The organism is Petrocella sp., assembly GCF_059865615.1.
Map to the genome: position 1 here is coordinate 1 of NZ_JCBCDA010000110.1, position 57671 is coordinate 57671.

General features: G+C 36.7%; 61 protein-coding genes (1 of these 61 running past the window's edge). 55 read left to right on the top strand and 6 right to left on the bottom strand.

The annotated features are described in order from the left end of the window. The 21 genes from AC6F8J_RS11830 to recN all read left to right on the top strand — a co-directional run. The coding region (locus tag AC6F8J_RS11830) for a hypothetical protein (protein ID WP_500723537.1) at positions 1-1691 on the top strand (1691 nt) is incomplete at its 5' end. Between the two features lie 25 nt (positions 1692-1716). Further along, complete coding sequence (locus AC6F8J_RS11835; RefSeq protein ID WP_500723539.1) at positions 1717-2241, top strand: prepilin-type N-terminal cleavage/methylation domain-containing protein; 525 nt, start codon at positions 1717-1719, stop codon at positions 2239-2241. Then, positions 2234-2779, top strand: a complete 546-nt coding sequence (locus tag AC6F8J_RS11840; protein ID WP_500723540.1) for a prepilin-type N-terminal cleavage/methylation domain-containing protein — start codon at positions 2234-2236, stop codon at positions 2777-2779. Before AC6F8J_RS11835 ends, AC6F8J_RS11840 begins: the two co-directional genes overlap by 8 nt. A 115-nt stretch (positions 2780-2894) precedes the next feature. Continuing rightward, positions 2895-3395 (top strand): YqeG family HAD IIIA-type phosphatase, encoded by a 501-nt coding sequence (locus AC6F8J_RS11845; protein ID WP_500723542.1) that lies wholly within the window; start codon positions 2895-2897, stop codon positions 3393-3395. Continuing rightward, positions 3396-4253 carry a shikimate dehydrogenase gene (gene aroE / locus AC6F8J_RS11850; protein WP_500723544.1) on the top strand — a complete coding sequence of 286 codons (858 nt, stop codon included), beginning with the start codon at positions 3396-3398 and terminating at the stop codon, positions 4251-4253. 20 nt (positions 4254-4273) lie between these two features. Then, on the top strand, positions 4274-4795 hold the full coding sequence (locus AC6F8J_RS11855) for a shikimate kinase (RefSeq protein WP_500723546.1): 522 nt from the start codon (positions 4274-4276) through the stop codon (positions 4793-4795). A gap of 9 nt (positions 4796-4804) precedes the next feature. Continuing rightward, on the top strand, positions 4805-5242 hold the full coding sequence (gene aroQ / locus AC6F8J_RS11860; RefSeq protein WP_500723548.1) for a type II 3-dehydroquinate dehydratase: 438 nt from the start codon (positions 4805-4807) through the stop codon (positions 5240-5242). A gap of 162 nt (positions 5243-5404) precedes the next feature. Further along, complete coding sequence (locus AC6F8J_RS11865; protein ID WP_500723550.1) at positions 5405-6490, top strand: M24 family metallopeptidase; 1086 nt, start codon at positions 5405-5407, stop codon at positions 6488-6490. 150 nt (positions 6491-6640) lie between these two features. After that, positions 6641-7201: an elongation factor P gene (gene efp / locus AC6F8J_RS11870; RefSeq protein ID WP_500723551.1), complete on the top strand. Its 561-nt coding sequence runs from the start codon at positions 6641-6643 to the stop codon at positions 7199-7201. Positions 7202-7468: 267 nt separating this feature from the next. Beyond that, on the top strand, positions 7469-7837 hold the full coding sequence (locus AC6F8J_RS11875; RefSeq protein ID WP_500723553.1) for an Asp23/Gls24 family envelope stress response protein: 369 nt from the start codon (positions 7469-7471) through the stop codon (positions 7835-7837). Positions 7838-7906: 69 nt separating this feature from the next. Next, positions 7907-8305, top strand: a complete 399-nt coding sequence (gene nusB, locus AC6F8J_RS11880; RefSeq protein ID WP_500723555.1) for a transcription antitermination factor NusB — start codon at positions 7907-7909, stop codon at positions 8303-8305. A 58-nt stretch (positions 8306-8363) separates the two neighbouring features. Next, complete coding sequence (gene xseA, locus AC6F8J_RS11885) at positions 8364-9581, top strand: exodeoxyribonuclease VII large subunit (RefSeq protein WP_500723556.1); 1218 nt, start codon at positions 8364-8366, stop codon at positions 9579-9581. A gap of 1 nt (position 9582) precedes the next feature. After that, positions 9583-9777, top strand: coding sequence for an exodeoxyribonuclease VII small subunit (gene xseB / locus AC6F8J_RS11890; RefSeq protein ID WP_500723557.1), 195 nt, complete (start codon positions 9583-9585; stop codon positions 9775-9777). A gap of 2 nt (positions 9778-9779) precedes the next feature. Further along, positions 9780-10676 (top strand): farnesyl diphosphate synthase, encoded by an 897-nt coding sequence (locus AC6F8J_RS11895; RefSeq protein ID WP_500723558.1) that lies wholly within the window; start codon positions 9780-9782, stop codon positions 10674-10676. Positions 10677-10687: 11 nt separating this feature from the next. Further along, positions 10688-11131, top strand: coding sequence for a divergent PAP2 family protein (locus AC6F8J_RS11900; protein WP_500723559.1), 444 nt, complete (start codon positions 10688-10690; stop codon positions 11129-11131). A 656-nt stretch (positions 11132-11787) separates the two neighbouring features. Further along, positions 11788-12366, top strand: a complete 579-nt coding sequence (locus tag AC6F8J_RS11905; RefSeq protein WP_500723560.1) for a hypothetical protein — start codon at positions 11788-11790, stop codon at positions 12364-12366. 3 nt (positions 12367-12369) lie between these two features. After that, positions 12370-14235 carry a 1-deoxy-D-xylulose-5-phosphate synthase gene (dxs, locus tag AC6F8J_RS11910; RefSeq protein WP_500723561.1) on the top strand — a complete coding sequence of 622 codons (1866 nt, stop codon included), beginning with the start codon at positions 12370-12372 and terminating at the stop codon, positions 14233-14235. 4 nt (positions 14236-14239) lie between these two features. Next, entirely contained in the window at positions 14240-15052 is an 813-nt protein-coding gene (locus AC6F8J_RS11915) for a TlyA family rRNA (cytidine-2'-O)-methyltransferase (RefSeq protein ID WP_500723563.1), read from the top strand. An 11-nt stretch (positions 15053-15063) separates the two neighbouring features. Next, the gene (locus tag AC6F8J_RS11920; RefSeq protein ID WP_500723565.1) at positions 15064-15927 is read left to right on the top strand and encodes an NAD(+)/NADH kinase; all 864 of its coding nucleotides are present in this window, start codon (positions 15064-15066) and stop codon (positions 15925-15927) included. Positions 15928-15939: 12 nt separating this feature from the next. Then, positions 15940-16395, top strand: a complete 456-nt coding sequence (gene argR / locus AC6F8J_RS11925) for an arginine repressor (RefSeq protein WP_500723566.1) — start codon at positions 15940-15942, stop codon at positions 16393-16395. A gap of 25 nt (positions 16396-16420) precedes the next feature. Further along, positions 16421-18127, top strand: a complete 1707-nt coding sequence (gene recN / locus AC6F8J_RS11930; RefSeq protein WP_500723568.1) for a DNA repair protein RecN — start codon at positions 16421-16423, stop codon at positions 18125-18127. A gap of 85 nt (positions 18128-18212) precedes the next feature. On the opposite strand, the gene nadC is transcribed toward recN, so the two are convergent. From nadC to nadA, 3 genes are read right to left on the bottom strand one after another with little or no spacing between them, the layout of a single operon-like run. Continuing rightward, complete coding sequence (nadC, locus tag AC6F8J_RS11935; protein ID WP_500723569.1) at positions 18213-19058, bottom strand: carboxylating nicotinate-nucleotide diphosphorylase; 846 nt, start codon at positions 19056-19058, stop codon at positions 18213-18215. Further along, complete coding sequence (nadB, locus tag AC6F8J_RS11940) at positions 19043-20563, bottom strand: L-aspartate oxidase (protein ID WP_500723570.1); 1521 nt, start codon at positions 20561-20563, stop codon at positions 19043-19045. Before nadB ends, nadC begins: the two co-directional genes overlap by 16 nt. Before the next feature lie 13 nt (positions 20564-20576). Beyond that, on the bottom strand, positions 20577-21485 hold the full coding sequence (gene nadA, locus AC6F8J_RS11945) for a quinolinate synthase NadA (RefSeq protein WP_500723572.1): 909 nt from the start codon (positions 21483-21485) through the stop codon (positions 20577-20579). A gap of 398 nt (positions 21486-21883) precedes the next feature. Here nadA and AC6F8J_RS11950 point away from each other — a divergent pair, with 398 nt between their 5' ends. From AC6F8J_RS11950 to AC6F8J_RS12040, 19 genes are all read left to right on the top strand, one after another. Then, positions 21884-22690, top strand: a complete 807-nt coding sequence (locus AC6F8J_RS11950) for a RelA/SpoT-related domain-containing protein (protein WP_500723711.1) — start codon at positions 21884-21886, stop codon at positions 22688-22690. A 213-nt stretch (positions 22691-22903) separates the two neighbouring features. Continuing rightward, positions 22904-24268, top strand: a complete 1365-nt coding sequence (locus tag AC6F8J_RS11955; protein WP_500723574.1) for an RsmF rRNA methyltransferase first C-terminal domain-containing protein — start codon at positions 22904-22906, stop codon at positions 24266-24268. Further along, positions 24268-24981 carry a pseudouridine synthase gene (locus AC6F8J_RS11960; RefSeq protein WP_500723576.1) on the top strand — a complete coding sequence of 238 codons (714 nt, stop codon included), beginning with the start codon at positions 24268-24270 and terminating at the stop codon, positions 24979-24981. Before AC6F8J_RS11955 ends, AC6F8J_RS11960 begins: the two co-directional genes overlap by 1 nt. An 11-nt stretch (positions 24982-24992) precedes the next feature. Next, positions 24993-25661, top strand: coding sequence for an HAD-IA family hydrolase (locus AC6F8J_RS11965; protein WP_500723713.1), 669 nt, complete (start codon positions 24993-24995; stop codon positions 25659-25661). Positions 25662-25664: 3 nt separating this feature from the next. Continuing rightward, the gene (locus AC6F8J_RS11970) at positions 25665-27647 is read left to right on the top strand and encodes a YgiQ family radical SAM protein (protein WP_500723578.1); all 1983 of its coding nucleotides are present in this window, start codon (positions 25665-25667) and stop codon (positions 27645-27647) included. 96 nt (positions 27648-27743) lie between these two features. Beyond that, positions 27744-28622: a YicC/YloC family endoribonuclease gene (locus AC6F8J_RS11975; protein WP_500723715.1), complete on the top strand. Its 879-nt coding sequence runs from the start codon at positions 27744-27746 to the stop codon at positions 28620-28622. Positions 28623-28826: 204 nt separating this feature from the next. Continuing rightward, positions 28827-29459, top strand: a complete 633-nt coding sequence (gene gmk / locus AC6F8J_RS11980; protein ID WP_500723579.1) for a guanylate kinase — start codon at positions 28827-28829, stop codon at positions 29457-29459. Between the two features lie 2 nt (positions 29460-29461). Continuing rightward, positions 29462-29680, top strand: a complete 219-nt coding sequence (gene rpoZ / locus AC6F8J_RS11985) for a DNA-directed RNA polymerase subunit omega (protein ID WP_125135456.1) — start codon at positions 29462-29464, stop codon at positions 29678-29680. A gap of 93 nt (positions 29681-29773) precedes the next feature. Then, complete coding sequence (gene priA, locus AC6F8J_RS11990) at positions 29774-32017, top strand: replication restart helicase PriA (protein ID WP_500723581.1); 2244 nt, start codon at positions 29774-29776, stop codon at positions 32015-32017. A gap of 25 nt (positions 32018-32042) precedes the next feature. Continuing rightward, the gene (gene def, locus AC6F8J_RS11995) at positions 32043-32495 is read left to right on the top strand and encodes a peptide deformylase (RefSeq protein ID WP_500723583.1); all 453 of its coding nucleotides are present in this window, start codon (positions 32043-32045) and stop codon (positions 32493-32495) included. 7 nt (positions 32496-32502) lie between these two features. Then, complete coding sequence (gene fmt / locus AC6F8J_RS12000) at positions 32503-33447, top strand: methionyl-tRNA formyltransferase (protein ID WP_500723584.1); 945 nt, start codon at positions 32503-32505, stop codon at positions 33445-33447. A gap of 36 nt (positions 33448-33483) precedes the next feature. Further along, complete coding sequence (locus tag AC6F8J_RS12005; protein ID WP_500723586.1) at positions 33484-34182, top strand: zinc metallopeptidase; 699 nt, start codon at positions 33484-33486, stop codon at positions 34180-34182. Beyond that, positions 34179-35513 carry a 16S rRNA (cytosine(967)-C(5))-methyltransferase RsmB gene (rsmB, locus tag AC6F8J_RS12010; protein WP_500723588.1) on the top strand — a complete coding sequence of 445 codons (1335 nt, stop codon included), beginning with the start codon at positions 34179-34181 and terminating at the stop codon, positions 35511-35513. The genes AC6F8J_RS12005 and rsmB overlap by 4 nt, the downstream gene beginning before the upstream one ends. Next, positions 35503-36549 (top strand): dual-specificity RNA methyltransferase RlmN, encoded by a 1047-nt coding sequence (rlmN, locus tag AC6F8J_RS12015; RefSeq protein ID WP_500723589.1) that lies wholly within the window; start codon positions 35503-35505, stop codon positions 36547-36549. The genes rsmB and rlmN overlap by 11 nt, the downstream gene beginning before the upstream one ends. A gap of 86 nt (positions 36550-36635) precedes the next feature. After that, entirely contained in the window at positions 36636-37373 is a 738-nt protein-coding gene (locus AC6F8J_RS12020) for a Stp1/IreP family PP2C-type Ser/Thr phosphatase (RefSeq protein ID WP_500723591.1), read from the top strand. After that, entirely contained in the window at positions 37370-39292 is a 1923-nt protein-coding gene (gene pknB, locus AC6F8J_RS12025; protein ID WP_500723593.1) for a Stk1 family PASTA domain-containing Ser/Thr kinase, read from the top strand. Before AC6F8J_RS12020 ends, pknB begins: the two co-directional genes overlap by 4 nt. Beyond that, positions 39289-40167, top strand: coding sequence for a ribosome small subunit-dependent GTPase A (gene rsgA, locus AC6F8J_RS12030; RefSeq protein ID WP_500723595.1), 879 nt, complete (start codon positions 39289-39291; stop codon positions 40165-40167). Before pknB ends, rsgA begins: the two co-directional genes overlap by 4 nt. Before the next feature lies 1 nt (position 40168). Further along, on the top strand, positions 40169-40840 hold the full coding sequence (gene rpe / locus AC6F8J_RS12035) for a ribulose-phosphate 3-epimerase (RefSeq protein ID WP_500723597.1): 672 nt from the start codon (positions 40169-40171) through the stop codon (positions 40838-40840). Continuing rightward, positions 40837-41478 (top strand): thiamine diphosphokinase, encoded by a 642-nt coding sequence (locus tag AC6F8J_RS12040; RefSeq protein ID WP_500723599.1) that lies wholly within the window; start codon positions 40837-40839, stop codon positions 41476-41478. Before rpe ends, AC6F8J_RS12040 begins: the two co-directional genes overlap by 4 nt. 142 nt (positions 41479-41620) lie before the next feature. Here the strand turns inward: AC6F8J_RS12040 and rpmB are convergent, their stop codons facing one another. Then, entirely contained in the window at positions 41621-41806 is a 186-nt protein-coding gene (rpmB, locus tag AC6F8J_RS12045; RefSeq protein ID WP_125135468.1) for a 50S ribosomal protein L28, read from the bottom strand. A gap of 301 nt (positions 41807-42107) precedes the next feature. On the opposite strand from rpmB, the gene AC6F8J_RS12050 reads away from it, so the two are divergent. From AC6F8J_RS12050 to AC6F8J_RS12080, 7 genes are all read left to right on the top strand, one after another. After that, entirely contained in the window at positions 42108-42464 is a 357-nt protein-coding gene (locus AC6F8J_RS12050; protein WP_500723601.1) for an Asp23/Gls24 family envelope stress response protein, read from the top strand. Positions 42465-42523: 59 nt separating this feature from the next. Then, on the top strand, positions 42524-44134 hold the full coding sequence (fakA, locus tag AC6F8J_RS12055; RefSeq protein ID WP_500723717.1) for a DAK2 domain-containing protein: 1611 nt from the start codon (positions 42524-42526) through the stop codon (positions 44132-44134). Between the two features lie 161 nt (positions 44135-44295). Continuing rightward, the gene (recG, locus tag AC6F8J_RS12060; protein ID WP_500723603.1) at positions 44296-46353 is read left to right on the top strand and encodes an ATP-dependent DNA helicase RecG; all 2058 of its coding nucleotides are present in this window, start codon (positions 44296-44298) and stop codon (positions 46351-46353) included. 10 nt (positions 46354-46363) lie between these two features. Beyond that, positions 46364-46921 (top strand): 16S rRNA (guanine(966)-N(2))-methyltransferase RsmD, encoded by a 558-nt coding sequence (gene rsmD / locus AC6F8J_RS12065; protein WP_500723605.1) that lies wholly within the window; start codon positions 46364-46366, stop codon positions 46919-46921. A gap of 21 nt (positions 46922-46942) precedes the next feature. Further along, positions 46943-47431 carry a pantetheine-phosphate adenylyltransferase gene (coaD, locus tag AC6F8J_RS12070; RefSeq protein WP_500723607.1) on the top strand — a complete coding sequence of 163 codons (489 nt, stop codon included), beginning with the start codon at positions 46943-46945 and terminating at the stop codon, positions 47429-47431. A 2-nt stretch (positions 47432-47433) separates the two neighbouring features. Beyond that, the gene (locus AC6F8J_RS12075; RefSeq protein WP_500723609.1) at positions 47434-47952 is read left to right on the top strand and encodes a hypothetical protein; all 519 of its coding nucleotides are present in this window, start codon (positions 47434-47436) and stop codon (positions 47950-47952) included. Between the two features lie 127 nt (positions 47953-48079). Beyond that, positions 48080-48394 (top strand): rhodanese-like domain-containing protein, encoded by a 315-nt coding sequence (locus tag AC6F8J_RS12080; RefSeq protein WP_500723610.1) that lies wholly within the window; start codon positions 48080-48082, stop codon positions 48392-48394. A 360-nt stretch (positions 48395-48754) separates the two neighbouring features. Here AC6F8J_RS12080 and AC6F8J_RS12085 read toward each other — a convergent pair whose 3' ends face one another. Next, positions 48755-49087, bottom strand: coding sequence for a rubredoxin-like domain-containing protein (locus AC6F8J_RS12085; protein WP_500723611.1), 333 nt, complete (start codon positions 49085-49087; stop codon positions 48755-48757). A 140-nt stretch (positions 49088-49227) separates the two neighbouring features. Then, the gene (locus AC6F8J_RS12090) at positions 49228-50481 is read right to left on the bottom strand and encodes a nucleotidyltransferase (protein ID WP_500723612.1); all 1254 of its coding nucleotides are present in this window, start codon (positions 50479-50481) and stop codon (positions 49228-49230) included. Positions 50482-50809: 328 nt separating this feature from the next. On the opposite strand from AC6F8J_RS12090, the gene pta reads away from it, so the two are divergent. The 8 genes from pta to smc all read left to right on the top strand — a co-directional run. Next, on the top strand, positions 50810-51799 hold the full coding sequence (pta, locus tag AC6F8J_RS12095) for a phosphate acetyltransferase (RefSeq protein WP_500723613.1): 990 nt from the start codon (positions 50810-50812) through the stop codon (positions 51797-51799). A gap of 28 nt (positions 51800-51827) precedes the next feature. Next, complete coding sequence (locus tag AC6F8J_RS12100; protein WP_500723614.1) at positions 51828-53027, top strand: acetate/propionate family kinase; 1200 nt, start codon at positions 51828-51830, stop codon at positions 53025-53027. A 218-nt stretch (positions 53028-53245) separates the two neighbouring features. Continuing rightward, entirely contained in the window at positions 53246-53767 is a 522-nt protein-coding gene (locus AC6F8J_RS12105) for a YceD family protein (RefSeq protein WP_500723615.1), read from the top strand. 3 nt (positions 53768-53770) lie between these two features. Next, on the top strand, positions 53771-53947 hold the full coding sequence (gene rpmF / locus AC6F8J_RS12110) for a 50S ribosomal protein L32 (RefSeq protein ID WP_330683934.1): 177 nt from the start codon (positions 53771-53773) through the stop codon (positions 53945-53947). A gap of 92 nt (positions 53948-54039) precedes the next feature. Beyond that, a complete protein-coding gene (plsX, locus tag AC6F8J_RS12115; protein ID WP_500723616.1) occupies positions 54040-55038 on the top strand; it encodes a phosphate acyltransferase PlsX in 999 nt (332 codons plus the stop codon). A 270-nt stretch (positions 55039-55308) separates the two neighbouring features. Continuing rightward, positions 55309-55536 carry a phosphopantetheine-binding protein gene (locus tag AC6F8J_RS12120; protein WP_500723617.1) on the top strand — a complete coding sequence of 76 codons (228 nt, stop codon included), beginning with the start codon at positions 55309-55311 and terminating at the stop codon, positions 55534-55536. A gap of 245 nt (positions 55537-55781) precedes the next feature. Beyond that, on the top strand, positions 55782-56468 hold the full coding sequence (rnc, locus tag AC6F8J_RS12125) for a ribonuclease III (protein WP_500723618.1): 687 nt from the start codon (positions 55782-55784) through the stop codon (positions 56466-56468). A 198-nt stretch (positions 56469-56666) separates the two neighbouring features. Beyond that, positions 56667-57671 carry the beginning of a chromosome segregation protein SMC gene (gene smc / locus AC6F8J_RS12130; protein WP_500723619.1) on the top strand. 2562 nt of this gene lie beyond the right edge of the window, so 1005 of the gene's 3567 nt are visible here — the first part of the coding sequence; the start codon lies at positions 56667-56669; its stop codon lies off the right edge, out of view.

A 57671-nucleotide genomic window follows, 5' to 3' on the forward strand; every position in this document is an offset into this window, starting at 1 on the left:
TATATGGTTATGGGAATCTACCCACAGGTAATGACATACATAATCCTAAAAATTATGGCGGTATCTTAGTTAACGGCACAAGTCGCGTTACGGTTCATGGCAATATTTTTAGCCGTAGTTATGTGCAACTGGCTGACGGAAGCCAAAATAATGCGAGTTTAACCGTAAACAACGGTTTGGTTTATGCCAACAGTGTTGTATTGCAAGATGGTGCCAGTGGTCAGATGAACTTTAATGGTAATGTTTATACCAGTGATGACTTAGAACTTAACGGTACAGGTGGTAGAATCAACATCAACGGTAGCTATTACGGTTACACCGATGGTAGTGGAACAGGTATCACTCATGATTTAAGCAGTGCCATTGTTATTAATGCGGATATGAATGCCGGATCATCATTATCCATTGATGGTGCCTTTAGTAAAGTTCCTGTAGGTACGACAAAAAAAGATATTGATTTTTTGGAAAGTCACGAAGGTATACTAATTGGCGGTACAGCCTATGTGGATGTAGAACCCACCAGATATCAAACGGGAGAAAGCGTATCTCTAAAAGGCAATTTTGTAGCATACGCATGGGGATTCGATCAGGAAACCATTGATCTTATGAAGTTGGCTGGAGATAACTTTTTCAATAAAACACCTTATGATTTTTATGCAGGTAGCGGAACCATTCAAGATGCTGAGGTTGAAGGTAAGTTTCTAAAGGACAATGTCTCTTGGATGAATATTGACGGTACAACCATAAGTTTGGCAAAGGGTACGACAACAGAAGATTACGAACTAAATGATAGAAAAGCCTATTTTGTGGCTTTTAAGCATTATATTGATGTCAATACTAATACCTTTATTAAGACCGGTCCGGGCGTCAATCTTGAAAATTATATCTATACCACCGGATTGAAGCTTGTCAAAGATCCTACACATGATGTTAATGATTTCTTAGACCTGACCTATCACAATGGGACAAATATTAATAAAGTCGGTCAAGAGGGTTATGATAGCTTAAGAATCAAGATTAGTCAAGATCATATTTATCAACTGCATATGATGCGCCACAGAAGTGACACCGGTGCGCCTTCTATTGATAATCCGGACGCAGACCCATTGGTAGACCCAACTTATTATAATGTGAATGCTGTCGATAAGTTCACCAAAATCGATACCATGGGTTCACTAAATTATAACAATGCCCCTTATCCAACGGTAGCAAGCGTCTTAAATGCAGCTCAGAATGCTCTGGAAATAACCTATGTCAATGATGCAACAGCACAAACCTTACATATATATGGTGGAGGCAGTTCAGGCACCAATAGCCCTTCCATAGACATACCTAGTGGTAGGGCTCAAGGGATAGTTGTTCATAATGGTGACATTGTGATTCATGGTGATTTGGCTTTTGCAGGCCCCATCATTTCAGGTGGTTCCATAACCGCTATGGGTGGTACTCAGACCTATAAGAATAATTCAATGGTCATAAAAAATTACTTAGCACAGAAGATTTACGAGGACAATGTATTATATAATTTATTTAATGTGGTGGACCGAAGTGGACCAGGATCTGCTCCGGTATACCTAGAAGAGATTGAATTTGTTGATTTTGATGATAGTACGACTTTAGATCTGAACAACAACAGTCCTTATAGATATAGTGATCTAATGCGTTTTGAATTCTGGAAAGTTGAAGAATAGGTGATCGATGATGTGTGTTAAAAGTATGAACAATATCAAAAGACAGGATGGTTATACACTGATTGAGATGATCATTGTCATGGCTTTATTGGCCATTGCCATTGGTCTTTCCGGTTTTGGGTTGAATACGCTATACACCAACAACATTAATACCTATTCCAATCAACTGATTAGCGAAATTAAGCTGGTTCAAACAAAAGAAATGGCTTCCAAGGATAAAGACTATAGGTTGACTTTGACCTATGACGCAGCCCTTGAACAATATATCGTAAGGACTCTGGTGCGCGTAGGAACAACCGGTACCTACTCGACGCTAAAGACCATTAAGTTACCCAAAAAAGTAGCCATCAAAAAATGGGACGATACAGATTATGTGGACATTCAACCACCGAATTATTCATTAATCAGTTTTGAGTTCGACAGCACCTCCGGTCAAGTTAAGAATACGGCCAATGGTGATGGCAGATATGAAATCAGTTCAACGGCTTCCAGCCGTGTCATTGAATTTGAGGTGATTAAGCAAAACGGAAGGGTGGTTATGAATGAATAATAATAAAGGATTTACCACCATTGAGATTATATTGGCCATTGCCATAGCCGGCATCATCATGGGGGCTGTGGGTACGTACTTAACCTTTAACTTGAAAGGCTTTAACGCTACAAAAAGCGTTATCGATATTCAGTATGAAGGCCAGTTGGCCATGAACCAGTTGACGGCCATAGCCAAGGAATCAAAGGGTATCGAAGCCATAGAAGATCAAGCAGGTAATTCAAGTATTGATTCACCGGATGTTGTCATTAATCCAAGTATGATTATCTTCCATCAAGAAGATCCTATAGAAGGTACCATCGAATATGAAATCACTTATGACCCAAGCACTCAAGAACTAACCTGCACCATAACACCGGATGGGGGTGCGTCTTCAAGCTATATCATGGCCAGTCGTATTGAACAGTTAAGGGTAGCACCCACCAATAATATAGACTTTGAATACACCAAAAGCATTCAGATTTTTATGGATATGGCAGATGGTGATGCAAAAATGAGTCTTCAAAGTCAAGGGAAGTTTCGAAATTATGAAAAATAATAGAAATCTCTACATATAAAGGACAGACCAACTTAATTTTGGTCTGTTTTTTTTGACACTCAGCATGTTTGTTGTTATAATCATTAAGTGAAATCATGAAAGTATGGTGATGAAAATGAAGATATTATATCCGGATGAATATTTGGATCAAGTGTATAACATTGACTTTGAAAGTCTGTATGAGAAGGGTTACCGAGCAGTTTTGTTTGATGTGGACAATACCTTAGTGCCTTTTGATCAGCTTGATGCCCATGATGCGTTGATTCACCTTATGAAAACACTTAGGACCATGGGATATAAAGTGGCTCTGGTGTCCAACAACTCTAAGGAAAGAGTAGATGCTCTCAACAAAGGTTTGAAGATACCTGTGATGGCAAATGCGATGAAGCCTTTTACTTATAAACTTAAGCGCATATTAAAAACAATCAAAATTCATCCCCAAAATGCTATCTTTGTTGGTGATCAAATTTTTACAGATGTATGGGTGGGTAATCGTTTAGGTATGTATACGATTTTGGTTAAACCGATACAAAGCAAGGAACAAATGGTTACTTTCATTAAGAGAAGAACAGAAAAATTACTCTTAAATAGATATTTAAAGAAAGAAGGGCGCTAAATGATAAAAGGGACAACGGACATATATGGTTTAATCGGAGATCCGGTTGGCCATAGTTATTCACCTTTCATTCATAACATGTTGGCAGAGGCCCTAAAGGAAAATATGGCTTATGTAGCCTTTCATGTTACGGAAAATCAACTTGAGCATGCCATGGCAGGTCTACTGGGGTTGAATATTAGGGGTGTTAATGTTACAGTACCTTATAAGGTCGATGTTATGACTTTTTTGGACCGAGTAGAGGATATGGCCAGAGCAATTGGTGCTGTTAATACCATCATACATAAGAATAATGAGCTTATAGGTTATAATACAGATTGGATTGGACTCTCAAGAGCATTAAGGGAAATCAAGGTTGATGTTAAAGATAAATCGATACTGATTATTGGTGCCGGAGGGGCTGCAAGAGCAGTTGGTATGATGTGTGCCCACGAAGGCGCAGGCCATATTGCCATAACAAATAGAACACAGGCCAATGCTGAGCAATTAACCAAATTAATTAACCGTCATTATGATGTATCCACTGAAGTGATTCCCCTTGAAGAGCTTAAAGAAAGAAATGATTTGGTGATGGCTTTTCAGACGACGCCTATTGGCATGTATCCTCATAGTGCCAATAATCCTATTTATGAAACCAAGTTCTATAAGACTTTGGAGGTTGCGGTGGACCTTATATATAACCCACCTGAAACCCATTTTTTACGTGAAGCAAGAGAAGCAGGTGCCATAACCATGAATGGTATGGGCATGCTTTTTCATCAGGCTGTTGCTGCTTTTGAGTTGTGGCGTGAATGTACGATTGATGATGGAACTAAAAAAAAATCCTATCAGGCTTTTTTACAACAGATGACGAAATGATACAACAATAGGTGAATAATATGAGTGATGGAAACAAAGGTGAGAATATCGTTTTAATAGGGTTCATGGGTTGTGGTAAAACTTCCGTGACAAAAGAACTGGCCAAGCGTTTAAATCTTAATTATATTGACATGGATGAAGAAATTGAAAAAGCTGAAGGTAAAACAGTCAGTGAAATATTTAAAGACCATGGTGAAGCTTATTTTAGAGATCTTGAAACGACATTTCTAAGCAATCTAGAGGATCAAAAAAGCAAGATTATTTCAACTGGCGGTGGCATTATTCTAAGAGATGAAAACATTGAAATGGTAAAAAAGATAGGTATTGTTGTTTTTTTACAAGCGAGTGTTGCGCATATTCTTAAGAATATCAAAGATGATCATAAGCGGCCTTTGTTACAAGATGAAGAAGATATTGAAAAAAAAATTACGACCATGCTGGAGTTAAGGGAACCCTTGTATTTAAGAACTGCCAATGTCATTATACAAACATCCGGTAAGCCAATCAAAAACATCGTAGATGAAATTCTAGAGATTTTATGAGGTGATGGAATGAAAATATTGGTCATTAATGGACCTAATCTGAATTTTTTAGGCATTAGGAATAAGGATATATATGGACATGAGGATTACAAAGGCCTACAAGAGAAGATTATGACCTATGGTTTTAAAGAACAAGTTGAAACAGAGTGTTTTCAGTCTAATCATGAAGGTGCCATCATAGATCGACTTCAAAAAGCCTATTATGATCGGGTGGATGGTATTGTCATTAATCCGGGTGCTTATACCCATTATAGTTATGCAATTAGAGATGCAATTAGTAGCATTCAGATTCCGACGGTGGAAGTTCATATTTCGAACATATATGAACGGGAGGCCTTTCGTCATGTTTCTGTCACGAAGGATGTATGTGTGCATCAGATTGTTGGAAAAGGTTTAGATGGTTATTTAGAAGCCATCTCTATTCTTAAAGATAGACTTAAAGCATAAATTTATAACCAATGGTTAAGGTGTCAAAACTATATAGTTGAACTTTTGCATACAATATATAGTTATGAATGCATCAACGTAATCTATATATTGTATGTAAATTTAGTGAAACTTAGTTTTGACCCTTTAACCAACCAATGTTATAAAACACGGAGGAAACTAATGACCGAAAGATACAAGGTTCAAAGACATGAACGTTTACTAAAAAAAATGAAAGAATGGGCGCTACCGGCAATATTTATATCCAGTGCCCACAATCGGCGTTATATATCCGGTTTTACAGGTTCTTCAGCTTATGTATATATCACAGCCAATAGAAAAGTACTCATGACAGATTTTCGATATATAGAGCAGGCAACAATCTCCTGTCCAGATTATGAAATCTTGGACTATATGAAATTAGGTTTAAATGAGACCATTAAAGAAATCATGAAGGTGGATGGAATTCATAGTCTTGGGTATGAAAACCATCATTTGACGGTCAAGGCATTTGATTTTCATAGAAATTACCTTAATCATATTGAATGGATTCCTCTTGAAGATATGATAGAAAGGTTACGTATGGTCAAGGATCAATCGGAGTTGGATTTGATTGAATACGCTGCAAGTATCGGTGATGCAGCATATAAACATATACTTGAATACATTAGGGTAGGCATGAAAGAAGTCGAGGTAGCTTTGGAACTGGAAATGTTTATGAAGAAAAAAGGTGCCAGCCGTCTTTCTTTTGAAACCATTGTTGCATCAGGGAAAAGATCTAGTCTACCACATGCTGAACCGACGACTAAAGTGATTGAAAAAGGTGATTTTGTAACCTTAGACTTTGGTTGTGTTTATGAAGGTTATTGCTCAGATATGACCCGTACTCTTGTTATGGGAGATGCGAATCCGGATCAGACGAGATTATACAATACAGTTTTAAAGGCTCAAGAAATGGCACTTACAGCCCTTAAAGCGGGTATGACCGGTAAGGAAGTGGATCTTATAGCGAGAGACTATATCTATGACCAAGGTTATGAAGGCTATTTTGGTCATGGATTAGGACATAGTCTAGGCTTAGAAGTACATGAAAATCCAAGATTATCCCAACAAGGAGATATGACCTTGGAAGAAGGTATGGTTGTGACCATAGAACCGGGGATTTATATACCGGATTTTGGTGGCGTACGTATTGAGGATCTTGTTGTCGTCACCGCTGAAGGTTGCAAAAACATTGTTCATTCAGATAAAAAACTCATAATTATATAAAGTGTTAAAAGGTCAAAATTAAGTTTGACAATAATCGTAAAAAAGTGTTGAAAAAAAAAGGTATTTAGATTACAATATGTAAATGATTTCCAAGAGTTTATGAGGAAAAATATCTGAGTGATTATTTAGGTATTACAAGGAGGACAATAAATGGTATCAGCTGGTGATTTTAGAAATGGTTTAACAATTGAAATAGATAATAACATCTATGTCATTGTTGAGTTTCAACATGTTAAACCCGGTAAAGGTGCAGCTTTTGTAAGAACGAAGATTAAGAATTTAAAAACAGGTTCCGTGATTGAAAAATCATTTAGACCAACAGAGAAATTTGAAAACGCTATCATACAAAGAAAAGATATGCAGTATTTGTATAGAGATGGTGATGTTTTTCATTTTATGGACGTTGAGTCTTATGAACAGATTGGTTTGACGGAAGAACAGTTGGATGGTGCCTTAAAGTTCGTAAAGGAAAATGAGATTGTAAAGGTTTTATCACATGCAGATAAGGTGTTTGGCGTTGAACCACCTATTATTGTGGAGGTGTTGGTAACACATACTGAACCTGGTGTTGCCGGCAATACAGCACAAGGTGCGACGAAGCCGGCTACAGTAGAAACCGGTGCAACTGTCTATGTACCTTTGTTTGTGAATATTGGCGACAAATTAAAAGTTGACACAAGAACCGGCGAATACATATCTAGAGCTAACTAGAATAAAGCAGCCCTGTATATAAAAAGGGCTGCTTTATTCTTCTTAATTTGCAAGCAAACCGCGACATAGTCGCTTTGTTCTTGCACTCTAGGAAAGACCTACTCTAGCATACAGCATAGAAACATTGCTGTATGCGTTAAGGAACTTTTCTGCCGTGAACAATTTGCAAGCAAACCGCGACATAGTCGCTTTGTTCTTGCATACTTGAGCGACTTTCGATATAATGATACTAGCAAGTTGTGAATACAATGGAATGGAGGCAATATAATGGACAGACAAGTTTTGAAAATACATGATCATGAAGATGTAGGGGAAATCCATATTGCAGATGAGGTTATTGCGATTATAGCTGGCCTTGCAGCGACAGAAGTAGAAGGTGTCAAGGGTATGGTCGGTAATCTAGCAGGTGATATTGTTGAACTTCTTGGACGAAAAAATCTAGCAAAAGGTGTGGTTGTAGAAGTAGGCGAAGGCTGTGTTTCTCTTACCTTGGCCATTGTTGTGACTTTTGGTAGTCAGATTATAGAAGTATCCAAAAGTGTTTCTGAGAAGGTGAAGAATGCAGTGGAGACCATGACTGGACTTACTGTGGAAGTCGTGAATATAAATGTTACCGGTGTTGATATAGAAAAGTAGTATCACAAATCGAAAACGTTGATACCCTTAAATTGTTATTTAAGGGTATTGTAATGTATGGAGGCAATTATGAACAGAAAAAATATCAGGGAGAATATTTTTAAGATTATATTTTCCTATGAATTTGGACTTGAGGTTCCTATTAAGGAGCATATTAAGGATTATCTTGAGACTATTGAAGTCAAGGAAGATGAAGCCGATTATATTAAATCAAAGACCCTGGGTATCGTTGGCAAGAAAGCTGACTTAGATGCCGCCATTGGATCAAGTTCTACAAGCTGGAATCTGAAACGGATTGCAAATGTGGAAATGGCCATACTTAGACTGGCTTTGTTTGAGATTCTATATGATGAGGAAATACCTACCAATGTGGCCATAAATGAAGCTATAGAAATGGCAAAAAAATATGGCGGGGATCAATCTCCAAAATTTGTAAACGGTGTTATTGCAGGCATTATTAATGAATAGCGCATCTTTCATACTTTTTGAAAGTTGCATTAATAATTATAGTTAAAGTAGGGGAAAGATGGAAAAACAGGTACTTAAAGTTAGTCATGTCAATGCCTATATAAAACAATTGATGGATAAAGACTTCATCTTAAAGAACCTTTCAGTTCAAGGTGAAATATCCAATTATAAAGCACATAGTTCAGGTCATCTGTATTTCACTTTAAAAGATGAAGAGAGTACCATAAGCTGTATTATGTTTAGAACCCATGTCCAGAATATGGGATTTGAATTCGAAAACGGTATGAAAATTATTGTACAGGGAGCGGTTTCAGTCTATGAGCGAAGCGGTCAATACCAGATATATGTTCGCAAAATAATGCAGGACGGGTTAGGGCAACTGTATCAAGCTTTTGAAGAATTGAAGAAAAAATTAAGTCGAGAAGGACTCTTTGATGAAGCAGCCAAAAAACCTATTTGTAAATACGCAGGGCATATTGGAATCATCACCTCAGATACAGGTGCTGCTATAAGGGATATCGTCCAAGTGTCGAAACGACGCAACCCATATATAAAAATGACGCTTTATCCGGCACTTGTGCAAGGTCCGGATGCAGCTCAAACCATTATCAAAGGTATAGGATATTTTAATCAAGAACAAAAAGTAGACACCATTATCCTTGGAAGAGGTGGTGGGTCCATTGAAGATCTATGGGTGTTTAACGAAGAAGAGGTGGCTAGAAGTATTTATGCGTCAGATATACCCATTATTTCTGCTGTCGGTCATGAAACGGATTTTACCATATCAGACTTTGTAGCAGACCTTAGAGCACCAACACCTTCAGCAGCAGCTGAGTTGGCGGTTTATGATTACTACACTTTACATAACAATCTGAACCAATATGACTTGACATTAAGGCAAGCTATGTACCGCCAGTTGGATCATAATAAAAAAAAATTAGAACTGATAAAAATACAATTATCACATGAGCATCCGGGATTGAAATATGAAAGAAAGTATCAATATATAACAGAATTAGAAGATAAGATAAAAATGCGCATGGAAAATATCTTGAGAAAAAAGAAACATCAGGTGAACCTACTAGAGGAAAAATTAAAAGGCTTGTCACCGATTCAGAGATTAAAAGAGGGATATGCTTATTTAAGTGATCTTCAGCTTAATAAAGTTACATCCGTTAACCAACTTAATCCTAATGACAAGGTTATGTTGACTTTATCCGATGGTCAAGTCATAGCCAATGTTGATGTCATAGAACATAATAAAGGAGATGCTTGAAATGGATAAAACGACTTCTTTTGAAATATCAATAGAAAGACTTGAGAATATCGTAAATGACCTAACATCAGAAGATCTTACACTAGAGGATTCAATAAAAAAATATAAAGAAGGCATGTCATTGGTAAAGCATTGTAACGATTCTATTGACAAAATAGAAAAAGAACTGGAAATCCTGACAAATAAGAAGGCGTAAAGATGAATGGATTTGATGAAAAATTCAAAAAAAAACAACAGAATATTAATCAACTTCTTATCGAATTTCTTCCTCAAGAAACCAGTGGCTATCACGAGATCGTCATAGAGGCGATGACTTATAGTCTTTTAGCAGGCGGAAAAAGAATTAGACCTATGATTCTCGAGGAAGTCTATGGTTTATTCAAACCAAAGTCATTAGCTATTGAGCCTTTTATGGCGGCAATAGAGATGGTCCACACTTATTCTCTGGTTCATGATGATCTACCGGCTATGGATAATGATGATTTAAGACGGGGTTTGCCCACTTGCCACAAAAAATATGGTGAAAATATTGCAATTCTCGCCGGAGATGCTTTGTTAAATAGGGCCTATGAGATTATGTTTGAAGGCATCATGAAATACAAGTTAAATGATCAAGGCCTACTTGCAGCATCATGTTTAGCAACCAATGCGGGAACAAAAGGTATTATTGGCGGCCAAGTTGCAGATATCACCTATCAAGACCAGTTGGTAGATATGGATGTGATTGGTTATATTCATCAACACAAAACATCAGCCCTAATAGAAGCAGCTTTTATGATGGGTGGTTATTTAGCTGGACAAAATGATGAGGTCATCAAAAAATTAAATAGAATCGGAAGGTGCATCGGTCTAGCCTTTCAGATTCAGGATGACTTACTGGATGTAACCGGAGAAGAGGCAAAGCTTGGTAAGCCAATTTTGAGTGATATGAAAAACAAAAAAACAACTTATGTAGATTTAAAAGGCGTTGAAGATTCTAAAGTGATTGTTAGCGACTTGTCAAATGAAGCCATTAGCATCCTAAAATCCTTTGACAACAATAAGACGGCCTTCTTAATGGCATTTACAGACTATATCAAAGAACGTAGTTATTAAAGGAGAATAGCATGAATGAGATTAGTGATTTATTAACCAATAGGGTTTTTCTTTCAGCAATGTTAGCATGGTTTATCGCTCAATCTATTAAAATAACCTGGATATTGATTAAAGAAAAAAGATTTGATGTTGGTAGATTAATGGGGTCCGGCGGCATGCCCAGTGCCCATTCAGCATCTGTTGTTGCAACCACATTTTCTATTGGTAGGATTATGGGTTTTAACAGTCCTATGTTCGGCTTTGCCAGCATGATGAGTTTTATTGTTATGTATGATGCAGCCAATGTAAGAATGGCCGCAGGTAAACAAGCAAAGCTTATTAATCGGATTATCAAAGAACTGGGAGAACATAAATTCTCAATGTATAAAGAACTTAAAGAGCTCTTAGGTCATACTTATCTGGAAGTCTTTGTAGGTGCCTTACTGGGTATGATTATCGGACTTAATATGGCATAATAGGGCCAGTGATGTTATAATATGATTTGTTAGTGCTGAAGATGCAGTATTCTAGTCATGACCTGCGCATCAGAAGACGGGCCTAAAAAACCGTATAAGGGCATATCGATGAAGTTTCTGGTGTGAGCTTGCGACGCCCAGTCGCGGGCTTGTGCTGGGAGTTAAGACATTAGGGCGATCCACAAGGGCATGTGGGCGTTGACCCTTTTGTCGCGGAGACCAACGTATGTGGGTTAACATGATCTACGGCGTTGGATTAAACCTGTCATGCGGCGTAAGCTGTGGACAGTGTAGCCTGCCTTGCGTGACTTTGAAGGGGATAGTAATTTAGGCATGGATTCTTAGGCCAAAGAGGAAATGTTATTGTTGCTTGAAATTTGAAGTTGCTAAAGAGGCTAAGAGGCGTTTGGTGATGTGAGGAAAACTCCTAGACTGTTCGAAAGAGGTTATCATAGGATTACAGTGTGGTTATTAAGGCGATCTAGCGCCATTTATTTTGGGAATTCAATGAAAGAGGAATCGCTCCTTTGGCGACATCGGAGTTTGAATTTGGGAAAACCTGCTAGACCATATGCCGCAAAATTTACTATGATAATTATCTTCAGCTTTTAATAAAATAGAATTAATGTGATTTAAAGTATGAGATGAGGGTGTACATGAGTGACCAAAAAAGTCGGATCAAATTCCGTAATATGTATACAAATAAAAAGGTGAATTATTTATGGGTTTATGTGATCACCGTGATTACATTTTTTGTAGCCTTAATTTTAGGCTATATATCTTTGGTATTTATGGAAAAAGTTAGTGTTATTGGCGCACTCTTTATATTGTTAGTTATTGTTTTTTTAGGCGTCATTTTTGACTTGTTAGGTATATCAGTTACAGCTGCCACGGAGACACCTTTTCACTCTATGTCTTCCGGTAAGGTTAGAGGTGCTCAAGAAGCCATATTGATTATTAGACACGCTGGCGCTGTAGCCAACTTCTTTAATGATGTGATTGGGGATATTTCAGGCATTATTTCAGGATCAGCATCTGCGGCCATTGTTATTAAACTAAATGAAACCATGACCCTAAAAACAACTGCTGCCAGTATTATTCTGACCTCCATTATTGCCGGGTTTACTGTTGGTGGCAAGGCAATTGGAAAAGAAGTTGCTTTACGACACGCCAATCATATTGTATATAGATTGGGTATTATATTAAGTTACATAAAAAAAAGGAAAAAAAGGTGACATATGTTTAAAATATTGGATAAAATTCATTCTCCTAAGGCTTTGAAAAGTCTTGATATGAATGATTTAAATAGATTAAGTCATGAAGTGAGAAAATACTTGGTAGATGTGATCAGCGTGACAGGTGGTCACCTAAGTTCTAATTTAGGTGTCGTTGAACTTACCATTGGTCTACATTATGTATTTAATTCACCTACAGACAAATTGATTTGGGATGTTGGTCATCAAAGTTATGTTCATAAAATTTTAACAGGACGAAAAGAAGCGCTTAAGACCGTTAGACAATACCAAGGACTAAGTGGCTTTCCTAAACGTAATGAAAGCGAGCATGATTGCTTTGACGTCGGACATAGTTCAACTTCGATATCTGCAGCTATTGGGTATGCTGTGGCTAGGGATATGCTTAAAGAAGATCATAGTGTTGTTGCCATAATCGGAGACGGTGCTTTGACTGGAGGTATGGCCTATGAAGCCCTTAACAATGGTGCGCAGATGAAAAAGAACTTCATCGTGATCTTAAATGATAATCAAATGTCCATTGGCAAAAATGTTGGTGGTATGGCAGAATATCTAGATACCATTAGAACCGGTCATGTTTATAAGGAAATCAAGCAGGATGTTCACAAGGTATTGGATCAAATTCCTGTAATAGGTAAAACCCTTACAAAAGGGGTCAGAGAAATCAAGGATGCCTTTAAACAAGTTTTTATTCCCGGTATGTTTTTTGAAGAGATAGGTTACACTTATTTGGGTCCAATAGACGGTCATGCACTACCACAGATTATTAAAGTACTTAATCAAGCCCGTCGAATTGAAGGACCGGTTCTGATTCATATTAATACAATTAAAGGAAAAGGCTATTACCACGCTGAAATCAACCCTTCTAAGTTTCATGGTACTAAACCCTTCATCACAAAAAATGGTGAAGCGTTAGTAAAAAAAGAGGCAAATACTAAAAAGTCTTATGGAGAACTGATGGGGGATAAATTGATTCAATACGTTAAAGAAGGTCATAAGATTGCAGGTATTACAGCAGCCATGCCGGATGGAACAGGTATGTCCCATTTTATGAAAACATGCCCAAAAGCTTTTTTTGATGTAGGGATTGCCGAACAGCATGGGGTTACTTTTGCTGCAGGTTTGGGTCTAAGCGGTATCAAGCCCTTTGTTGCCATTTATTCTACTTTTTTACAAAGAGCGTATGATCAGGTTTTACATGACGTTTGTATACAGAAAATCCCCGTCGTTTTTATGATAGATAGAGCCGGATTGGTTGGAGAAGACGGCGAAACCCATCAAGGTATATTTGATTTATCTTATTTAAATCACATGCCAAATATGACTGTCATGGCGCCCATGGACAGTGAAACCTTTAAGGACATGATGGATTTTGCCTTAACCTATATGGAGGGTCCGATTGCCATTCGGTATCCAAAGGGTGAAGCACCTTATTACCAGTATGACAAAAGTCCCATTGCGTATGGTAAAAGTGAAGTATTAGAAATGGGTAAAGATATTGCCATTCTTGCCGTTGGTTCTATGGTGGATGAAGCCATAAAAGCCAGCACAATGGTCGAAACAACTGTAACCGTTGTAGACGCTCGATTTGTCAAGCCCATAGATTATGATCAGATTGATAGATTAGCAAACACACATAAGCATCTTTTGGTAGCAGAAGAAAACACTATGATAGGTGGGTATGGCAGTGAAGTGATACGGTATGTACATCGTAAAGGATATGATATCAAAGTGGAAATCATGGGTATTAAGGATAATTTTATAGAACATGGTTCAAGGAATAAGCTAATGGATGTATTAGGTTTGACAGCCAATCATATAGCGGCATATATAGAAAGATATAACAGGTGAAACGATGTCAGTTGAGAAAGAAAGGCTTGATATTTTACTCGTTGAGTTGGGCCTAGCACCATCTCGTGAAAAAGCCAAGACATTAATCATGTCCGGAAATGTTTTTGTTGGCGGTCAGAGAGAAGATAAAGCGGGAACAAAAGTTAATAAAACCCTGGAAGTTGTTGTTAAATCCAATCCAAACCCTTATGTGAGTCGTGGTGGTTTCAAATTGGAAAAAGCATTACAACAATACCCAATCGTTCTTGAAGACAAGATTTGTATGGATGTAGGGGCTTCAACAGGTGGTTTTACGGATTGTATGTTACAAAATGGTGCGAAGAAAATCTATGCAATTGATGTTGGACGAGGACAATTGGATTGGAAGCTTCGACAAGATACGCGTGTGGTCTGTATGGAGAAAACAAATATTAGGTATGTAACGCCTGATCGGATTCCGGATCCTATTGATTTTGTTAGTATGGACGTATCCTTCATTTCAATTCTTAAAGTGCTACCTGTAGTTAAGCTGTTGATGAAAGAACAATGTGAAATGATTTGCTTGGTCAAGCCTCAATTCGAAGCCGGACGTGAAAAAGTTGGGAAAAAGGGTGTGGTTAGAGATCCTTTAATTCATAAAGAAGTTTTAATCCGTATTTTGTCAGAATCGGTTCAAATAGGTTTTGAATTTTTAGGTTTGGACTATTCACCAATAAAAGGCCCAGAGGGTAATATTGAGTATTTATTATATGTAAGAAAGAATACAGTGGATGTGTCCTTTGAAAGCTTTAAGGCACGTATTGATGCGGTCGTAAATCAAGCCCATAATACACTGTAGTTGGAGGCGTAATGAAGAATGTCTATATGATTATTAACACCAGTAAAGACCCTACTTTGGCCTATAGTTGTAAAATTATGGATTGGTTAAAGTCAAAGGATTGTAAAGTGTACATAGATAACTATGTACGAGAGTGTTATGCCTTCAATGCTATTGATATAGAAGATGATTCCGAACTGGACGATATTGATTTTGCCATTGTACTTGGAGGTGACGGTACGATTATTCATTCTGCCAGACGGTTGGCTATGCATGAAATTCCGATTCTAGGCATTAACTTAGGAAATCTTGGATTTTTAGCGGAGATAGAGGAACATGAGTGGGAAGAAAATCTAGAAAAAATATTAGAAGGTAAGTATGAAATAGAAACTAGAATGATGCTTGAAGCACAGATATACAATGAAGGTCTCTTGATCGATGAAAGTTTTTGCCTAAATGATGTAGTTATTAGTCGTATGGCTTTATCTCGAATGGTTGGATTTAGTATTTACGTTAATGAGGAATTTGTTAATTATTATTCAGCAGATGGGATTATTATTTCAACACCTACGGGATCTACAGCCTATAATTTATCTGCAAACGGACCGATTCTGGCACCTCATAATGAAATGATTGTTATGACGCCTATTTGTCCCCACTCTTTAACAGCTAGAAGCATTGTATTGTCCAGCAATGATAAGGTCAAAATCAATTTTGAACATAATCGACGCGCATGGGATAATGACTTAATGGTGACCATCGATGGTCAAGATGGTAAAGAAATCAACAATGATGCAGAAATCATCATCCAAAAAGCTGATTTAAAAACCAGGTTGATTAAAATAGAAGGACATAACTTTTATCATATATTAAGGAGAAAACTGGGTGGTAATTAGAGGAGGTTGGTTATGAAAATAGCTAGACAGTCAAAGATCATAGAGTTGGTGAATCATTTTGTCATCGAAACCCAAGAGGAATTGGTGCACCGACTTCAGGAAGATGGTTTTGAAGTTACACAGGCAACGATTTCAAGAGATATTAGGGACCTGAAACTTACCAAAGTTTCCATACCCGGTGGCAAACAAAAGTATGCCATACTTCCATCTAAAGAAACCAATTTGAGTGAAAAGTACATTCGTATTTTTAAGAATGGGTACAACAGTATGGATCGGGCAGGTAATATGATTGTTCTTAAAACTTTGACCGGTATGGCTATGGCAGTGGCAGCTGCAGTAGATGCTATGGATTTTGATGAAGTTGTGGGATGTATTGCTGGTGATGACACCATATTCTGTGCAACTCGAACTGAAGCCGATGCTATTTTTGTCATGGAACGTTTAAATAAAGTGGCACGCGGCCAATAAGAACATAGGTTTATGGGAGGATTAGATGTTAATATATCTGCATGTAGAAAATTTTGCTCTAATTAAATCTTTGGAAATTGACTTTGATCATGGTCTGACGGTTCTTAGTGGTGAAACCGGTGCAGGTAAATCTATTGTTATTGGTTCGATGAATGCCATCTCCGGTGCAAAGCTAGATAAGTCGATGATTCGTAAAGGTTCTGATTATGCCTTGATTGAGATGATTTTTGTTCTACAGGAAGAAGCGTTAATCAGATTAAAAGAAAAATATGATATTGACTACAATCATGAACAAGAGTTATTAATATCTAGAAGATTCAATATGTCAGGGCGTAGTGTGTATAAAGTCAACCATCAGACTGTGACGGCTGGAGTGGTAAGCGAAATAGCGGATATGACCTTGGACATTCACAGTCAACATGAACATCAATCTCTTTTAGACCAAAACAACCATATTGATCTACTGGACCGGTATGTTGGTCAAGGGCTTAAGACCTTAAAAGATGATCTATATATGGATTATAAGGCCTATAAAAAACTGATCAAAGTCGTTGAAGAAGACTATCTCACAGTAGATGATCGAAAGCGGGAAATAGATTTTTTGAAGTTTGAAATCAATGAAATTCAATCTGCCCATCTGATTGAAGGCGAAGATGAAACTTTAAGTAAAGAGTTTAAGCTTTTATCTAATCGTAATAAAATACTTCAAAAATTATTGGGTGTTGAACAGCGTTTAACACAAAACCCTGAAATGAATCTATGGGAATGGATTGGTCACATTTTACGAGATTTTGAAGGTATACGCCATTTGGATGATGATATTGAAGATATGGCTATTATGATGGCACAAATTGAAGATATGGTCAAGGATTTGAATAAACATGTGGAAAATTATCTAGAGGCATTAGAAGCAGACGATCAAAGCTTGAATGAAGTGGAAGAACGTATACACATCATTAATATTTTAAAATCCAAATATGGTCATAGCATAGAGGCGATTTTATTTGCATTAGAAGAGAAAGAAAAGCGCTTGAACCATTTGGAAAACTATGAAATTGATTTGAAAAAAAACAAAGAAGCTCTTCAAAAGTTGACAGAACGACTGGAGACAAAGTGTGAAAAAATTTCCCGTCTAAGAAAGAAAGCGGCAAAAGAAATTGTAAAAAATATTGAAACCGTACTGGTAGATTTGAATTTTGCAGATGCAAAAATGGAAATCAATATTAAAAAACTAGATGAATTCGGCCAAAATGGCTATGATCAAATTACTTTTTTGATTAGTACCAATAAAAATGAGTCCGTTCAACCCTTAACTAAAATCGCGTCCGGTGGTGAACTTTCAAGGGTTATGCTCGCCATTAAGTCTGTTTTTGCTGAAATGGATCAGATTGGCACTTTGGTTTTTGATGAAATCGATAGCGGTATCAGCGGTCGTACCGCCCAAAAAGTAGGAGAAAAAATGTCGATTTTGGCCATGCATAGACAGATTATATGTATTACCCATTTGCCACAAATCAGCGCCATGGCAGATCAGCATTATTTAATCGAGAAGTTAGAGTCACAAAATAGGATTGAGACTTTTGTTAGACCATTAAAAGGTGCGGAAATCTTTCAAGAATTGGCCAGACTTATTGGCGGTGTGAAAATAACTGAGAATACATTAGAGTCGGCTAAAGAAATGAAAGAACAAGCGACAGCAATAAAAGAGGCTTATATAATAAAGCTTAAGTGAGATGAAACGAAGGGGGCCAAAGTTATACTTTAGTCCCCTTTGCTTGTAAAAAAAGTAACTACATTAGCAAATACAGTACAAGATATTATTTTAAGAACTTCAAACTGATATCAAAAGCATTAACCGAATGGGTGAGACCACCTACACTGATGATGTTCACACCGGTTTTGGCCACATCAACGATGCGGTCTAGGGTCATATTGCCACTGGCTTCTAATTGGGCTCTTCCCTGATTGATCTTTACAGCAGCGCGAAGCATATCGTTGTTCATGTTATCCAGCATGACAATATCAACGCCAAGTCTCAAGGCTTCCTTTAGTCCTTCAAGACTTTCAACTTCTATCTCGATTTTGGTTGTATGGGGTACCCTAAAGCGAACTTGAGCCACGGCAGTTTCTATTGATCCGGCTCCTGCAATATGATTATCCTTAATCATAACAGCATCCGAGAGTCCATATCTATGATTGTAACAGCCTCCGATTCGAACGGCATATTTTTCGAGCAGTCTAAGTCCGGGCGTGGTTTTTCTTGTATCAACGATTCGAACAGGAAAGGCCTTAACAGCCTGAGCATAAAGATGGGACATCGTTGCAATACCACTTAAGCGTTGACATAGATTCAAGGCCAATCTTTCACCCATTAGAATCTTATCAAGAGGGCCGTTTAGGGTACCAATGATGAATCCCGGCTCTACAAGATCACCATCTTTAGCAAATGTTTCAAAAACGATTGTACTGTCTATCGTTTGAAAGACGAGTTTCATAACTTCGATACCACAGATAACACCATCTTCTTTAGCGATAAAAGATGCTTGAATCTTATGGTCATGAAATACGATGTTTTGGGAAGTGATATCGCCATAGGGCATATCTTCCTCAAGCCATTCAATTATTTTTGCTACTAATTGATGCTTATTTATAGGTCCTTGCATGATTCAAGTCCTTTCTTTTCTATTTCTTTGTAGTGGCAGCCTAAGCTCTCATGATCCAAGGCATCTTCAACAACCATTAAACTGACGGACACGAGGTTATAAGATTTGGCATGGTCCACATGATCAAAACGTATTTTTTTGAGCGGGGAAAGAAGGCGTATTAGCTCAGACTTCGCTAACTTAAGTTGATGGTCATAGCGAACAATGCCTACATGTTTGGTCATGATTTCTTGAACACAGGCCTTATGGACTTTATAACTATTTGAAGATGTTGTCTTAGTATGCTTCCATGTATCCAGTGGGTTTTTAGTAATAGTAGGCAGTGAGATATGTTCGTGAGTAGAGACAATGTGTTCTGCAACATTTTTACCAAAGACCAAACACTCCAAGAGTGAGTTACTGGCCAATCGATTGGCACCATGAACCCCTGTTGAGGCAACTTCACCACATGCGTATAGATTCATAAGATTGGTACGTCCCATTAAATCCGTACAGATGCCACCAACGGCATAATGGGCCACCGGTGTTACAGGAACTAGGTCAACTCCTAAGGTTAGACCGTCATTTTCTAATGTTTTGAATATGTTCGGAAAGCGTTCTTTTAAGTATTTTGTCTTTAAGTGCCTTGTATCCAAGTAAACAAAAGGTTCTTGAGTGGACACTATAACATCATAGATGGCCTTTGAAACAATATCTCTAGGAGCTAACTCTTTCAAAGGGTGAATGGAATCCATAAATCTGTTTTTATGAGCATCTAGCAAATAGGCCCCTACACCTCGCATGGCTTCGGTTATAAGAAAATAGCCCTTGTTTTTATTTTTATATGCAGTGGGATGAAATTGTATATAACGCATATCTTGACATTTTACACCTGCAAAGGCGGCGATGGCGATGGCCTCACCAGTTGAACCTTCTTGGTTCGTAGTATGTGTATACAAATCACCAAGTCCTCCAGTTGCCATAACAATATGTTTGGCATAGATAACTTGTATGGTTTCATTTATTTCATAAACAATGCCTATGGCTTGCTGATTATGTATTACTAGCTCTAGCAAGGAAGCACCTTTTAAGATTTGTATATTATTTGAGGACTCAACTTTTTGGTCTAATAGACTCATTACAGATTGTCCAGTTTGATCGCCGCCGGCATGAATCACTCTAGGATATGAGTGTCCACCTTCTAAAGTGGCATGTATTTTTTTCTGTGCGTCGTAATCAAATTCCACACCAAGTTTCTTTAGGGTCTGGATTTGATTGGGTGCATTCTCAATTAATGTCTTAACCGCGTCAAGCTTATTGGTATGTCTTCCGGCCGTTAAAGTGTCTTCAATATGCGCTTCAAAAGAATCTTTTTGGTCAAGTGAGATCGCAATACCGCCTTGGGCCAAGGTTGAGTTGGTTGAGTGGTGGCACATCATTGTAATCTCAAGATGGGTAGGTAGATTAAGTGCAACATAAGTACCCGCTAAGCCGGTACCGATAATAAGAACATCTGTAGTTTTCATGGTATGTCACCTTCTAACTGAGTGCCAGCATTTGATCTAAGGCATTATAAGCGGCCAATCGTGTTGCTTTATCGATAATCATTTCAGAACTATTGTTAAGTAAAGAACGATAAATGTCTTCCAATTTAGTTTTTTTCATATTCTGACATAATAATTTACCAGATGCTAGGTAAAATGCTTTTTCAGGTTCGTTTTGCTTCAGACGGTGTAAAACACCTTCTTCAGTACAAATGATAAAAGATCTGGCTGATGAGGCGCTAGCGCGATGAATGATGCCAGCCGTAGAACCGACGAAATCAGCTAATTCAACTATACTTGGATCGCATTCGGGATGAACTAGAACTTCGGCACTTGGATAAAGAACTTTCATAGACATGACATCTTCAAGCTTCAAACGGTCATGGGTTCTACAAAACCCGGGCCACAAATGCATTTGCTGACCAGGTAGTTGTGTATTAATATAGTGACCAAGATTTTTGTCCGGTAAAAAAAGTATTTCTTTCTGGTCCAGTTGTCGGATGATATGCAAAGCATTAGATGAGGTGACGCAAATATCTGTTAAAGCTTTAACATCTGCTGAAGTATTGACATAAGATACAATATAATGGTTAGGATGTCTTTTCTTATGCATAGATAGCGACTTGGCATCAACCATGTCTGCCATAGGGCATCCTGCGTCTTGATTGGGTAGAAGTACCCTCTTATCAGGAGATAGAATTTTGGCAGTTTCAGCCATGAATTTTACACCGCAAACGACAAGGCAATCGGCATCAACATCTTTACCGTATTTGGCCATAGCCAAAGAATCACCCACAAAATCAGCCAAATCCTGTATTTCAGGTGACTGGTAAAAGTGGGCAATGATGGTTGCGTTTTTTTCAGCTTTTAAATGATGAATTTTTGATATGAGTTCTTGAGACATGGTTATTCCTCTCCAATTTAGCATGTGTCTTGACATTATTTAGGAGAAGTATATCACAAAGAGGGTTCAAGTGTCAAAAGGAAGCTATAGAAACCCTATTAGCAACGAGCTCAACATGCTAGGAAAAGAAATACTTACGTGTTTGACATGGACACTTTAACAGTTTAAGTAATTATATACAAAAAAAATGAATAATATCATTAATAAATGTTATATTTTATGTTATAATGAATGCAAATCATAATCTATTTAAACATTTAACAAAAGGTAATACTACGAAAAACGTGGTTAAGGCGTCAAAACTATATAGTTTAACTTTCATGTGTTTTTTATATAAACTTATGAATGACTTCGTTTTGACACTTTAACAAAAGTTAAACAGGATTGGAGTGATGGTATTGGAGACCCAAATGTGGCGGGAATTTTTAATTCCGTATCAGCAAGCGGTACAAGAAATGCAGATAAAGTTTGAAAGTATTGTGAATGAATATCATAAATTAAGCCAATATTCACCAATTGAATTTGTTGCTGTTAGGGTTAAAAAGATTTCTAGCATTCTGGAAAAAGCTAAGAAAAAAGGCATTGCACTAAGCGATATTGAAAATCAGATTGAAGATATTGCAGGGGTTAGAATTATTTGTCAATTCGTTGAAGATATTGATAAGGTAGTGGATCTTATTAAAAGTAGGAGGGACATAATTATTAAGTATGAAAAAGATTATGTGACCCATACGAAGTCCAGTGGGTATAGAAGCTATCATATGATTATCTACTATGATGTTCACACTGCTTTGGGTGAGAAGCGTATACAGGCAGAAATCCAAATCCGTACTTTAGCTATGAATTTTTGGGCGACGATTGAGCATTCTCTAAAATATAAATATAAGCATAATATACCGATAGAGATTAGAAATCGATTGGTGGCTGCAGCTGAGGCGGCTCATAACTTAGATAATGAAATGTCTAAAATTCGTACAGAAGTTCTGGATGCTCAGAATTCTTTTCAATATAAGTCTGGTATTATTGCAGATATTCTTAATAATGTGCAGAATATTAGTAGTGTGGCAAAGGATGATCTAGAAATTCAACATATTCAAGATGAGTTTTATCGTTTATGGGAATCCGGTGTTATTGAGGAGTTGACAGAGTTTAATAAGAGGCTGGATATTGTAGCTGAGACTTATAGGGCTCAGAGCTTGAATTAAAGAGATAAAAGTTATTGTAAGCAGTAAGTATTTATTTAAATCCGATGTCCGATAGGATTAACTGATTAATGAATACTTACTGCTTTTTGCACATTTAAAGAAGAGAAGAAAGCCAATAATGGTATTTTTTGTGTTGTTTATTTCTACATCCCATGATATGATAAATCAGACTATGCGCTGATATGAATGGCGTGGTCATGAGTGAGGTTTAGGATGGATTTACCTTTATTATTTGAAAAAGAAATGCGATTGCTGCTGCAAGACAAATATTTCGATTTTATAGATGCCTATAATCAACCTAGACATTTTGGTTTGAGGGTTAATCCTTTGAAGGTAAGAGCAGATTTTCCTGATAAGATGGCCTTTGAGCTTAGAAAAATACCTTGGTGCCATGAAGGCTATTACTATCAAGAAGAGGAACGTCCAGGCAAAGATGCTTATTATATGGCGGGCTGTTATTATATTCAGGAACCCAGTGCGATGATGGTAGGTACGGCGGTAGATGCTAAGCCAGGAGATAAAATCATAGACTTATGTGCTGCTCCCGGAGGTAAAACGACTCATATTGCCGGTATGATGGATAATCGTGGCCTAATTGTCTCAAATGACATCAGTCCTTCAAGGGTGAGGCATCTAAGTAAAAATATACAAATTAGTGGTATAAGAAATTGTGTCGTCACAAGTGAAGATCCTAAGGTCTTGGCTAGAGCTTGGCCAAGTTATTTTGATAAAGTACTGGTAGATGCGCCTTGTTCAGGTGAAGGTATGTTTCGTAAAGACCCTAAATTGATTAAGAGCTGGGAAGAGAGCGGGCCGGATGATTTTGTCCCTATACAAAAAAGCATCTTAGCTTCAGCACATAGGTTACTGAAAAATGGTGGGACCTTAACCTATTCTACCTGTACCTTTAATATGAAAGAAAATGAGTATATGATTGCGGCCTTCTTAAAGGAATACCCGCAGTATGAATTATTAGAATTGAATCGTATTTTGCCTGTGTCAGATGGTTTTTCTATAAACACTTCAGATGCTTGTCTTAATAGAACAAAAAGACTATGGCCCCATTTGAATGAAGGTGAAGGACATTTTGTCGCAAAAATGATAAAGAAAGATGTGTACATAGAATCGAATGTTCATGTTTTTCAGTCCTCTATTCATCAAGAGGCTAAAGCTGCTTTTTTGAATTTTGCAGAATCCATCGGTTACGAACTGGAAGAAGGTATAATAGATACCTTACATCAACATGTTGATAAGATATTTTGCATGCCTAAAGAGGCACCAAAGACCCAAGGGCTTAGAGTTTTTTCTAGTGGTTGGTTACTTGGTACCTATCAAAAAAAAAGATTTGAACCTTCGCAAGCTTTTGCCAGTGCACTTAAACCGGATCAAGTCAGAAACAAGATTATGTTAAGGCATGATGATATTAATGTAACAAGGTATCTGAAAGGTGAAACATTGTCGATAGATGTAGAGAACGGTTGGTATCTCATCTGTGTCGATGTCTATAGCATGGGATGGGGCAAAGTGGTTAATCATAAGTTAAAAAATAAGATTGAAGCAAGTTGGAGATGGTTATAATGTCCATGCGTTTAGATAAGTATTTAAGCAATATGGGAGTTGGCACGAGACGAGAAGTTAAGAAGTTAATCCAATACGGCAAAGTTATGGTGAATCGGGAAGTTGTCAAGACCATAGATTATAAAGTGGCTGAAGACAAGGATCACGTCATGGTTTATAGCAAAACAATAGGGTATGCTATCAATGTGTACATGATGTTAAACAAGCCGGCCGGTTATATTACAGCTACCCAGGACACAAAAGATAAAACGGTGCTGGACCTCGTAAACCACAAGAGAAAGAAAGACTTATTTCCTATTGGTCGATTGGATAAAGATACAGAAGGACTTTTGATTCTAACCAATGACGGCCAATTGGCACATCGCTTATTATCACCTAAGAAACACGTTCCAAAAGTCTATTATGCAAGAATCAAAGGTTGTGTTACTTTGGCTGATTGCAAACTATTTCTAGTAGGCGTGACACTGGATGATGGTTATAAGACCATGCCGGCAAAACTGGAAATTATAAGTGCCGGTGAAGTATCAGAGGTCTATATTACCATACATGAAGGAAAATTCCATCAGGTGAAGCGTATGTTTGAATCCGTTGATAAAGAAGTTGTATATCTAAAAAGAATACAAATGGGAGGATTGAGTCTAGACCCAAATCTTAAACTGGGTAGTTATAGAGAACTTCGTGAAGACGAAGTACAAGCACTCGAGACTTTCTAAAAACAAGGAGAATTATGTTAAAAAATATAAAAGCAGTCATATTTGATATGGATGGAACATTGATTGATTCCATGTGGTTATGGAAAAGGATTGATATGGAATATCTAGAGCGGTTTGGATTGTCATTACCAGATGATCTTCAAAGTGATATTGAAGGTATGAGCTTCAGTGAAACCGCGGCGTATTTCAAAAAAAGATTTAATCTTTTGGATTCAGTTGAAACCATTAAAGGTGAATGGAATAAGATGGCATGGTCCTATTACACTGAAAAGGTGACTTTAAAAGAAGACGCAAGTCTATTCTTAAGTCATTTGAAGCATCATGGATTTAAAACAGGCATAGGTACAAGTAACTCCAAAGAGCTGGTTTCATTGGTTATGAACAAATTCAACATCAATCATTTTTTTCACAGCGTACGTACCAGCTGTGAAGTAGCAAAAGGTAAGCCAAGTCCGGATATCTATCTGCAAGTTGCCAAAGACTTGATGGTTCTACCTGAGGAATGTTTGGTTTTTGAAGATGTGCCGATGGGTATTATGGCCGCAAAAAATGCAGGTATGAAAGTGTGTGCCATTTATGATGATTTTTCCAAAAATATGACGGACGAAAAAATAAGATTGGCAGATTATTATGTGAATGGTTATACGGATGTGATGCAAGTGATTAGGAATGAGGCTTGACCTATGTTTTTACCGATTTCAAAAGCGGATATGGAACAACGTGGCATTCATCAATTGGATTTCATTTTAGTAACGGGTGATGCTTATGTGGACCACCCTTCTTTTGGTGCAGCTATTATAGCAAGAGTACTTGAAAGAGAAGGCTTTACTGTCGGTATTATTGCTCAACCGGACTGGAGAAAGCATGATGATATTATGAGACTTGGTATTCCAAGTCATGCCTTTTTGGTAACCGGTGGGAATATTGATTCTATGGTGAACCACTACTCTGTAACGAAGAAAAGACGAAAAGAAGATGTCTATACACCAGGTAATGTCGCAGGGAAAAGACCGGATAGAGCAACCATTGTATATGGGAACCTGATTAGACAAGCCTTTGGGGATGTGCCTATTATTATTGGTGGTATTGAAGCATCTCTTAGACGTATGGGTCATTATGATTATTGGAGTGATCAAGTTAGGCGGTCTATACTCTTAGACAGTCAGGCGGATTTACTTTTGTATGGCATGGCTGAAGAAAGTATTGTTCAAGTAGGGCAAGCCCTTGAATCGGGTATTCATATAAAAGACATAACTTTTGTAAAAGGTACCTGTTATAGGGTGACAAATCTTGAAGGGGTTTATGATAAAATTATATTGCCTACATTTAAGAGCATTAAAACCTCAAAAGAAGCTTATGCAAAAAGTTTTTTACTCCAATCTCAAAATACAGATGCCATAACAGGGAAAACGCTTGTAGAAACTTATGGTGATCGGGAGTATATCGTACAATTACCACCTCAGGCGCCTCTAACTGAAAGCGCGTTTGACAGTATCTATGGGTTGAACTATGAAAGAACATATCATCCAAGTTATGAAGCCTTAGGTGGCATATCGGCTATTAAGGAAGTGAAATTCAGCATAATTAGCAATAGAGGGTGTTATGGTGCTTGTAATTTCTGTGCATTGACTTTTCATCAAGGGAGAGTCATGCAGGCCAGATCGCCAAAATCAATTATTAGAGAAGCAGAAAGCTTTGTTGAAGACAAAGACTTTAAAGGCTATATTCATGACGTTGGCGGACCGACAGCGAATTTCAGAAAGCCCTCCTGTCAGAAACAACTCAAATATGGTGTATGTAAAGAGAAGCAATGTCTGTTTCCAGAGAAATGTGAAAATCTAGATGTGGACCATACAGAATATGTACAGATTTTAAGAAAACTACGTAGCATCCCAAAAGTGAAGAAGGTATTTGTACGATCCGGTATTCGGTTTGATTATCTCATGTATGATAAAGACCCTACATTTTTTAATGAGCTTTGTGAACATCATATTAGTGGTCAACTTAAAGTGGCGCCAGAGCATGTTGATCATGAAGCACTAAGCTATATGGGGAAGCCGGATCACGCGATATATGATCGTTTTAGCAAACGTTATGAAAACAAGAATGAGGCGTTAGAGAAAAAGCAATTTCTTGTACCTTACTTAATGTCTTCCCATCCCGGGTCCACTTTACAAAGCGCAATAAAACTGGCTCTATATTTAAGAGACATTGGCCACCAGCCTCAGCAGGTACAAGATTTTTATCCAACACCGGCAACAGCTTCAACCACTATGTATTATACAGGATTGGACCCGAGAACGATGAAGCCTGTTTTTGTACCTAAAAAGGCGAAGGAAAAGGCTATGCAAAGAGCTTTGATTCAATATAAAAAACCGCAAAATTATGAGTTGGTTAAAGAAGCACTTCTATTAGCAGGAAGAGAAGATCTTATTGGTTTTGATCGTGACTGCTTAATACGGCCTAGACAAAACAGTGGCAAATCAAGACAGAACCAAAATCAACCCCATAGTGCACCTAAGCAGGTAAAAGACGGATTGGATAAAAAAGATAGACCAAAAAGTAATGTTAAGCATCATCTTAAGAATGATTCTAAGGGGCAAACCAAAACGGGACCGAAGCAAAAAAGAAAAACAATACGGAATGTGCACAAGAAGAAAAAGTAGTTTTGACACTTTAAGCGGTTTAAGTTATAATACAGTGTACTAAAGAATCCTATAATTATGGATGTACATAGAAAACGATGAGAAAGAGTGATGAAAATGATCAACAGTATGACTGGATTTGGTCGAGGTGAACATGTCAAAGATCAAAGAAAGATGATTGTAGAGATGAAATCCGTCAATCATAGATACTGCGACGTAAATGTTCGTCTACCAAGAAAGCTGAATTTTTTGGAAAATGACATTAAAATCTATACCAAAAAGAAGTTGTCTAGAGGAAAGATAGATGTCTATTTAACTTATGAGGACAATTCAGCAAAGCAAGAGAGTATCCGGTTCAATGAAGCTCTAACGGAAGAGTATTTAACCTATTTCCAATATATAAGTGATCAATATAACCTTGAAAATGATATAAAAGTATCTCATATATCAAGATACCCCGATGTTTTTGTATTAGAAGAACAACAAGATGATGAGAATCTTCTATGGGGCATACTAAAAGAAGCCCTTGATTTAGCCATTGAAAAGATGGTTGAGACAAGACAAGTAGAAGGCGAATTACTTAAGAAAGATATTCTTCTTAAAATGACAGCCATGAAAGATGCACTTTATCATATTGAGAAAGAATCGCCAACAGTGGTTAAGGATTATCAAATCAAGTTGGAGGCACGCATTTTAGAACTGTTATCGAATGCAGCTGTTGATGAAGCTAGGTTAGCTGTTGAGGTTGCACTATTCGCTGATCGTTGTTGTATTGATGAAGAAATTGTACGCTTAAGAAGTCATATTGAGCATATGGAAAAAACCCTCGAGTCAGACCAACCCATTGGCAGAAAGATGGATTTTCTCACACAGGAAATGAACCGAGAAGCCAATACCATATTATCTAAGGCCAATAGTTTACTAATATCCGGTCATGCTCTAGAGTTGAAAACGGATATTGAGAAAATCAGAGAACAGATTCAAAACATTGAGTAAATGGTTAAGGGTTAAAACTATTTAGTTGAATTTTCACATTCGATATATAGTTACGAATGTATCAAGGTAATCTATATGTTGAAGGTGAAAGTAATGAAACTTAGTTATAATCATTAACCATAAATGGTTAAGGGTTAAAACTATTTAGTTGAATTTTAACCAATCACAGAATCATACAACTAGAAAAAGGAATAATGGTGGGTCATGTATAAGCCAGGAGTTTTAACGGTTATTTCGGGATTTTCTGGTGCCGGAAAAGGAACCGTTGTAAAGAGATTATTAGAAACGAAGGAAAACTATTCTTTGTCGGTGTCAGCCACAACGAGAGCACCTAGAAACGGAGAAGTTGAAGGTGAAAGTTATTATTTTCTATCGAAGCCAATCTTCGAACAAATGATAGAGAATGATGAACTATTAGAATGGGCAACCTATGTGAATAATTACTATGGTACCCCCAAAAAATATGTGTTTGAACAACTTGAAGCAGGTAAAAATATCATTTTGGAGATTGAACTACAGGGTGCCATGAAAGTCAGAAAACAATATCCGGGTGCCGTTATGATATTTATCGTTCCTCCTTCCATCAAGGAGCTTAAAGAGAGACTTGTTGGAAGGGGTACGGAATCTATGGATGTGATCATCAAAAGGCTTAAACGTGCCGAAGAAGAGACAGCCTACATTAAAGACTATGATTATATCGTTGAAAATGACGTTCTTGAAGCATGTGCTGAAATCGTACATAGTATTGTGGTCGCACAACAACATCATGCGGCCCATTATGGCGGTATCGAACAGGTTCTTGAGAGTCAATTCAATGAAGTGTTGAAAGGAGAATAACTATGTTACATCCATCTTACTCAGATCTAATGGAAAGAATTAATGACAGAAATGACGATATCACACTTAAAAGCCGTTATTCAATTGTAATTGCAACATCTAAACGTGCTAGACAAATCATTGACGGTGCTGAACCTAGGGTAAATAAATCCTATCCAAAACCATTGTCTTATGCGGTGAACGAATTGTATGAAGGCACAATCGATATCGATTCTCTTTAATCAACAACTTACTTGAATCCTAAAAGAAATCCAATATAAGTGGTCAATCAGTGTTTAGGATTGGACCACTTATTGCAATTAAGGAATAGAGATATGACGCAAAAATATGCCCAAATCATAATAAGCATATCTGTAAAAAGCCTAGATAGAATCTTTACATACGGGGTACCTGAGGTGTTAAGGCCAAATCTTAGGATAGGATCTGTCGTAGAGATTCCTTTTGGTGCAGGCAATCGCATCATAAGAGGTTATATTCTTGGATTTTGTGAGAAAATCGATTTTGACCCTGAAAAAGTGAAGTATATTATTAAAGCGTATGAAGAGGTAGGTATTGAGTCTGAATTATTAAATCTAGCCGTTTTTATGAAGAATAGATATGTTTCAACGATGCAAGCAGCCCTTAGCGCGTTATTACCGTCAAGACCCAATGTTCGTAAAAAAGAAGAGAAATGGGTGCGGTCTTTGATTGATCAGGATCAACTCATGGACATGATTAGAACACTTAAAGGTAAAAAAACATATGAACCTAGAGTAAGAGCACTAGAAGTTTTATTAGTAAAGCCTCACGTGTCCTTAAAAGAAATCATGAAAGAAGCAGATGTAACGCGTGGCATTATAATAACGATGGTTAAACATCGCATTCTTGAACTAGAAGAAAATATACGGATACGTATGCCATATGATTTGGAGGCATATGAGACCAGTATAAACCTATCACCTAATAAGGAACAAGACAAGGCACTTACAAGTATTATAAATAGCATACAACAAAAGGAAAACAAGGTTTATTTACTTCATGGAATAACAGGAAGTGGCAAAACAGAGGTCTACATGCAGGCAATTGAACGAGTGCTTGCTATGGGTCAATCAGCCATCGTAATGATACCGGAAATAGCTTTAACCCCCCTTATGGTTAAAAGGTTTGTTGAACGTTTTGGGGAAGTGGTAGGCGTCATGCATTCCAGACTGTCAGAAGGTGAACGTTTTGATCAATGGCGTCTAGCAAAAGAAGGCCGTCTAAAAATCATGATAGGACCAAGATCGGCTATATTTGCACCTTTTGAAAAAATCGGCCTCATTATTCTAGATGAAGAACATGAAACCTCCTACAAATCAGAAATGCCGCCTAAATACCATGCAAGAGAAGTCGCAATCTATAGAGCTAGATACCATATGTGTCCGGTTATATTAGGTTCAGCCACACCCTTAGTGGAAAGCTATTATAAAGCTATAACAGAAAAATATACACTTATTGAACTGGAACAAAAAGCTGTGGCACTTTCACCGCTTAGGGTTGAAACGGTGGATATGCGTAAAGAATTAGAAAAAGGCAACACCAGTATTTTGAGCTGTGAACTTTATGAAGCCATAAAATCGACACTTGAAAAAAAAGAACAAATCATTTTATTTTTGAACCGTAGAGGCCATTCGAATTTTGTATCCTGTAGGCTATGCGGACATGTCCTTAAATGTAATCATTGTGATGTTGCTTACAATTATCATAAGTACAATCATAGACTACAGTGTCACTATTGTAATGAAAGTACACCAATGGTTCAAATCTGTCCCAGTTGTGGTTCTAAGCATGTAAAAGCCTTTGGTATTGGAACGCAAAAAGTGGAAGCTTATATCAAAGAAATATTTCCTAAAGCAAAAGCCTTACGTATGGATTATGACACCACCACCGGCAAGGACGGACATAAAAGAATATTAGATGCATTTGAGGCCAAAGAAGCAGATATACTTATTGGAACACAGATGGTGGCCAAAGGTCATCATTTTAAAAATGTAACATTAGTCGGTGTTATGGCAGCAGATATGTCTTTGTACGTGAATGACTTTCGTGCCAGTGAAAAGACATTTCAACTTGTAACTCAAGTAATAGGAAGATCCGGTCGTGGTGACAAAGCCGGTAGAGCAATTATCCAAACCTATACCCCAGATCATTATAGTATCGTCAGCGCAAAAAATCAGGACTATAAGCATTTTTATAGTAATGAGATTCAATATAGAAAGTTGATGGGCTATGCACCTTTTAAAGAAATGATGAGTGTTTTGATTATTTCAACAGATGAAAAATACTTAATTCAACTTTGTCATAGAATTAAAGAACGTTTAAGTAGCTATGAAGATAACAAAGCAGTAGAAATTCTTGGGCCTTCACCTGCAACGTTGTCAAAAATCAGAAACAACTTCAGATGGGTCATTTACATCAAAGCAGATTCATATAAAGCATTGACGGCACTGGCCAATCATCTATATAATATAAATGAACAAGAAGATCTCAAGCATATAAGTCATATGCAGATTGATCTGAACCCGATGATGTCATATTGACATACTTATTAGAAGGAGGCATATTATGGCCCTAAGAAAACTAAGAATAGACGGAGACGATATTCTCAGAAAGAAGTCAAAAACGGTTGATGAAATAACAGAACGCATCAAAGAACTCGTTGAAGATATGATTGAGACCATGTATGAAAGTCAAGGTGTTGGTCTAGCAGCACCACAAGTTGGTGTTCTAAGAAGGCTTTTTATTGTGGATATTGGTGATGGCCCTATTACTTTCATTAATCCGGTTATAGAAGGATTAGAAGGGGAGCAATATGGCTTAGAAGGCTGTTTGAGTGTTCCGGGGAAACAAGGTGATGTACTTAGGCCTTATAAGATAAAAGTGAAAGCAATGAATATTGAGGGTACAGAATTTGAAATGGAAGCGGAAGCTTTTCTAGCACGAGCCATCTGTCATGAGTATGATCACCTAGAAGGTATATTATATACAGATAAAGCAGAAAACATTGAGGAAATATAGGAGAATTATGCGAATACTATTTATGGGAACGCCGGATTTTTCAGTCCCTACTTTGGAATACCTTATTGCTTCCGAACATGAAATCATAGGTGTTGTAACCCAACCGGACAAACCTAAGGGACGGGGAAAACAAATTATATATCCACCTGTGAAGGTGATGGCTTTAGAAAACGAGATACCAGTTTATCAACCAAATACGGTTAAAAATCCGGATTTTATGGAAGTTATACAGGCATTAGAACCGGATTTGGCAGTGGTGATTGCCTTTGGTCAAATCTTACCCAAAGCTTTTTTGGAATTGCCAAAATATGGATGCATCAATATACATGCATCTTTATTACCTAAGTATAGAGGTGCGGGTCCGATACAGTGGGCCATCATTCATGGTGAAGCGACGACAGGCGTTACCACTATGTATATGGATGTTGGCTTAGATACAGGTGATATGTTACTTAAAGAAACTGTGGAAATTGAACCAAAGGAAACAGGTGGCAGTTTACACGACAAACTATCGTTTATTGGGGGTCCTTTAATACTTAAGACCATTGAAGCCCTAATAGATCAACGTCTTATTCGGCAACCTCAAAACAATGCGCTTTCGACTTATGCACCCATGTTAGATAAAGAGATGGGTAATATTGACTGGCATCAGTCGTCGGATAGAATTGAACGTTTGGTTAGAGGGTTAAACCCTTGGCCAAGTGCATTTACCTATTATGAAGGTAAACTCCTTAAAATATGGGAAAGTGATGTTGTAGCATGTAACAGATTGGATATCCCTTGTGGATCTATATGTGAAATTAGGCAAGAAGGTTTTGTAGTTAAATGTAAAGAAGGGGGCTTATTGATAAAAAGCCTTCAATTACAAGGTAAAAAAAGGATGTCCACACCGGATTTTCTGAGAGGTCATCAGATTCGGATTGGACAGGAACTGTGTCGAAATGTTGATTAAATTAGAAAGAAGTGTGATAATATGTATTTTGGAGATATGAGTTTTTTTATTTATATAATACCGCCACTGCTACTTGCCATGTATGCCCAATCTAAAGTGAAGTCAACTTATGAGAAATACAGTAAAACCACCAATATTAATGGGTTAACAGGTGCAGATGTAGCAAGGCGCATATTGGAACGTCATGGTGTCGACGATGTCAAGGTAGAACCAATCAAGGGTGTACTAACAGATCATTACGATCCGAAGGCGCGTGTACTTAGGCTTTCCTCAGGTGTTTATGAAAACAAATCATTGGCAGCTATAGGTATTGCAGCCCATGAATGTGGACATGCAATACAAGATTATGATGGCTATGCTTTTCTAAAGTTAAGACAAACCATTGTTCCTGTTGTTAATGTAGCCAATAGCACAGCAATGCCACTTGCCTTTGCCGGATTAATGCTTGGCTATTTTACAGGATCAGGTATTGGTATTGGCTACTATATTCTTCAGTTTGCCATACTTATGTTTGCGGCTGTATTGGTTTTTCATTTGGTTACTTTACCTGTAGAATTAAATGCTTCAAATAGGGCAATTGAAATACTTGAAGGCGAAGGTATTCTATACCGTGAGGAACTTATACCTGCCAAAAAAGTACTTAATGCAGCCGCTTTAACTTATATAGCAGCAGCAGCAGTTGCAGCCGGTAACTTGATAAGATTCATCTTATTATCAAGAGGTAGCAGGCGATGAACTTGAGATGGGTCGTGCTGAAAATACTAGACACAATTGAGTTTGAAGGTATTTTTGTCCACGAAGCTTTAGAGCGTTTCACTATTGAACAGGACTTAAGTAAACAAGATCGCGCATTTATCAAAAAAGTCGTTTTTGGAACCATTGAACAGCAAATTCGAATTGATTATGTGATTAATCAATTCAGTAAGATTAAAGTCGATCAAATGAAACCGGCCATTAGATTGACTTTAAGACTATCTGTTTATCAGCTTCTCTATATGGAAAATATACCGGATTCGGCGGTTTGTAATGAAGCGGTTAAGCTGATTAAAAAAAGAAAAATGCACCGTTTGACAGGTTTTGTCAATGGTGTTTTAAGATCACTTATACGTCAAAAAGATACAATCATTTGGCCGAGTAAAGAAGATTTTTCGACCTACTTATCGGTTAAATATTCTTTTAAACCGGAGATTGTTCAATTACTATTAAACGATTATGATGATGAAGTGGTAGAAAACTTCCTTAGTATCAGTAACGAACAAGCACCACTCACTATTAGAGTTCAGAAAACGAACACTTCTAAAGAAACCCTTGTAGAAGCTTTAACAGCAGAAGGTCTTACAGTCTCTGAAGGCAGATATATAGATGAAGCCATGCACCTTGAACACATAGATAAAATAAACTTAATAGATGGCTTTCAAAAAGGCCATTTTCTTGTTCAGGATGAAAGCTCTATGATGGTGGCTGACGCAGGATATGAAGAAGGCATGACATGTATTATAGACTTATGTGCTGCGCCCGGTGGTAAAACCATGCATTTTGCTGATAAATTAGAAGGTAAGGGTCAAGTTTTTGCTTTTGATATATCCGAAAAAAAACTAGACCGGATTCGTGAAAATTACACCAGATTAGGACTTAAGAATATTAATGAAACAATAAATGATGCAACTGTCCATAATCAGGATTATATTCGTATGGGTGATTTGGTTGTTGCGGACTTACCCTGTTCAGGTCTTGGAATCATTCGTAAGAAACCGGATATAAAATGGCATATAACCATAGAACGAATAGAAGCACTAAAGAAACTTCAACAAGATATGTTAATGGTTGGAAAAAATTATGTAAAACCGGGTGGTGTATTGATCTATAGTACCTGTACTGTGACAAAAGCAGAAAATCAAGATAATGTAGCCTGGTTTTTAGAAAAAAATGAAGACTTTGAGTTAGAGCCGATACAAAAACGTTATAGTGATTCTGAAACAGGTATGGTAACAATGATGCCCATATCTAATGGACCGGATGGTTTTTTTATTGCTAAATTCAGAAAGAAGTGTGAAAATGTTAAATAACAAAACAGATATCATGTCTTTGGAGCTAAACGCTATAGCGGATAAAATAATTGCACTCAATGAAAAGAAGTTTAGAAGCATACAAATATTTGAATGGCTACATCAAAAAAACTGTTTTACATGGAAGGGCATGAACAATTTACCTAAAGTTTTACTAGCAAAGCTAGAAGAACATGCCTACTTGACGCAAATACAGTTGGTCACTAAGCAGACATCTGACCATGATGGTACGACAAAATTCCTGTTTAAGTTGCATGATGGTCAGATGATAGAAACGGTATTGATGCGTTATGATTATGGTAATAGTGTTTGTATCTCAACTCAAGCTGGCTGTAGAATGGGATGTACGTTCTGCGCATCAGGTTTGAATGGGCTAGAAAGAAATCTAACAACAGGTGAAATGCTGCGTCAAGTTTATGCTGTTGAAAGTGCAATTGGTAAACACATCACACATGTGGTTCTTATGGGAACAGGAGAACCACTTGATAACTATGAAGCTGTAGTGGGGTTTATAAAGATTATAACCCATGAAAAAGGGAAGAACCTCAGCCAAAGACATATTACGCTTTCAACTTGTGGTTTGGTAGAAGGTATTCATCGGTTAGCAGGTGAACAGCTTCAGATAAATCTGGCAATATCCTTACATGCTGGAGATGATGAGTTACGTAAACAGACGATGCCGATTGCCAAAAAACATTCAATAGATGACTTATTAACCGCATGTGAAGCCTACTTTACATCAACGGGTAGAAGGATTACTTTTGAATATGCATTAATAGCCGGACATAATGATCATCCATCGCAGGCACGTGCCTTGGCAGATCTTTTAAGGTTTAGAAAGTTTAAATGTCATGTGAATCTAATCCCCATTAACAATGTTGTAGAAAAATCATTTGCAAAGTCGAATCAAAAAGATGTGGTTAGATTTAGAGATATATTGCTAGACAAAAAAGTGGAGACCACAATTAGAAGGTCTTTAGGGACAGATATTGACGCTGCTTGTGGACAACTTAGGTTTAACACCATGAAAGACTAGAAATGTATTTTATAATTATTTTAATTGTGCCCGTATCATGTTAGAATAGGTATAGAAATCATTGGATGCTAGATTACGGAGGAGTTATGAAATCATTTGCGTTAACAGATAAAGGGTTGATAAGAAATCATAATGAAGATTATTATTACGTCAGTGATATACCTGTTGGAAAATTACCGAATTTATACATTATTGCAGATGGCATGGGTGGTCATAAGGCAGGTGACATCGCTTCAAAAAAGGCAATTCAGCATATTGTCGAAAATATAGAGAAAAACAGCGATTGGGACGTTGTACAGGCCTTAGAAAATGCAGTGAAGGTTGCTAATAAAGCAATTTTTGATGCAGGTGAAGAGAATCGGAATCAGAAGGGTATGGGAACCACCATCGTAGCTTGTGTTATAAAAGACGATACTTTATTTGTGACCAACGTAGGCGACAGTAGGCTATACGTATATGCGGATGGGTTTGAACAGGTTACACTGGATCATTCAGTTGTTGAAGAATTATTTAGAGCCGGTCATATTTCAGAAGAAGACCGATACAACCATCCGAATAAAAATATGATAACGAGGGCCCTTGGTGCAGAAGAAGATGTAAAAGTAGATCGATTTGTAAGAGACCTTAGTAGCTCGGATTTGATATTATTATGTTCAGACGGTTTGAATAAAATGTTAAGTGATGAAGAAGTGCATATAATTATGAATCAAGCAAAGACGATAGAAGATATGGGCTATGCTTTAATGAAAGCATGCTTAGATAAAGGTGGTATTGATAATATTACACTTATTATAATAAGTAGTGGAAACGAGGTACTGTCATGATACAACTTGGCGCACTTATAAATGAACGCTATACAATCGAAGAGAAGATCGGTTCCGGTGGTATGTCCATCGTTTATAAAGCAAAAGACACCAAGCTGGGACGTACGGTAGCCATAAAGATTTTAAGAGATGATTATGTTTATGATGATGAATTTGTTGGAAAATTTAAAGTTGAAGCTCAGGCAGCAGCCAGTTTATCTCATGTGAATATTGTTAATATTTATGATGTTGGTAATGAAAAGAAAACACACTTTATTGTGATGGAATATTTAGATGGTATTACACTCAAGGATTATATCAAAGCCAAAGGCAAATTGAGTAATGAAGAGACACTGCGTATAAGTGCTTGTGTTGCTTCAGCTTTGGATTGCGCCCATAGCAACCATATATTTCATCGTGATATTAAGCCTCAAAACATCATTATTACAAAGGATGGAAGGGTGAAGGTGGCTGATTTTGGTATTGCCAGAATCGCTACAGGTGCGACCATACCGGCAGCTGACAAGGCATCCGGTTCGGTACATTATATTCCACCGGAGCAGGCAAAAAGTGGCTACTCAAATGAAAGAAGCGATATATATTCACTGGGTATTACGATGTATGAGATGATAACTGGATCTGTACCTTTTACGGCAGATTCGGCAGTTTCTGTCGCTTTAAAGCAGATTCATGATGATCTACCGAATATAAAATCTCTTAATCCAGATGTTGACCGGAACTTGGAGCAGATTATTATTAAAGCAACACAAAAAAAACCGGAACTAAGGTATCATGCTTCAGAAGCATTACTGGCTGACTTAAAAAAAGCGACAAGTTTTCCGACGGAAAGCTTTGTAGAACTTAATGAGTTTGATCCTGATTCACCCACGATGATATTGAACGATACACAAATGCGACAGATATGGAATGAAAAGGATATAGAGGTAGAGCCTAAACCGAAAGTAGAAAAAATGGTTGCAGTAGGTGCCGTCATTTCCGCAATTATTATGACAATGCTGATCCTTGCATTTCTTTTTAGTATTTTTAGAGATAGTCTTATGCCCATAGAAATTCCAATGCCTAACCTAGAACGTATACCTTATGATGAGGCCGTCGTGTTACTTAAAGATTTGTCGCTTACTATAGAAGTGGCATCCAGTACCTACTCAGATACACATGATAAAGATACGATAATAAGCCAAGATCCAATAGAAGGTACTATTGTAGGTCAAGAGGCCAATGTCAAAGTCGTACTTTCATTAGGGGTCGAATCATTCGAGGTTCCAAAGGTTGTAGCGTTGAATTATGATATTGCAAAGGATTTACTGGCAGATGCCAACTTAGAGGGTATAATCTCTCAAGTGTATAACGAAAACATACCTGTTGGTGTGGTTTTTGAGCAAGACCCAGAAGCTGGAACGATGATGGAAAAAGGCAGTGAAGTTAAACTGAAAGTCAGTCTAGGAAAAGAAGATGTTTTTGTTGTGGTTCCGGATGTTCGCAAAAAAACATTGGATGAAGCCAAGGCCATATTAAGCGAAGCGGGATTAAAAGTCGGCTCAAACATATCTGAGTCCTATAATGATAATATTATTGAAGGTCAGGTTATTGCAATGACCGTTATGCCCGGCACCACCGTAAAAGAAGGGTATGAAGTTGATTTAACCATTAGTCTTGGTAAGGAGATTAGACCTGTGACAAAAAACATAACCATTAATAATGTTCTTGAGCAAGATGAAGACTCCGGGATTATTTCAGTAATATTAATAAAAGAGGGTGTTTCAGAAGAGGTTTATAATAAAGTCGTTTATCATTCGGATTTTGACACCCCATTGAATGTGTCTGTAGCAGGGCTAGGAACTGCCACCATAGAAGTCTATAAAAATGGTAGCCTCGAGTATACACAAATGCTGAATTTCGCTGAGGAGCGTGCTGAATGATAGGAAAAATTGTAAAAGGTATTGCAGGCTTTTACTATGTAAATGTACCTCAGAAGGGCATTTTTGAATGTAAAGCAAGAGGCATTTTCAGGAAAGAAAACATTAAACCGTTAATTGGTGATAACGTCGAGATTGTTGTTTTAGATGAAGAAAATAAAAAAGGTAATATAGAAACCGTTCAAAAGAGAAAAAACCAATTGGAGCGACCGATGGTTGCGAATATTGATCAAGCGGTTATAGTTTTTGCGGTTGCCTATCCGGAACCGAACTATAATCTCCTAGACCGTTTTCTTGTTATGATAGAAGAAAAAGGCATAGAAGCCATTATTTGTTTTAATAAAATAGATATACTTACCAAAGAGCAGGTTAAAATGATTAAAGCTATATATGAAAAAACTGGATATAAGGTTTTTGCTACCAGTTCAATTGAAGAAAGAGGTATTGATTCACTAAAAGATGCTCTCTATGATAAAACAACTGTTTTTGCCGGACCTTCCGGTGTAGGAAAATCATCCATACTTAATCTTATACAATCAGAAATACTATTAGAAACAGGGATTGTTAGTAAAAAAATCGGTCGAGGCAAGCATACAACCCGTCACGCAGATTTGATTTGTTTTCATGAAAATAGTTATGTTGTAGATACACCTGGCTTTTCTTCACTGGATATTGATCATTTATCTGAGGAAGATATTAAGCTATATTTTAAAGAGTTTTCCAAGTATGAACCCCTTTGCAAATTTAAAGGCTGTAATCATTTGAATGAACCTGTTTGCGGCATTAAAGATGCTGTGAAAGAGGGCGATATTTCTCATTGCCGATATACAAGTTATAAACAACTCATAGATGAATTAAAAGATATAAGGAGATGGTAATATGAATTTGTTAGCCCCATCCATTCTTTCAGCCGACTTTTCTAGGCTTGGAGAAGAAATCGAAACAGTTATTAATGCAGGTGCCGACTATATACATGTAGATGTTATGGACGGCCATTATGTGCCCAACATATCTTTAGGCCCCCCCGTCATTAAGTCTATTAGGCAGGCTACGAAAAGCTTTCTTGATGTTCATTTGATGATCATGGAACCATTACGCTATATTAAAGCTTTTGCAGAAGCCGGTTCAGACATGATTACTTTTCATCAAGAAGCAGAAAAAGATGTTACTGAAACTATAAACGCCATAAAATCCTATGGAATAAAAGTAGGTTTGACCATTAACCCCAAAACATCTGTGACCGTACTTGATCCATATCTTAAAGACGTGGATATGATACTGATTATGTCAGTTGAACCGGGATTTGGAGGACAATCTTTCATACCATCTACTTTAGATAAAGTTAGCTACCTCGTTGAACAAAGAAAGATTTTGGGCTTAAACTTTGATATTCAGATGGATGGTGGTTTATCCTTTGATAATATTGAAGAAGTTGCAAAAGCTGGTGTTAACATCTTTGTTATGGGGTCTTCCATCTACGCACAAGAAGACGTTGCCTCTGTTACAAGAGCATATAAAAAGAAATTAAAAGAATTGGAATCTATCCGATGAAAAGGGCACTTGTTATAACAGGTGGGCAAGTTTCATTGAATCAAATAAAGGAAGTGGTAGCGAACGCTTCATTTGATCTAAAAATAGGTGTGGACCATGGTATTGACTATATGGCTGAATGTAACATTATACCGGATGTCATCTTAGGTGATTTTGATTCCTGTCAAAGGGATGTTTTGAGTGCTTATGAAAAAAGACATATCGAGAAGATTGTTTTTCCGAACAAAAAAGATATGACCGATACCCAGTTGGCTTTTGAATGGTTAGAAGAGCGTTCTGTAGATGAAGTTGTTGTTTTAGGTGGAACGGGTAGTAGAATGGATCATACCTTAGCCAATCTTTTTCTTATGATACATTATGGGAAAACATTCAATATTACCTTCTTAGATCCTTACAATAGAATCCGATTGGCAACAAGCCGCCAGACCATTAATCAGAGCATTTATAAGTATATTTCTTTATTGCCTTTAAGTGAGTATGTACATAATGTAAGCATTTCCGGTGTCAAATACCCATTGAATAAGGCGACTTTAAAGTCTTCAAGTTCGTATGGTATCAGTAATGAAATCACATCGAAGGCAGCGACGATTTTGGTTGGAGAAGGGGAACTATTGATTATTGAATCTAAGGATAAGTAGTTGTACTTATCTTATTTCAGGACTGAACCACAAATAAGCCAATAGCAATGCTTAGATATCTAAGACTTGCTATTGGCTTATTTATATTAAATGTTTTAGTTTTATTTCATTAGAAGTGCACTTATTAACACATCAAATGGAACTATGCACGTACGATTTTGCCTGCACGTAAACATTTTGAACAAACTTTGATTCTTTGTGATTGCCCATTAATGACAGCTTTTACTGATCTGATATTAGGTTTCCATTGTTTGTTTGACCTTCTATGAGAATGACTGACTGCGTTACCGAAGTGTACGCCTTTATCACATATTGAACATTTAGCCACAACTGCACCTCCTTAATATATATCTTCATAACAAATCAATTCTATCAAAGAATTTAAATGAATGCAAGCATTACTTATAATAACTTTCAATTAATTAGAAAAAACCTATAAATCATAGGAAAAAGATGTTATAATACAATGAGCAATGATCTCATATTTCTAGGTTAAAACACGTAAACGACTTAATTGAACTTCATCTATAATATTTAGGTGAATTAGTAAATTTGGTTTTGACACTTTAGCCGGTTTGTTAAGTTCTATGATATTATTATACGACGATATAGATGAAGGAGGCATTTTTATGATTGGTAGATTAGATACTGGTTATGGAGAAGTGACAATCGATAATGAAGTCTTGGAAAAAGTTGCCGGTGTAACAGCGGTCGAATGCTATGGCATTGTTGGTATGGCTATGGTGAATGTAACCAGCGGTATTGCCAAGCTATTAAAAGGTGATAGTATCACAAAAGGTATTTCCTTGAAAGTAGAGGATAACTGTATTCGAATCGACCTACATATTGTAATTGAATATGGTGTTAACATTAAAGCCGTTACAGACAACCTCGTTAGTACGGTGAAGTATAAATTAGAGACTTTTTCAGGTTTGGAAGTCAAGCATATAAATATATATGTAGAAGACGTCAGAGTGGACGAATAAGAAACTAAGGAGGAATACCAGTGACTGCTTATAACATATCACCTAAGACTTTAAAAAGTATGTTTATTGCTGGTGCAAAATATTTAGAGTCAAAAAAGAAGTATGTAGATGAACTTAATGTTTTTCCTGTGCCTGACGGCGATACGGGAACAAATATGACACTAACCATTTTAGCGGCAGTACGAGATGTTCAGAAGGTGGATTCGGATGATTTGCAAGGTTTGGCTAAAGCCATTTCATCCGGTTCATTAAGAGGTGCAAGAGGAAATTCAGGCGTTATATTATCACAGCTTTTTAGAGGCTTCTGTAAAGAAATATCAAGTCATGATGTCTTAGACGCTGTTGTCTTAGCCAATGCCTTACAAAGAGGTTCTGAGACAGCCTACAAGGCGGTTATGAAGCCCAAAGAAGGCACCATATTGACGGTGGCCAGAGAGGCTGCGGAAAGAGCTATAGAGCTTGCACGTGTTAATGATGATATTGTTGACATTTTGAAAAAAGTAATTGTTCATGCAGAAGCAACTTTACAATATACACCTGAACTGCTACCTGTTTTGAAACAAGCAGGTGTGGTCGATTCTGGTGGTCAAGGGCTAATGTATATTTTAAGAGGTGCTTTGATGGCCCTTGAAGCCGGTGATGATTATGTTGTTGAATTTGAAGAGGATGATACACATCCGGAGATTGAATTAATATACGATTATAGTGGTGAAGAAATTAAGTTCGGCTATTGCACAGAGTTTATAATAAATGTACGAAATGACATGGAAAGTGATCGAGAAGCTTTAGCGCTTAGGACTTATCTTGAAACGATTGGCGATTCGATTGTTGCTGTTTCAGATGAAGATATCATTAAAATACATGTTCACACCAATGACCCGGGTCTTGCGCTACAAAAAGGTCTCTCTATTGGCGAACTAAGCAACTTAAAAATTGACAACATGCGAGAAGAACATGCTAATAGATTGATTGATCAAGAGGAATTGGATAAGCTTCACCCTACGGAAGTGAAAGAAAATGGTTTTGTGGTTATCTCCATAGGAGACGGATTGAGTGAGATTTTTAAAGGCTTAGGCGCCGATTATATTGTAGAAGGGGGTCAAACCATGAACCCATCTACAGAGGATATACTTAAAGCTGTTTCAAAAGTAAATGCAAAAAGCGTGTTTATCTTACCCAATAACAAAAACATTATTTTAGCTGCAGAACAAGTCAAAGATATTGTAGACGACAAACAAGTCATAGTTATCCCAACCAAATCCATTCCTGAAGGAATCAGTGCTTTAATCAACTTTGAGGAGGATAAGTCCTCCAAAGAGAATCAAGAGACGATGATGCAGGCCATTGAAGATGTGGTATCCGGACAGGTGACACATGCCATTAGAGACACGGTTGTTGATGAGAAAATCATCAAGGAGGGTGATTTTCTTGGGATTGGCAAAGGCAAGATTAATGTGGTAGAAGCTGACGTTGAACAGGCGGTCAGAAAGCTTTTTGAGTCATTGATAGATGAAGACATTGAATTAATTTCTGTATACTATGGAATGGATGTTGATAAAGATACTGCAAATCAATTATCCAAGGATTTAGAAGAAACATATCCAAATTGTGAGATAGAAGTTCATTATGGTGGTCAACCCTTGTATTACTATATTTTATCTCTTGAATAGAACTTGAATTAAGACTTAAGACTTAAGCTTCTCTAACACACAGTGTAAAATATACTGTATGTTAGAGAAGCTTTTTTTGATTAGAGAAAGTTGGTTTTGACCCTTGAACCATGATTATGTTATTATTACTCTAAATGAATTACAGAAATAAGGTGATCTAAGTGGAAACAAATAAACCAATTACTGAATTAAGCGGTATAGGAAAAAAGAAGGCTCAATTATTTGAAAAAATGGGCATTAAGAGTTTAATGGACTTGATAACCTACTACCCTACAACTTACGAAAAAAGAATTGGATTTTCAAAAATACAAGAAGTTAAACCGAATGGAACCTACCTTATTCAAGGGGAAATCATGGTTGCACCTTATTCCAAAAAGGCAAGACAGGTTATATTAACATCTACACGGATAAAAGATGATACTGGTGAGATTGCTTTAACATGGTTCAATCAACCCTATCTGCAAAAACAGTTAAAAGAAGGCCAAATGATTACAGTCATGGGGAAAGCGTCCTATAAATACGAAAAATTACAGTTAACATCTCCAAAAATTCTTACACAAGCAGATTTGAATTATTACGAAGACAAAACCATTATTCCAATATATCCTTTGACAAAAGGCATCAACCAAAAAGCCCTTCGCCTTGCAGTAGCTTCAGCCATGGAAGCGGTCAACAATAGGGTAGAAGATTATTTACCGGACATAATCAGAGAAGCAAATGAATTAATATCTTTAGAAAATGCAATTTATCAAGTTCATTACCCACAAAATGATGTTGTTTTGAATGATGCTAGAAGAAGACTGGTATTTGATGAATTTTTGTTTTTTCAATTAGGGCTTATGCTGCTGAAAGATGAACAAGTTAAAATAGAAAATCAGTATAATTTCAAGTGTCGAAAAGGGTATGAACACACACTTAAAAAGCTACCTTTTGCATTAACAAGCGCTCAATACAATGTCCTAGATGAAATCATAAAGGATATGAATGGTTCCTATAATATGAACCGTCTGGTTCAAGGCGATGTTGGTTCGGGAAAAACTGTGGTAGCAGCATTGGCTATAATCTTAGCAGCAGAAAATGGCTATCAAAGTGTTTTAATGGCACCGACAGAGGTATTGGCTAAACAACACCATCAATCCTTAGAAAAAATGTTTGTAAGTTTAGACCTTCGGGTTGAATTGCTAGTAGGATCAATGACAAAAAAAGAAAAGGTAGATACTTATCAAAAGATTGAAGCCGGCTTAATAGATGTGGTAATTGGTACCCATGCGGTCATTCAGGAAGGGGTTAATTTCAAGAATTTGGCTTTGGTTATTACAGATGAGCAGCATCGATTCGGTGTAGCACAAAGAGAATTACTGGCTGGGAAGGGACATTATCCACATGTGCTGGTCATGAGCGGAACACCAATACCAAGAACATTGGGTCTTATACTTTATGGAGATATGGATGTTTCAATTATTGATGAATTACCTCCCGGCAGAAAAAGCATTGAAACCTTTGTAGTAAATGCTTCCTATAGAAATAGGGTGAAGGCCTTCATTGCCAAAGAGATAGAAGCGGGCAGACAGTGCTACATAGTATGTCCCATGGTTGAAGAAAATCAGGAAAATGATCTAAAGGATGTCCTTAGCTACACCGAAAAATTAAAAGTAGAATTACCACCTCATATACGCATCGAATATCTTTATGGTCAAATGCGTCCCAAAGAAAAAAATCAAACAATGGAAAGATTTGCAATGGGTGAACTGGACATTCTTGTATCTACAACCGTTATTGAAGTTGGCATTAATGTGCCTAATGCAACCCTTATGATTATTGAAGATGCCCATCGATTTGGCCTTGCTCAACTACATCAACTTAGAGGTCGTGTTGGTAGAGGTGGCAATCAGTCTTACTGTATATTAATCTCAGATTCAAAATCTGTACTTGGCAAGAAACGTATGGCTATTATGACAGAATCACAAGATGGCTTCCATATCGCTCAAAAAGACTTGGAGATAAGAGGATATGGCGATTTATTAGGCCTTCGTCAAAGCGGTATGCCGACATTTAAAATAGCAAATATTGTAGAAGATATGGAGATTCTAAAACAAGCCTATTTAGTTGCAAAGACAATTAGCGAAAAACGTGATATACTTCAAGAAGCAACTTACGAAAACTTTAGAAAAAAATTAGAAAACTATATGGAGACGAACATGTCCTTTATAGCTTTATAGGAGTTATGTTATGCGTGTTATAGCAGGAAGTGCTAGATCTTTACCTTTAAGTGTTCCGGAAGGTAAGGATATAAGGCCGACAACAGATCGTTACAAAGAAACAGTTTTTAATATCATCCGACCCTATATAGTTGGTTCAAACGTACTGGATTTGTTTAGTGGAACCGGCAGCATAGGAATAGAGGCACTAAGTAGAGGTGCAGCTGCTTGTGTATTTGTAGAAAACCATAAAACAGCCATAATTTGTATTGAGAAAAATCTGAATTTCACAAAACTATTTGAAAAAGCGGAGATTATGAAGTATGATTATAGCAAAGCTTTGATGGATTTAGGCAATCATAGTACCCAGTTTGATTTAATCTATTTGGACCCGCCTTTTGACAAAGGTCTAGAAGAAGTTACGATTTCGCAAATCCATGGATATGATTTGTTAAAAGATGATGGTATAATGGTATGCGAAAGCAGTTTGAAAACAGATATGTCTTTCATTGAAGGTCTAAAAACTTATGAAATCTTCAAAGAACGAATCTATAATACATGTAAATTTAGTTTTATTAGAAAATCATAGATTATGTAAGGATGTGACATAGTGAAAACAGCGGTATATCCCGGAAGCTTTGATCCGACCACCAATGGACATTTAGATATCATTAAAAGAAGTGCCTGTCAAGTGGAACATTTGATAGTAGGTGTGTTAAACAATGTCAACAAGTCGAGCTTATTCACAATAGATGAACGTGTGAAATTATTAGAAGCCTTGACTAAGGATCTTCCTAATGTAGAAATCAGGTCTTTTTCTGGATTGTTGGTGGATTTTATGGAAAAAGTATCAGCAAATCTTATAATAAGAGGATTTAGAGCTGTATCTGATTTTGAATTTGAAATACAGTTAGCCCAAACGAACCATAGTTTAAATCCTAATATTGAAACCATATTTTTTGTAACAAAAAATGAGTACTCGTTTCTAAGTTCTAGTGTTGTAAGAGAGGTTGCTTTGTATGGTGGCGATGTTAGTCAAATGGTTCATCCAATAACCGTCACCTATTTAAAAGATAAATATGAGAGTATGGAGGTATGAGTATGAGTGATGTATTTAATTTAATTGACGAAATGGAAGGTTATTTTGAAGAATGTAAGACTATGCCTTTTTCCAATAAAATCATTGTGGATATGGAAGTTGTATATGAATTCATGACAGATTTAAGGTTGAAGTTACCTGAAGAAATCAAACGCTCACAAAGAATTCTTGAGGAAAAAGAACGAATTATCGAAGAATCCAGAAAAGAAGCGGATCATGCACTAAACAAAGCTTCAGCAAGGGTCAATGAGTTAATCGATGATCATGAAATAAGTAAAAAAGCAGAAAAAAAAGCGCAAGAAATCATTGAGGCAGCTAATCAAACAGCCAAAGAGATTAAAGTTGGTGCATATGAGTATGTGGAAGAATTGGTTGAGCAAATGGAATATGCAATGCGAGATACAGTAGAACAGACGAATATTCATTATGGTAAATTTGAAAATTACATCAGCCAGCAAGTAAAAGTTATGGCTAACAACAGAGAAGAGTTGATTATGAGCAAAAATAAATTGAATGAATAAGTAAGTAAATAAGTAAGTGCCTTATATCATAAATGATAAATATAGTATTGACATATAAACCTTTATATTGTAATATATAGATATTAAATAAACCTGTTAACCAGGTAAACAAATATAGAGGTGTATTATGAATTTATTAAAGAAAAATTATCATACTATTTCATCAGACGAAGTTAACAAAATCATGAAGGATAAAGACGTACAGATTATTGATGTAAGAGAACAATATGAGTATGCAGCCGGTCATATTGAAACAGCCAAACTTATTCCTCTATCAACGATACCAAGTCGAATGAATGAGATTGATAAGAATAAGAAAGTGATTGTAGTTTGTGCCAGTGGCGCAAGAAGTACCAGCGCTTCTGAGTTTCTAGGAAAAGAAGGCTATGATACCTATAATATGCTTGGTGGTATGATGGGATGGCGTTATAAAACTGTATAATAGATCAAAGCGGCAACGCCTCGCGTTGCAAAGCAAATAGTTCCGAAAGGAAAGGACTTTAACGTACTCAGCTATGTTTTAAAGCTGAATACTAGAGTATGACTTTCCTAGAGAACAAAAATGACTGGCTCAGAATGTTGAGTCAGCTTCTAGGCACATCATGGTCGGTATTGACCTATTGTTGTATTAGCGTCCAAAAGCAGGACATCCCAAATAACTAAAAAAGTCTCTAAGTTGTTGAACTGACCCCGAAAGGTTAGACCTAAAAATCTAACAATTGGAAGTTGGTTCATTTTTTTACTTAGAGACCTGGATCAAGCATATTTTGTTGAGATAGAGCCTTATTTCATAGAGTATAGACTACCATTTACCTTTGTTCATGTGGCTTCCAAGTTCTGCTTTTGCAAGAGCCTTGATTTCCCATGCCATTTTGATTGTTTTTTCAAAAACATCTACACAACCTGGATCAAGACCGATTTCAATTCCGGCTTCGCTTAAGTCAATCATTGTTGCAGCAAGATTTACCAATTCCATATGAAGATCATTGGTTTCATCAGAAGCGTAAATCTTGTTAGCATCTTCTTCAGATAAAACAACGTGTTTTTCTTTAGGTGCACCACATTTTGGACAAAAATCCAAAGCTTCATCCGCCTCATACACAAAGCCACATACTGTACATTTAAATAGATTCATTTAGTTACCTCCTTAATTAAACTTATAATTGATTATGGTATCAAAACGTATTTCTGATACCATAATCAGAGTTAATGTTTCAACTTATTATATCACATATGAGAAGAATAAGTAGACGATTATTATTATTATTATTATTATTATGGTAATCGAATAATGGGTGTTTCATATTCATTTTTCATTTTTGTACCATAATAAAAATGAATAAGATGATTGTAGTGCAATGTGCTATTTAAGTCAGCCTTATAAGACAGCAGTTGTAGGTTGTCTAATTGCTTATAGCCTTGGCGTGTGTTGACAATAATCGGTAGATTTTTATCATATTTTTTAATGGCTTTCAACATCTCTTGACCTTTTGGATTGAAACCTAAGACCTTAAGATAGGGCTTCATTTCGGTACTTAGTAATTCAAATGTTTTTTGCTCGTGACCGAGGTATATATGCAATAATGCCCTTGCAACTTTAGTTCTTGTATAACGTTTTGATAGGATTCTATCTACCAAACTTTCATAATCATAGGCATGCAAAGCTGCTTCAATAATTTTGTTTTCAAGACCCTCATTTACATCCTGATAAGTACGCAAGACTTCAGGTGTATTTGTAAGAATTTTATATTTTAGAAAAGGGAATATCATATCGTAGAAGATGGGACCTTCGCCAGAAACGATAACGTTTTCCAAGGTATTATAAGAATATAGAGGGAGTTTTTTGAATAAAGGCTTGTAATGGTCATGCTCACGTATGTACTTTCTAATAGCAGTAGCAGAAGGGATTGTTGTCTTACTGTCATCATCATGGTACTCAGATCCAACACGTTTAATGGTGGTTGGTATGATTTTGCTGTCTTGCCTTAGTAAAGCTTTAATATATTCAATACCCAAAATATTGTTCGGCGTTTTAATAGATAAAGCCTGATCAGTCGACATTAGATGATGGTTCTTAACATATTTCAGTAAGGCTTTTTCTCTTGCTTTAGGAAAAGCATCCCCTTTACCTAAATATTCATTAAGAAGAAAACGAAATCCAATAGGTTCGTTATAAAGAACCTCTGCAATCTTAACAAGAGCATCTATGGAGCCGGATTCACTTCCAAAATTCAAATGTGTTGTGATTCCTGTTGCTTTTAATAGTTTGATTGCCATATGTGAAAAATACTCAGCACTAGAAGTGGCAAAATAAGTAGGAAGTTCAATAACCAAATCCACACCAGTATGGAGCGCTGCTTGAGTTCTTGCATATTTATTAATAATAGCCGGCTCACCACGTTGGACAAAATTGCCGCTCATAATCAAAACAACACCTTGAGCTTCAGTTGTTGTTCTAGCTGCTTCAATTTGGTATGCATGGCCCAAATGAAGAGGGTTGTATTCGGTGACAATTCCACATATATTCATAATTACCATCCTTATTAAGTACTCTTTAGAAAAGTATATCATAGTCCAGACTTATATGGCTATATAGTTTAACCCATTAACCTGTCAATGTTTATAAAAAAAACAACAAAAAACCAAAAAAGGATTGTATACAATGAACACAAAGTATATAATTAGATATATAGTTAAGGCATAAAAACTATTTAGTTGAACTTTCATAAACTATATTCAGTTACGTATGCATCAACTTGAACAATGATCATTAACTGTAAGCAATGTTTAAGTGCTTAGAGTCAATGGTCTTTGCAATTATAACGTAATAAATGAGCCAATCTGAAAGGGGCAAAAAATGAGTTTTATTGAAACAATTAAAGACAGAGCAAGACAATCAAGAAAAACCATCGTATTACCTGAAAGTATGGAAATAAGAACACTTGAAGCCACAGCACAAATATTAACTGAAGACATTTGTGATATTATTTTAATAGGTGATGTGGATGAAATTAATAGCGTGGCAAAGAACCTTGACATTTCAGGCGCAACGATTATTAATCCGAATTCTTTTGAGCAAATGGATACCTATGTTGCTAAGTTTGTGGAACTTCGTGAACAAAAAGGCATGACCTCAGAAAAAGCAGGGGAAATCTTAAGGACGGATGCACTATATTTAGGGGTCATGATGGTAAAAATGGGTTATGCAGACGGCATGGTAGCCGGAGCAGTTAATTCAACAGCCAATGTTTTAAGACCATCCCTTCAAATCTTAAAAACAGCACCCAACACAAAACTTGTTTCTTCTTTCTTTGTTATGGTAGTGCCTAATTGTGAATTTGGACATCAAGGTACTTTTATTTATTCAGATTGTGGATTGGTTCAAAACCCAGATGCAGAAGAACTTGCTGCCATAGCTGGTAGTTCTGCAAAATCTTTTCAAAATCTAGTGGGTGTTGAACCTATAGTAGGTATGTTATCTCATTCAACTAAAGGAAGTGCTTCACACCCAGATGTAGATAAAGTTGTTGAAGCCACCAGAATTGCAAAATCACTTTACCCGGAATACAAAATTGATGGAGAATTCCAATCAGATGCAGCCATTGTACCAAGTATAGGTGCTGCGAAGGCGCCTGGAAATGAGATTGCCGGTAAAGCCAATGTACTTGTATTCCCAGACCTTGATGCGGCGAATATTTGTTACAAGTTAACAGAACGACTTGCTAAAGCTGATGCATATGGACCCATTACACAAGGAATCGCAAAACCTGTCAATGATCTATCAAGAGGTTGTACAGCTGAAGATATTGTCGGTGTCGTTGCTATAACAGCGGTACAGGCTCAATAAGAATGACCAAGGAAAAGGGAGCAAAAATATGAATATTTTAGTTTTGAATTGTGGTAGTTCATCCGTTAAGTATCAACTGATTAATATGGAAAATGAGGACGTATTAGCAATAGGGATATGTGATCGAATTGGTTTTGAAGGTTCTTTTATTGGGCATAAACCAAAAGGACATGATAAATTGAAATTACAAATACCTATGAAGGATCACAAGGATGCAGTAAAATCTGTGCTTGCAACATTAACAGATCCAGCACATGGTGTTATTGACTCTATGGATGAGATTGCCGCTGTCGGTCACAGAGTTGTTCATGGAGGAGAGGCTTTCTCAGCTTCTATCATCATTACGGAAGAAGTAAAGGATGCGATTAAAGCATGTAGTGACTTGGCACCTTTACATAATCCGGCTAACTTAGTTGGTATTAATGCTTGTGAAGTGCTAATGCCAAATACAAAACAAGTTGCGGTATTTGACACAGCCTTCCATCAAACAATGGAACCAAAAACTTACTTATATGGCCTTCCATATAAGTATTATACTAAGCATAAAATCAGAAAGTATGGTTTCCATGGTACTTCTCACAAATATGTGGCCTATAGAACAGCGGAGTTCTTAGGTCGTAATGTTGAGGATATGAAAATCGTTGTTTGCCATTTAGGCAACGGTGCAAGTGTGTGTGCAATCGACAAAGGAAAATCAATAGACACGAGTATGGGATTAACACCTCTTGAAGGCCTTGTAATGGGAACCCGTAGTGGTGACTTGGATCCAGCTATAGTTCAATTTATTGCGGAAAAAGAAGGCCTAACCTTAGATGAAGTCATCAATGTGCTGAATAAGGAATCCGGTATAAAAGGCTTGTCACAGTTCTCCAGTGACTTTAGAGACATTGAGGATGCAATCGCTAAGGGCAACCAACAAGCAATTTTGTCCATGGATGTTTATCATCTTAGAGTAGCTAAATATATAGGTGCTTATGCAGCGGCTATGAATGGCATTGATGCGGTTGTGTTTACTGCAGGACTTGGAGAAAACAACCACGAAGTGCGTAAAGAAATATGTAATTACCTAGGTTACTTAGGTGTTAAGGTTGACGATGAACTCAATCATGTTCGTTCTATGGAACGTGACTTTTCAGCTGAAGGGGCAACAGTAAGATCGCTCGTTATACCTACGAATGAAGAACTGGCCATAGCGAGAGAAACAAAGCAACTCATCAAAAAAAACTAAATATCAATGTTATTTTGTCAATTTGAGTATTTCTAAATAAAATACCGTATAAAGGCAATGGCTTAGGTTATTGCCTTTATGTATTATAACTCAAGGTGACACTTTATTCCTGTTATGATATTTTGCCCTTGACAAAATATTTGGCCATATGTATAATTACATGTGGTTATTATTCGAGGTATAAAGCGATTATGCTTTACAGCTAAAGGAGTGGTATCATGCAGATAAATTTAACGGAACTGTTTTCACAAACGGTTAAAGATGTTACTATCCGGCGAACCTTGGAAATGGATCGACTTGAATTTGGTGGAGAGATTTTTGAAATTAGTGAGCCCATTAAAATCGAGTTCGAAGTTACCCAATTAGGTGAAGGCGAATATTTGACCCAAGGCAAGGTTGAAGCAACGTTAGTCATGTACTGTAATCGTTGTATGAATGAAGTCATATCTAGGATTGAAGGTAGGTTTACTAAAGAGTTGAATGAGAATATTGATGATCCTGAAAGCGATGAAATGAAGGATTATTATAAAAACTCAATTCTGAATGTAAAAAAGTTGGCTTTAGACGAAATCTATATGAACGTGCCTATGAAAGTTCTTTGCAATGAAACGTGTCAAGGCATTTGTAAAGTATGTGGTGCTGATCTTAATCAAGAAGCATGTAATTGCGAAGATGATAATGTGGATCCCAGACTTGCGGGACTAAAAGATTTATTTAATGAAAGTTTTAAGGAGGTGTAGATCATGGCAGTACCAAAGCGCAAAGTATCCAAAGCAAGAAGAAATAGCAGAAGAGCTAATTGGAAATTAACGGCTCCAAATCTGTCCACTTGTACAAAATGTGGCGAACTTGTAATGTCACACAGAGCTTGTAAAAAATGTGGCACATATAAGAACAAAGTCGTATTAGAGGTAAAATAATCTACACTTTTCCAATGAATATAAACAGCGTAACCATAATGGTTACGCTATTTTAAATATTAAGAAAATTCATAAAAAAGAGGAGGCGGAATATGGAACTAACGAAGATTGTTATTGACGCCATGGGTGGTGATGATGCGCCTAATGCCATGGTTGAAGGTGCTATTTGGGCACTAAATACATGTGAGGACATTCATCTGATATTAACGGGTGACGAAACAAAGATTGGTGCAATATTAAAAAATAAGTCTTATGACAAAAACAGAATGGAAATCATTCATACAACAGAAGTCATCACCAATGATGAATCTCCTGTCCTTGCCATCCGAAGAAAAAAAGATGCATCCCTCGTTAAAGCTTTGTATCTTGTTAAAGACAAAAAGGCAGATGCACTGGTGTCAGCCGGTAGCACAGGTGCTGTGTTGGCCGGTGGAACTTTGGTCATTGGACGGATGAAAGGCATCGAACGTCCTGCGCTTGGCTCGTTGATTCCTAATGAAAAGGGTATGACCTTACTCATTGACTGTGGAGCTAATGTGGATAGTAAGCCTCATTTTTTACATCAGTTTGCAAAAATGGGGTCCATTTACTATGAGAACATCCTAGATATTAAGCACCCTAAAGTCGCTTTAGTTAACAACGGTTCAGAAGACAAAAAAGGTAATGCTTTAGTAAAAGAAACATTCCCCTTGTTAAAAAATGATTCTTCTTTGAATTTCATTGGCAATTTAGAGGCCAGAGATATTCCTACCGGTGAGGCCCATGTCATAGTATGTGATGGTTTTGTAGGCAATGTCATTTTAAAGTTAACAGAAGGCTTGGCTACATCTCTACTTGGGATGGTAAAAGAATCAATCATGTCCACAACCATGAGTAAAATAGGTGGTCTTCTGATAAAGAAATCCATGAAGTCTATGAAGAAAAGGTTAGACTACACTGAGTATGGAGGGGCACCCTTACTAGGTTTAGAAGCATTAGTGGTAAAAGCCCATGGAAGTTCTAACGCTAAAGCATTTAAAAATGCTATTATACAATGTAAAACTTTTATAGATCATAAAGTGAATGATAAAATTAAACAACAATTATTATAATTCTATGGTTGATTATGTTTAAAAACTATAGTAAGATAGTTTTATTATATAGTTGGTTAAGGCGTCAAAACTATATAGTTGAACTTTTGCATACCATATATAGTTACGAATGCATTAACGTAATCTGTATATGGTATGTGAATTTAGTGAAACTTAGTTTTGACCCTTTAACCATAGTTAAAATGAAGATTGTTTGATTGGACTTAGTTTTGACATCTTATCATTTCAGGTGGGTTCTAAAAGATGAACTTAATGAGAAAGGAGCTAATTATGGATGAAAGTAAATTATTAGAAATCATAGCAGAATTTACGACATATGGGCAGGAAGAATTAAAAGAAAATATGAATTTTTCAGATGACCTTGGTATTGATTCTCTAGATTTGGCACAAATCATTATGGCTGTAGAAGATGCCTATGATGTTGAATTAGATGAGGAAGCCTTAGACAGTATTCAAACTGTTGGAGATGCGATTAATATGGTTAAGAATAACGGGTAAGATTTAATCAAGGAAGTTTGATGATATAAGAAAAGAAGTTTCAGTTAATGAAGCTTCTTTTTTGTTATAGGATTTAGATTAGATCTTTAAAGGGGTCCCATGAAAACCCTTACACAGTATATATGATTACTGCCGAACGTAGGCGGGTGCGTATTCGGTTTTGAATCAGTTATTTAATAGAAAAAGAAACAAGTTTATGTTATAATATTTAACTGTAATTACAATTTAAGAAAGTGAGAAAAGATATGTCCCAAGTAAAAGATGTTGAAGAATTTCAAGATATTATTGGGTATCAGTTTGTGGATTTAAGACTTCTTGAAAGAGCCTTAACCCATAGTTCCTACGCGAATGAACATCGACTTAGCAAATTTGAAAACAATGAACGACTGGAGTTTTTGGGTGATGCAGTTCTAGAAATCATTACATCAGAATTCCTATTTCGTAAGTACGATGAAATGTTAGAAGGGGAGTTGACTAAATTTCGAGCCAGTATTGTTTGTGAACCAACGCTAGCTAATTTTTCTAGAGAAATCAGTCTTGGTGATTATTTGCTATTAGGAAAGGGCGAAGATAATTCAGGAGGTAGATTAAGGTCATCTGTTTTGTCAGATGCGGTAGAAGCATTAATTGGTGCTATTTATTTGGATGGTGGTCTTGAAGAAGCGCGTATTTTTGTTGAATCTACATTGTTAAAAGATGTAGAAAGAAGAAAGCTATTTGTTGACAGCAAAACCCATCTTCAGGAAATTATTCAAAAAAACAGTGATCAGTCTGTTGAATATGTTATTGTGAGTGAAAAAGGTCCAGATCATTCTAAGCTTTTTGAAGTCATCGTCGTTCACGAAGATAAAACCATTGGTCATGGATTTGGAAGAAGTAAAAAATCTGCAGAGCAAGAAGCAGCGTTTGATGCAATTAAAAAAATCGTTTAACAATAATTTCTGAACAATTTATAAACGTATTATAAGTTGTCCAATTTTTATTGATGGATTATAAGAATCGACTAAATAAAAGAAATATTGGTTAAAGGGTCAAATCCATTTGGTTTTGACACTTTAACCCAAATACAGTGTTAAAATATCGTGATTGTAATGGCTAAGCCTGTGCAATCACATTTTGGAGAGATCAGCATGCATTTAAAAAGCATAGAGTTGTACGGGTTTAAGTCTTTTGCCAATAAAATGGTATTTAAGTTTGAAAAAGGCATCACAGCTATTGTTGGTCCAAATGGCAGTGGGAAAAGCAATGTGGCAGATGCAGTCAGATGGGTGCTAGGTGAACAAAGTGCCAAACAGTTACGCGGTAACAAAATGCAGGATGTCATTTTTGCCGGTACCGAAGCCAGAAAGCCTCTTGGTTTTTGCCAAGTTGATTTAACCATTGATAATCAAGATATGAAAATCCCCATTGCCTATTCGGAAGTAACCGTGTCAAGAAAGGTCTATCGTTCAGGTGAAAGTGAATATTCAATAAATGGAACTACCTGTAGGATGCGGGATGTACTAGAGCTTTTTATGGATACAGGTATTGGACAAGAAGGTTATTCTATTATCGGACAAGGCCAGATTGAAAAAATACTATCGAATAAACCGGAAGAACGAAGGGCTTTATTTGATGAAGCGGTTGGCATCGTGAAGTTTAAGAAGCGCAAAGAAAATGCAGAAAAAAAATTAGATGAAGAAAAGCAAAATCTCTATAGAGTCAACGATATTATTACAGAATTAGCCTATCAGAAAGATACCTTAACAGAACAAGCTACCAAAGCAAAAGCCTATCTCAAGTATAAAGAAGAATTAAAAGTCTATGAGATTGGTGGTTTTGTTATGGAAATGAATAAAATCAACGCTCAACTAGGTGAAAATGAAGCAAAGATAAAAATCATTGAAGATCAAATCATACAAGTACGTTCAAATTATCAGCTCAACAAATCAAAACACAATGAATTTCTAAAAAAAATCGAAAATTTTGAAAGTGAGATTGATGTCATAAGGAATCAGTCAACCCAATTGACGGTACAAAAAGAAAAAAAAGAAAGTGAAATTAAATTAACACAGGAACAAATCACTCATCTAAATAGTAATATAAAAAGATTTGAAGTGGATATAAGCACTCTAAAGCAAAAAAAAGAAAAAAAT

Excerpts from the sequence above, each read along its gene's own strand:
- AC6F8J_RS11835 (WP_500723539.1), top strand. The coding sequence starts at position 1,717 with ATGAACAATATCAAAAGACAGGATGGTTATACACTGATTGAGATGATC.
- AC6F8J_RS11840 (WP_500723540.1), top strand. The coding sequence starts at position 2,234 with ATGAATAATAATAAAGGATTTACCACCATTGAGATTATATTGGCCATT.
- AC6F8J_RS11845 (WP_500723542.1), top strand. The coding sequence starts at position 2,895 with ATGAAGATATTATATCCGGATGAATATTTGGATCAAGTGTATAACATT.
- aroE (WP_500723544.1), top strand. The coding sequence starts at position 3,396 with ATGATAAAAGGGACAACGGACATATATGGTTTAATCGGAGATCCGGTT.
- AC6F8J_RS11855 (WP_500723546.1), top strand. The coding sequence starts at position 4,274 with ATGAGTGATGGAAACAAAGGTGAGAATATCGTTTTAATAGGGTTCATG.
- aroQ (WP_500723548.1), top strand. The coding sequence starts at position 4,805 with ATGAAAATATTGGTCATTAATGGACCTAATCTGAATTTTTTAGGCATT.
- AC6F8J_RS11865 (WP_500723550.1), top strand. The coding sequence starts at position 5,405 with ATGACCGAAAGATACAAGGTTCAAAGACATGAACGTTTACTAAAAAAA.
- efp (WP_500723551.1), top strand. The coding sequence starts at position 6,641 with ATGGTATCAGCTGGTGATTTTAGAAATGGTTTAACAATTGAAATAGAT.
- AC6F8J_RS11875 (WP_500723553.1), top strand. The coding sequence starts at position 7,469 with ATGGACAGACAAGTTTTGAAAATACATGATCATGAAGATGTAGGGGAA.
- nusB (WP_500723555.1), top strand. The coding sequence starts at position 7,907 with ATGAACAGAAAAAATATCAGGGAGAATATTTTTAAGATTATATTTTCC.
- xseA (WP_500723556.1), top strand. The coding sequence starts at position 8,364 with ATGGAAAAACAGGTACTTAAAGTTAGTCATGTCAATGCCTATATAAAA.
- xseB (WP_500723557.1), top strand. The coding sequence starts at position 9,583 with ATGGATAAAACGACTTCTTTTGAAATATCAATAGAAAGACTTGAGAAT.
- AC6F8J_RS11895 (WP_500723558.1), top strand. The coding sequence starts at position 9,780 with ATGAATGGATTTGATGAAAAATTCAAAAAAAAACAACAGAATATTAAT.
- AC6F8J_RS11900 (WP_500723559.1), top strand. The coding sequence starts at position 10,688 with ATGAATGAGATTAGTGATTTATTAACCAATAGGGTTTTTCTTTCAGCA.
- AC6F8J_RS11905 (WP_500723560.1), top strand. The coding sequence starts at position 11,788 with ATGAGTGACCAAAAAAGTCGGATCAAATTCCGTAATATGTATACAAAT.
- dxs (WP_500723561.1), top strand. The coding sequence starts at position 12,370 with ATGTTTAAAATATTGGATAAAATTCATTCTCCTAAGGCTTTGAAAAGT.
- AC6F8J_RS11915 (WP_500723563.1), top strand. The coding sequence starts at position 14,240 with ATGTCAGTTGAGAAAGAAAGGCTTGATATTTTACTCGTTGAGTTGGGC.
- AC6F8J_RS11920 (WP_500723565.1), top strand. The coding sequence starts at position 15,064 with ATGAAGAATGTCTATATGATTATTAACACCAGTAAAGACCCTACTTTG.
- argR (WP_500723566.1), top strand. The coding sequence starts at position 15,940 with ATGAAAATAGCTAGACAGTCAAAGATCATAGAGTTGGTGAATCATTTT.
- recN (WP_500723568.1), top strand. The coding sequence starts at position 16,421 with ATGTTAATATATCTGCATGTAGAAAATTTTGCTCTAATTAAATCTTTG.
- nadC (WP_500723569.1), bottom strand. The coding sequence starts at position 19,058 with ATGCAAGGACCTATAAATAAGCATCAATTAGTAGCAAAAATAATTGAA.
- nadB (WP_500723570.1), bottom strand. The coding sequence starts at position 20,563 with ATGAAAACTACAGATGTTCTTATTATCGGTACCGGCTTAGCGGGTACT.
- nadA (WP_500723572.1), bottom strand. The coding sequence starts at position 21,485 with ATGTCTCAAGAACTCATATCAAAAATTCATCATTTAAAAGCTGAAAAA.
- AC6F8J_RS11955 (WP_500723574.1), top strand. The coding sequence starts at position 22,904 with ATGGATTTACCTTTATTATTTGAAAAAGAAATGCGATTGCTGCTGCAA.
- AC6F8J_RS11960 (WP_500723576.1), top strand. The coding sequence starts at position 24,268 with ATGTCCATGCGTTTAGATAAGTATTTAAGCAATATGGGAGTTGGCACG.
- AC6F8J_RS11970 (WP_500723578.1), top strand. The coding sequence starts at position 25,665 with ATGTTTTTACCGATTTCAAAAGCGGATATGGAACAACGTGGCATTCAT.
- AC6F8J_RS11975 (WP_500723715.1), top strand. The coding sequence starts at position 27,744 with ATGATCAACAGTATGACTGGATTTGGTCGAGGTGAACATGTCAAAGAT.
- gmk (WP_500723579.1), top strand. The coding sequence starts at position 28,827 with ATGTATAAGCCAGGAGTTTTAACGGTTATTTCGGGATTTTCTGGTGCC.
- rpoZ (WP_125135456.1), top strand. The coding sequence starts at position 29,462 with ATGTTACATCCATCTTACTCAGATCTAATGGAAAGAATTAATGACAGA.
- priA (WP_500723581.1), top strand. The coding sequence starts at position 29,774 with ATGACGCAAAAATATGCCCAAATCATAATAAGCATATCTGTAAAAAGC.
- def (WP_500723583.1), top strand. The coding sequence starts at position 32,043 with ATGGCCCTAAGAAAACTAAGAATAGACGGAGACGATATTCTCAGAAAG.
- fmt (WP_500723584.1), top strand. The coding sequence starts at position 32,503 with ATGCGAATACTATTTATGGGAACGCCGGATTTTTCAGTCCCTACTTTG.
- AC6F8J_RS12005 (WP_500723586.1), top strand. The coding sequence starts at position 33,484 with ATGAGTTTTTTTATTTATATAATACCGCCACTGCTACTTGCCATGTAT.
- rsmB (WP_500723588.1), top strand. The coding sequence starts at position 34,179 with ATGAACTTGAGATGGGTCGTGCTGAAAATACTAGACACAATTGAGTTT.
- rlmN (WP_500723589.1), top strand. The coding sequence starts at position 35,503 with ATGTTAAATAACAAAACAGATATCATGTCTTTGGAGCTAAACGCTATA.
- AC6F8J_RS12020 (WP_500723591.1), top strand. The coding sequence starts at position 36,636 with ATGAAATCATTTGCGTTAACAGATAAAGGGTTGATAAGAAATCATAAT.
- pknB (WP_500723593.1), top strand. The coding sequence starts at position 37,370 with ATGATACAACTTGGCGCACTTATAAATGAACGCTATACAATCGAAGAG.
- rsgA (WP_500723595.1), top strand. The coding sequence starts at position 39,289 with ATGATAGGAAAAATTGTAAAAGGTATTGCAGGCTTTTACTATGTAAAT.
- rpe (WP_500723597.1), top strand. The coding sequence starts at position 40,169 with ATGAATTTGTTAGCCCCATCCATTCTTTCAGCCGACTTTTCTAGGCTT.
- AC6F8J_RS12040 (WP_500723599.1), top strand. The coding sequence starts at position 40,837 with ATGAAAAGGGCACTTGTTATAACAGGTGGGCAAGTTTCATTGAATCAA.
- AC6F8J_RS12050 (WP_500723601.1), top strand. The coding sequence starts at position 42,108 with ATGATTGGTAGATTAGATACTGGTTATGGAGAAGTGACAATCGATAAT.
- fakA (WP_500723717.1), top strand. The coding sequence starts at position 42,524 with ATGTTTATTGCTGGTGCAAAATATTTAGAGTCAAAAAAGAAGTATGTA.
- rsmD (WP_500723605.1), top strand. The coding sequence starts at position 46,364 with ATGCGTGTTATAGCAGGAAGTGCTAGATCTTTACCTTTAAGTGTTCCG.
- AC6F8J_RS12075 (WP_500723609.1), top strand. The coding sequence starts at position 47,434 with ATGAGTGATGTATTTAATTTAATTGACGAAATGGAAGGTTATTTTGAA.
- AC6F8J_RS12080 (WP_500723610.1), top strand. The coding sequence starts at position 48,080 with ATGAATTTATTAAAGAAAAATTATCATACTATTTCATCAGACGAAGTT.
- AC6F8J_RS12085 (WP_500723611.1), bottom strand. The coding sequence starts at position 49,087 with ATGAATCTATTTAAATGTACAGTATGTGGCTTTGTGTATGAGGCGGAT.
- AC6F8J_RS12090 (WP_500723612.1), bottom strand. The coding sequence starts at position 50,481 with ATGAATATATGTGGAATTGTCACCGAATACAACCCTCTTCATTTGGGC.
- pta (WP_500723613.1), top strand. The coding sequence starts at position 50,810 with ATGAGTTTTATTGAAACAATTAAAGACAGAGCAAGACAATCAAGAAAA.
- AC6F8J_RS12100 (WP_500723614.1), top strand. The coding sequence starts at position 51,828 with ATGAATATTTTAGTTTTGAATTGTGGTAGTTCATCCGTTAAGTATCAA.
- AC6F8J_RS12105 (WP_500723615.1), top strand. The coding sequence starts at position 53,246 with ATGCAGATAAATTTAACGGAACTGTTTTCACAAACGGTTAAAGATGTT.
- rpmF (WP_330683934.1), top strand. The coding sequence starts at position 53,771 with ATGGCAGTACCAAAGCGCAAAGTATCCAAAGCAAGAAGAAATAGCAGA.
- plsX (WP_500723616.1), top strand. The coding sequence starts at position 54,040 with ATGGAACTAACGAAGATTGTTATTGACGCCATGGGTGGTGATGATGCG.
- AC6F8J_RS12120 (WP_500723617.1), top strand. The coding sequence starts at position 55,309 with ATGGATGAAAGTAAATTATTAGAAATCATAGCAGAATTTACGACATAT.
- rnc (WP_500723618.1), top strand. The coding sequence starts at position 55,782 with ATGTCCCAAGTAAAAGATGTTGAAGAATTTCAAGATATTATTGGGTAT.